This is a genomic window from Vagococcus sp. WN80Y, assembly GCF_059621045.1.
Genome location: NZ_JCAQHY010000148.1, coordinates 1 through 57,671 on the forward strand (window position 1 = coordinate 1; position 57,671 = coordinate 57,671).

At 35.5% G+C, this 57,671-nt stretch carries 54 protein-coding genes and 1 pseudogene (1 of these 55 running past the window's edge); 9 read left to right on the top strand and 46 right to left on the bottom strand.

Annotation, left to right across the window (positions count from 1 at the left end; all coding sequences use genetic code 11):
* Positions 1 to 260: 260 nt before the first annotated feature.
* Genes mtnA through AC5KOD_RS10400 form a run of 11 tightly spaced genes read right to left on the bottom strand, consistent with a single transcriptional unit; the run spans position 261 to position 9,492 of the window.
* Positions 261 to 1,319, bottom strand: a complete 1,059-nt coding sequence (gene mtnA / locus AC5KOD_RS10350; RefSeq protein ID WP_496914482.1) for an S-methyl-5-thioribose-1-phosphate isomerase — start codon at positions 1,317 to 1,319, stop codon at positions 261 to 263.
* Between the two features lie 19 nt (positions 1,320 to 1,338).
* The gene (mtnK, locus tag AC5KOD_RS10355) at positions 1,339 to 2,538 is read right to left on the bottom strand and encodes an S-methyl-5-thioribose kinase (RefSeq protein WP_496914483.1); all 1,200 of its coding nucleotides are present in this window, start codon (positions 2,536 to 2,538) and stop codon (positions 1,339 to 1,341) included.
* A gap of 13 nt (positions 2,539 to 2,551) precedes the next feature.
* The gene (locus tag AC5KOD_RS10360; protein WP_496914484.1) at positions 2,552 to 3,544 is read right to left on the bottom strand and encodes an ABC transporter permease; all 993 of its coding nucleotides are present in this window, start codon (positions 3,542 to 3,544) and stop codon (positions 2,552 to 2,554) included.
* Between the two features lies 1 nt (position 3,545).
* On the bottom strand, positions 3,546 to 5,045 hold the full coding sequence (locus AC5KOD_RS10365) for a sugar ABC transporter ATP-binding protein (RefSeq protein ID WP_496914485.1): 1,500 nt from the start codon (positions 5,043 to 5,045) through the stop codon (positions 3,546 to 3,548).
* Positions 5,046 to 5,069: 24 nt separating this feature from the next.
* Entirely contained in the window at positions 5,070 to 6,170 is a 1,101-nt protein-coding gene (locus AC5KOD_RS10370; RefSeq protein ID WP_496914486.1) for a sugar ABC transporter substrate-binding protein, read from the bottom strand.
* Positions 6,171 to 6,202: 32 nt separating this feature from the next.
* Positions 6,203 to 6,472: a EutN/CcmL family microcompartment protein gene (locus AC5KOD_RS10375; RefSeq protein WP_496914487.1), complete on the bottom strand. Its 270-nt coding sequence runs from the start codon at positions 6,470 to 6,472 to the stop codon at positions 6,203 to 6,205.
* A complete protein-coding gene (locus AC5KOD_RS10380) occupies positions 6,469 to 6,987 on the bottom strand; it encodes a hypothetical protein (RefSeq protein ID WP_496914488.1) in 519 nt (172 codons plus the stop codon). Before AC5KOD_RS10380 ends, AC5KOD_RS10375 begins: the two co-directional genes overlap by 4 nt.
* Entirely contained in the window at positions 6,980 to 7,624 is a 645-nt protein-coding gene (gene eutD, locus AC5KOD_RS10385) for an ethanolamine utilization phosphate acetyltransferase EutD (RefSeq protein WP_496914489.1), read from the bottom strand. Before eutD ends, AC5KOD_RS10380 begins: the two co-directional genes overlap by 8 nt.
* Before the next feature lie 36 nt (positions 7,625 to 7,660).
* The gene (locus tag AC5KOD_RS10390) at positions 7,661 to 7,939 is read right to left on the bottom strand and encodes a BMC domain-containing protein (RefSeq protein ID WP_209524428.1); all 279 of its coding nucleotides are present in this window, start codon (positions 7,937 to 7,939) and stop codon (positions 7,661 to 7,663) included.
* Positions 7,936 to 8,334: a BMC domain-containing protein gene (locus AC5KOD_RS10395; protein ID WP_496914490.1), complete on the bottom strand. Its 399-nt coding sequence runs from the start codon at positions 8,332 to 8,334 to the stop codon at positions 7,936 to 7,938. The genes AC5KOD_RS10390 and AC5KOD_RS10395 overlap by 4 nt, the downstream gene beginning before the upstream one ends.
* A gap of 21 nt (positions 8,335 to 8,355) precedes the next feature.
* A complete protein-coding gene (locus tag AC5KOD_RS10400; protein ID WP_496914491.1) occupies positions 8,356 to 9,492 on the bottom strand; it encodes a 1-propanol dehydrogenase PduQ in 1,137 nt (378 codons plus the stop codon).
* A gap of 1,553 nt (positions 9,493 to 11,045) precedes the next feature.
* Here AC5KOD_RS10400 and AC5KOD_RS10405 point away from each other — a divergent pair.
* Both AC5KOD_RS10405 and AC5KOD_RS10410 read left to right on the top strand, forming a co-directional pair.
* The gene (locus AC5KOD_RS10405; RefSeq protein WP_496914492.1) at positions 11,046 to 11,405 is read left to right on the top strand and encodes a hypothetical protein; all 360 of its coding nucleotides are present in this window, start codon (positions 11,046 to 11,048) and stop codon (positions 11,403 to 11,405) included.
* Positions 11,406 to 11,529: 124 nt separating this feature from the next.
* Positions 11,530 to 11,850: a hypothetical protein gene (locus AC5KOD_RS10410; protein ID WP_496914493.1), complete on the top strand. Its 321-nt coding sequence runs from the start codon at positions 11,530 to 11,532 to the stop codon at positions 11,848 to 11,850.
* A gap of 574 nt (positions 11,851 to 12,424) precedes the next feature.
* Here AC5KOD_RS10410 and AC5KOD_RS10415 read toward each other — a convergent pair.
* From AC5KOD_RS10415 to AC5KOD_RS10450, 8 genes are all read right to left on the bottom strand, one after another.
* A complete protein-coding gene (locus AC5KOD_RS10415) occupies positions 12,425 to 13,846 on the bottom strand; it encodes a glycoside hydrolase family 1 protein (RefSeq protein ID WP_496914494.1) in 1,422 nt (473 codons plus the stop codon).
* A 28-nt stretch (positions 13,847 to 13,874) separates the two neighbouring features.
* Positions 13,875 to 15,773: a beta-glucoside-specific PTS transporter subunit IIABC gene (locus AC5KOD_RS10420; protein ID WP_496914495.1), complete on the bottom strand. Its 1,899-nt coding sequence runs from the start codon at positions 15,771 to 15,773 to the stop codon at positions 13,875 to 13,877.
* Positions 15,774 to 15,970: 197 nt separating this feature from the next.
* Entirely contained in the window at positions 15,971 to 16,822 is an 852-nt protein-coding gene (gene licT / locus AC5KOD_RS10425; protein ID WP_496914496.1) for a BglG family transcription antiterminator LicT, read from the bottom strand.
* A gap of 325 nt (positions 16,823 to 17,147) precedes the next feature.
* Positions 17,148 to 18,056: a M15 family metallopeptidase gene (locus AC5KOD_RS10430; protein ID WP_496914534.1), complete on the bottom strand. Its 909-nt coding sequence runs from the start codon at positions 18,054 to 18,056 to the stop codon at positions 17,148 to 17,150.
* 232 nt (positions 18,057 to 18,288) lie between these two features.
* Positions 18,289 to 20,646 (bottom strand): beta-glucosidase, encoded by a 2,358-nt coding sequence (locus AC5KOD_RS10435; protein WP_496914497.1) that lies wholly within the window; start codon positions 20,644 to 20,646, stop codon positions 18,289 to 18,291.
* A 71-nt stretch (positions 20,647 to 20,717) separates the two neighbouring features.
* Complete coding sequence (locus tag AC5KOD_RS10440; RefSeq protein ID WP_496914498.1) at positions 20,718 to 23,477, bottom strand: glycoside hydrolase family 3 N-terminal domain-containing protein; 2,760 nt, start codon at positions 23,475 to 23,477, stop codon at positions 20,718 to 20,720.
* A 135-nt stretch (positions 23,478 to 23,612) separates the two neighbouring features.
* Complete coding sequence (locus AC5KOD_RS10445) at positions 23,613 to 25,850, bottom strand: AraC family transcriptional regulator (RefSeq protein WP_496914499.1); 2,238 nt, start codon at positions 25,848 to 25,850, stop codon at positions 23,613 to 23,615.
* A gap of 387 nt (positions 25,851 to 26,237) precedes the next feature.
* Positions 26,238 to 27,050, bottom strand: a complete 813-nt coding sequence (locus AC5KOD_RS10450; protein ID WP_496914500.1) for a histidine phosphatase family protein — start codon at positions 27,048 to 27,050, stop codon at positions 26,238 to 26,240.
* Positions 27,051 to 27,264: 214 nt separating this feature from the next.
* Here AC5KOD_RS10450 and AC5KOD_RS10455 point away from each other — a divergent pair, with 214 nt between their 5' ends.
* Positions 27,265 to 27,465: a winged helix-turn-helix domain-containing protein gene (locus AC5KOD_RS10455; RefSeq protein WP_496914501.1), complete on the top strand. Its 201-nt coding sequence runs from the start codon at positions 27,265 to 27,267 to the stop codon at positions 27,463 to 27,465.
* A gap of 445 nt (positions 27,466 to 27,910) precedes the next feature.
* Positions 27,911 to 29,395, top strand: coding sequence for a helix-turn-helix domain-containing protein (locus tag AC5KOD_RS10460; protein ID WP_496914502.1), 1,485 nt, complete (start codon positions 27,911 to 27,913; stop codon positions 29,393 to 29,395).
* Positions 29,396 to 29,451: 56 nt separating this feature from the next.
* Here the strand turns inward: AC5KOD_RS10460 and AC5KOD_RS10465 are convergent, their stop codons facing one another.
* The 10 genes from AC5KOD_RS10465 to AC5KOD_RS10510 all read right to left on the bottom strand — a co-directional run bounded on the left by AC5KOD_RS10465 (position 29,452) and on the right by AC5KOD_RS10510 (position 37,958).
* A complete protein-coding gene (locus AC5KOD_RS10465; RefSeq protein WP_496914503.1) occupies positions 29,452 to 30,027 on the bottom strand; it encodes a recombinase family protein in 576 nt (191 codons plus the stop codon).
* A gap of 221 nt (positions 30,028 to 30,248) precedes the next feature.
* Positions 30,249 to 30,668 (bottom strand): type II toxin-antitoxin system death-on-curing family toxin, encoded by a 420-nt coding sequence (locus AC5KOD_RS10470; RefSeq protein WP_496914504.1) that lies wholly within the window; start codon positions 30,666 to 30,668, stop codon positions 30,249 to 30,251.
* A gap of 14 nt (positions 30,669 to 30,682) precedes the next feature.
* On the bottom strand, positions 30,683 to 30,934 hold the full coding sequence (locus tag AC5KOD_RS10475) for an AbrB/MazE/SpoVT family DNA-binding domain-containing protein (protein ID WP_496914505.1): 252 nt from the start codon (positions 30,932 to 30,934) through the stop codon (positions 30,683 to 30,685).
* Between the two features lie 429 nt (positions 30,935 to 31,363).
* Positions 31,364 to 32,839, bottom strand: a complete 1,476-nt coding sequence (locus AC5KOD_RS10480; protein ID WP_496914506.1) for a serine hydrolase domain-containing protein — start codon at positions 32,837 to 32,839, stop codon at positions 31,364 to 31,366.
* Between the two features lie 74 nt (positions 32,840 to 32,913).
* Positions 32,914 to 33,618 (bottom strand): ABC transporter permease, encoded by a 705-nt coding sequence (locus tag AC5KOD_RS10485; protein WP_496914507.1) that lies wholly within the window; start codon positions 33,616 to 33,618, stop codon positions 32,914 to 32,916.
* A gap of 1 nt (position 33,619) precedes the next feature.
* Positions 33,620 to 34,534 carry an ABC transporter ATP-binding protein gene (locus tag AC5KOD_RS10490; protein WP_496914508.1) on the bottom strand — a complete coding sequence of 305 codons (915 nt, stop codon included), beginning with the start codon at positions 34,532 to 34,534 and terminating at the stop codon, positions 33,620 to 33,622.
* Between the two features lie 142 nt (positions 34,535 to 34,676).
* Positions 34,677 to 35,420: a response regulator transcription factor gene (locus AC5KOD_RS10495; protein ID WP_496914509.1), complete on the bottom strand. Its 744-nt coding sequence runs from the start codon at positions 35,418 to 35,420 to the stop codon at positions 34,677 to 34,679.
* A 2-nt stretch (positions 35,421 to 35,422) separates the two neighbouring features.
* Entirely contained in the window at positions 35,423 to 36,631 is a 1,209-nt protein-coding gene (locus tag AC5KOD_RS10500) for a GHKL domain-containing protein (protein ID WP_496914510.1), read from the bottom strand.
* A 493-nt stretch (positions 36,632 to 37,124) separates the two neighbouring features.
* Positions 37,125 to 37,751 carry a hypothetical protein gene (locus AC5KOD_RS10505; protein ID WP_496914511.1) on the bottom strand — a complete coding sequence of 209 codons (627 nt, stop codon included), beginning with the start codon at positions 37,749 to 37,751 and terminating at the stop codon, positions 37,125 to 37,127.
* Positions 37,752 to 37,796: 45 nt separating this feature from the next.
* Positions 37,797 to 37,958, bottom strand: coding sequence for a hypothetical protein (locus tag AC5KOD_RS10510; RefSeq protein WP_496914512.1), 162 nt, complete (start codon positions 37,956 to 37,958; stop codon positions 37,797 to 37,799).
* A 499-nt stretch (positions 37,959 to 38,457) separates the two neighbouring features.
* Between AC5KOD_RS10510 and AC5KOD_RS10515 the strand changes: the two are divergent.
* Positions 38,458 to 38,651 (top strand): annotated as a pseudogene (locus tag AC5KOD_RS10515) (transposase); the annotation flags it as partial.
* Between the two features lie 595 nt (positions 38,652 to 39,246).
* Here AC5KOD_RS10515 and AC5KOD_RS10520 read toward each other — a convergent pair.
* From AC5KOD_RS10520 to ulaG, 7 genes are all read right to left on the bottom strand, one after another.
* Positions 39,247 to 39,960: an L-ribulose-5-phosphate 4-epimerase gene (locus AC5KOD_RS10520; RefSeq protein WP_496914513.1), complete on the bottom strand. Its 714-nt coding sequence runs from the start codon at positions 39,958 to 39,960 to the stop codon at positions 39,247 to 39,249.
* Positions 39,950 to 40,810: an L-ribulose-5-phosphate 3-epimerase gene (locus AC5KOD_RS10525; protein ID WP_496914514.1), complete on the bottom strand. Its 861-nt coding sequence runs from the start codon at positions 40,808 to 40,810 to the stop codon at positions 39,950 to 39,952. Before AC5KOD_RS10525 ends, AC5KOD_RS10520 begins: the two co-directional genes overlap by 11 nt.
* The gene (locus AC5KOD_RS10530; protein ID WP_496914535.1) at positions 40,811 to 41,452 is read right to left on the bottom strand and encodes a 3-keto-L-gulonate-6-phosphate decarboxylase UlaD; all 642 of its coding nucleotides are present in this window, start codon (positions 41,450 to 41,452) and stop codon (positions 40,811 to 40,813) included.
* A gap of 52 nt (positions 41,453 to 41,504) precedes the next feature.
* Positions 41,505 to 41,804, bottom strand: a complete 300-nt coding sequence (locus AC5KOD_RS10535; RefSeq protein ID WP_496914515.1) for a PTS sugar transporter subunit IIB — start codon at positions 41,802 to 41,804, stop codon at positions 41,505 to 41,507.
* Positions 41,805 to 41,880: 76 nt separating this feature from the next.
* Entirely contained in the window at positions 41,881 to 43,362 is a 1,482-nt protein-coding gene (ulaA, locus tag AC5KOD_RS10540) for a PTS ascorbate transporter subunit IIC (RefSeq protein ID WP_496914516.1), read from the bottom strand.
* Between the two features lie 11 nt (positions 43,363 to 43,373).
* Positions 43,374 to 43,835 carry a PTS sugar transporter subunit IIA gene (locus tag AC5KOD_RS10545; RefSeq protein WP_496914517.1) on the bottom strand — a complete coding sequence of 154 codons (462 nt, stop codon included), beginning with the start codon at positions 43,833 to 43,835 and terminating at the stop codon, positions 43,374 to 43,376.
* A gap of 30 nt (positions 43,836 to 43,865) precedes the next feature.
* On the bottom strand, positions 43,866 to 44,933 hold the full coding sequence (gene ulaG / locus AC5KOD_RS10550; protein ID WP_496914518.1) for an L-ascorbate 6-phosphate lactonase: 1,068 nt from the start codon (positions 44,931 to 44,933) through the stop codon (positions 43,866 to 43,868).
* Between the two features lie 190 nt (positions 44,934 to 45,123).
* Here ulaG and AC5KOD_RS10555 point away from each other — a divergent pair, with 190 nt between their 5' ends.
* Positions 45,124 to 45,888, top strand: a complete 765-nt coding sequence (locus AC5KOD_RS10555; protein WP_496914519.1) for a DeoR/GlpR family DNA-binding transcription regulator — start codon at positions 45,124 to 45,126, stop codon at positions 45,886 to 45,888.
* A 484-nt stretch (positions 45,889 to 46,372) separates the two neighbouring features.
* Here the strand turns inward: AC5KOD_RS10555 and AC5KOD_RS10560 are convergent, their stop codons facing one another.
* The 6 genes from AC5KOD_RS10560 to AC5KOD_RS10585 form a co-directional block, all read right to left on the bottom strand.
* A complete protein-coding gene (locus AC5KOD_RS10560) occupies positions 46,373 to 46,987 on the bottom strand; it encodes an SIS domain-containing protein (RefSeq protein WP_496914520.1) in 615 nt (204 codons plus the stop codon).
* 37 nt (positions 46,988 to 47,024) lie between these two features.
* Positions 47,025 to 48,062, bottom strand: coding sequence for a tagatose 1,6-diphosphate aldolase (locus AC5KOD_RS10565; protein WP_496914521.1), 1,038 nt, complete (start codon positions 48,060 to 48,062; stop codon positions 47,025 to 47,027).
* A gap of 32 nt (positions 48,063 to 48,094) precedes the next feature.
* Entirely contained in the window at positions 48,095 to 49,459 is a 1,365-nt protein-coding gene (ulaA, locus tag AC5KOD_RS10570; RefSeq protein ID WP_496914522.1) for a PTS ascorbate transporter subunit IIC, read from the bottom strand.
* Positions 49,460 to 49,462: 3 nt separating this feature from the next.
* Positions 49,463 to 49,753 carry a PTS sugar transporter subunit IIB gene (locus AC5KOD_RS10575; protein WP_496914523.1) on the bottom strand — a complete coding sequence of 97 codons (291 nt, stop codon included), beginning with the start codon at positions 49,751 to 49,753 and terminating at the stop codon, positions 49,463 to 49,465.
* Positions 49,754 to 49,793: 40 nt separating this feature from the next.
* Complete coding sequence (locus AC5KOD_RS10580) at positions 49,794 to 51,797, bottom strand: BglG family transcription antiterminator (RefSeq protein WP_496914524.1); 2,004 nt, start codon at positions 51,795 to 51,797, stop codon at positions 49,794 to 49,796.
* A gap of 605 nt (positions 51,798 to 52,402) precedes the next feature.
* Complete coding sequence (locus AC5KOD_RS10585; RefSeq protein ID WP_496914525.1) at positions 52,403 to 52,657, bottom strand: hypothetical protein; 255 nt, start codon at positions 52,655 to 52,657, stop codon at positions 52,403 to 52,405.
* 227 nt (positions 52,658 to 52,884) lie between these two features.
* On the opposite strand from AC5KOD_RS10585, the gene AC5KOD_RS10590 reads away from it, so the two are divergent.
* The 3 genes from AC5KOD_RS10590 (at position 52,885) to AC5KOD_RS10600 (ending at position 55,472) form a co-directional block, all read left to right on the top strand.
* Positions 52,885 to 53,793 (top strand): hypothetical protein, encoded by a 909-nt coding sequence (locus AC5KOD_RS10590; RefSeq protein ID WP_496914526.1) that lies wholly within the window; start codon positions 52,885 to 52,887, stop codon positions 53,791 to 53,793.
* Between the two features lie 287 nt (positions 53,794 to 54,080).
* Positions 54,081 to 54,863: a sensor histidine kinase gene (locus AC5KOD_RS10595; protein WP_496914527.1), complete on the top strand. Its 783-nt coding sequence runs from the start codon at positions 54,081 to 54,083 to the stop codon at positions 54,861 to 54,863.
* Between the two features lie 15 nt (positions 54,864 to 54,878).
* Positions 54,879 to 55,472: a response regulator gene (locus AC5KOD_RS10600; RefSeq protein WP_496914528.1), complete on the top strand. Its 594-nt coding sequence runs from the start codon at positions 54,879 to 54,881 to the stop codon at positions 55,470 to 55,472.
* A 67-nt stretch (positions 55,473 to 55,539) separates the two neighbouring features.
* On the opposite strand, the gene AC5KOD_RS10605 is transcribed toward AC5KOD_RS10600, so the two are convergent.
* The 4 genes from AC5KOD_RS10605 to AC5KOD_RS10620 all read right to left on the bottom strand — a co-directional run.
* Entirely contained in the window at positions 55,540 to 55,806 is a 267-nt protein-coding gene (locus AC5KOD_RS10605) for a hypothetical protein (RefSeq protein WP_496914529.1), read from the bottom strand.
* A gap of 21 nt (positions 55,807 to 55,827) precedes the next feature.
* Positions 55,828 to 56,493 carry a hypothetical protein gene (locus AC5KOD_RS10610; protein ID WP_496914530.1) on the bottom strand — a complete coding sequence of 222 codons (666 nt, stop codon included), beginning with the start codon at positions 56,491 to 56,493 and terminating at the stop codon, positions 55,828 to 55,830.
* Complete coding sequence (locus tag AC5KOD_RS10615; protein WP_496914531.1) at positions 56,486 to 57,220, bottom strand: ABC transporter ATP-binding protein; 735 nt, start codon at positions 57,218 to 57,220, stop codon at positions 56,486 to 56,488. The genes AC5KOD_RS10610 and AC5KOD_RS10615 overlap by 8 nt, the downstream gene beginning before the upstream one ends.
* A gap of 328 nt (positions 57,221 to 57,548) precedes the next feature.
* Positions 57,549 to 57,671: the 3' portion of a recombinase family protein gene (locus AC5KOD_RS10620; RefSeq protein WP_496914532.1), read on the bottom strand. It continues 174 nt past the right edge of the window; 123 of the gene's 297 nt are visible here — the last part of the coding sequence; its start codon lies off the right edge, out of view; its stop codon occupies positions 57,549 to 57,551.

A 57,671-nucleotide genomic window follows, 5' to 3' on the forward strand; every position in this document is an offset into this window, starting at 1 on the left:
GCTAAAGCATTAAGAGTTGCCATTATTCTTAGTGCTTTAGCACTTAGAAATAATGGATATCCAAGTGAAGGCTCGGCAATTTCTCTAAACTCGAGCAATCGAAATTGCCGATTGTTCGAGTTCTTCGAGATTAACCTTATTCTTAGCAACTCGCTGCTTAAAGTTAAGGAGTCACCGCTCTTTTTTTCAAAAAAATACTTGTCAAAATCCATAATAAAAAGAATTCTAACAAGTATTAATTTCTTTTATGTTTAGTATAGTTAGACTAAAGCAAAGATGTTACTAATCGACTCTTCGTAATTTGGTTTTAAAATACCTTTTTCAGTGATAATACCTGTGATTAAGCGGTGATCGGTCACATCAAATGCTGGATTATACGTCTTAACACCAGCTGGCGCCATTGGTGTTTCATACCACATATCAGTGATTTCAGCTCCTGGACGCTCTTCAATCTGAATGTCATCACCTGTTTTACACTCAATATCTATCGTAGACATTGGCGCGCACACATAAAATGGGATGCCATAATGCTTCGCCAAAATAGCCACACCAGATGTGCCAATTTTATTAGCTGTATCACCATTCAGCGCAACACGGTCACAGCCAACAAAAATCGCATCAATCTTTCCTTCCTTCATCACTATTGACGCCATGTTATCACAAATCAAGGTTGTATCAATTCCAGATTCCACTAACTCCCACGCAGTCAAACGCGCACCTTGTAATAACGGTCTTGTTTCATCTGCATAAACAGAAATAGTCAAGCCTTTGTCCTGTGCAACATAGACAGGTGCCAGGGCCGTGCCGAAGCCAGATGTTGCGATTGCGCCAGCGTTACAATGTGTTAATATCGTCATGCCATCTGCTAATAGCTCTGCCCCATACTCCCCAATTCTTTGGCAAACTGTTTCATCATCCGCTAAAATTTGATTAGCTTCTTGCAGTAGCGCCGCTTTAAGCTCAGGAACACTCTGATCTTTTTCAGTTTCTAATCGCTTAGCCATTCGATCTAGAGCCCAAAATAAATTGACCGCAGTTGGACGTGAGGAAGCTAAGTAGTCTTTTGATTGCTTGAAATCTGCCACAAATTCCTCATAGGTAGTCGCCGCTGAAGCTTTTGCCCCTAAATAAACCCCATAACCAGCAGCAATTCCAATCGCTGGCGCCCCTCTTACTTGTAGTTTGTAAATAGCCTCCCAAATACTTTCTTGAGTTGTCAGATGTAAATACTCTACCTTTCCTGGCAATAACGTTTGATCTAATACTATCAATTCACTTTTTTCATCATCTAATCTTACTGGTTGTATCAATGCTTTCATTCTTATCCCTCACTTCTTTTTAGTTAAACAATGCTCGATAATCTTGACCTGATGTGAAGTTCTGACTCTCTTTAATTAGCTTCTTGCCAATCTCTAGCGCCTCTTTTTCCGCCAATAACCGTTGGTCTTCTGGCAAGCTTGTAATGTCTACCACATGAGCCAACCCAACAATTCGGCGAATGATTTCCGTTCCTGCAAACGAAGCTGTATCACGTAATAAGTTGGCTAAATAGACTTCTTTAAAGCCTTTAACCTTTGCCATTTCATCTGTTACTAAGTCGTCCCACTCTTGCTCATATAGTTCAATGAAACTATCAAGGGTTTCACCTAAGGTAACATCAATCCACTCTGAAAATTCTTTTGGTGCCTCTTCCGTGTATTTAGCATTCAATGATGACAAGATAAAGTGCGCTAAAACATTGCCGACATCGTAGCCTGCTGGTCCATAAAAGGCAAACTCTGGATCGATAACTTTAGTTGAATCAGTTTTAGCGAAAATCGAACCACTGTGCAAATCACCATGTATTAACGACTCTGTATTGGTCATAAAATTAAATTTCAATTTAGCCACAGCTAATTTCAACTCAGCGTCATTCCAAATACTTTGCTGAACATAGTCTCTAGTGGGTGCCAGCATATCATTTCGCTCGCAATCATAATACGGCTCCGTAAAGACTAAATCTTCAGATATCTCACATAGCTCAGGATTGGTAAAGTTTTTAACCGCTTCTTTTTTCTTTTTATGCGGCATCACAACATCTGATGTTGGTAATAAGGTCTCAACCATAAATTTGGCAAGCTGTTTGGCGAGAGCTGGATAGATTTGATACTCTAATAAACCTGTTCTTAAAATCACATGATCTGATAAGTCTTCCATTGCCGTACAATTCATATTAGAGTCATAATTATAGACTTCTGGAACACCACCACCCGTTAGCTCATACTGCATTTTCAAAATTTCAGATTCAATCCGATTACGGTCTGGCGATAATTTTATATCAGCAGAAATGCGAGCAATTGGGCCGGCCTGTTTAATAATAACCGACTTACCAGAGACTTGATCATAGACTTTAAAGATGTAGTTAAGATTGCCATCGCCAATTTCAACGCAGGCTAATGATGCGCTATCATCAAAAAAGTCTAATACGTCAATCGCATAGTCAATCGCATCTTGTTCGTTGAATCTAAAATATTCTTGTGTAAAATCTTTTTTTGTCATCCTGTCTTCCCTCCTATTTTTTCCGATAATATGTGAGCGTTAAGGCAAAGGCTAAAACAATTCCCTTCACAATATCCATGGCATAATATGGCACAGACATCATTACTAGACCATTCTGCAAGATCCCTATAAGAATTGCCCCAAAAAGTGTGCCAATGGCATTAGCTTTTCCTGATCCCCCAATCGAAAGACCGATATAAGAGGCCGCCACTGCATCCATTAAATAAGGGGCACCCGGATTAACTTCAGCTGTCATTACCCGCGATGCTAAAATAATCCCACCGATAGAGGCAAAAATCGCAGATAAGACATAGGCCATAATCCGATAACGATCAACATTAATCCCTGATAACCTAGCAGCTTCCATATTCCCACCGATAATATACATGTAACGTCCATGTTTAGTATAGGTTAAGAAAATATGAACAATAATAACAATTGCAAACATTATTATGATAATCCAAGGGACTTTACCGAATTTTGAAAACAAGCCACTAATTGTCCCTGGTGCTGTTTGACCATTGGGCATAATCATTTTCTCTGAAATCATCGCGCCCTTGCTATACGTTAACGAAATTCCCTGATAGACAAACATCGTGGCCAATGTCATTAACATATCTGGTATCTTGACCTTAACAATCATGAACGCATTAATTAATCCCAAAACTACCGCGACTGTCAAGGCCGCCAGAATAGCAACAAACGTGTTTTGCTGATGCCAGACAAACATTGAAATAACAATCCCAACAGATACCGAAGCAACCGAGCCAACTGACAAGTCAAAGCCACCAACTGTCAAGGAAATCGTCATCCCGATAGCAATAACCGTCACAATTGAGATTGACCGTAAAATGGTCACAACGTTATCTTTCGTAAAAAAGCTATCTGAAGCGATACTAAAATATATAACTAATAATACGATAGTAAAAAAGGTGCCATACTTATAAATAAAGTCCATTACATTAAACTTTTTCTTTGCTGATTTTGTCACTGTTGCTTGTTCCATCCTAAATCCCTCCTGTTGAATAATACAGAAGTTGCTCTTCGTCCACCGTATTTGTGACAACTTCTTTTACAATTTGACCGTCATACATCACATAAGTACGATCTGTTAGCCCAAGTATTTCTGGAAATTCACATGTTGCATAGATAATTCCTTTACCTTCAGCAGCTAATTCCACAATCAACTCAAAAATATCTTTTTTGGCTCCGACATCTACTCCTTTTGTTGGCTCGTCAAATATATATATTTCTGAATCAACCGTTAGCCACTTACCAATTGCTACTTTTTGTTGATTTCCGCCTGATAAGTTTTTCACTTGAGCATGAATCGATGGCGCTTTTACTGACAATTGATCAACAACAGATTGAGCATTTTTCCTTTCACCAGAAAAATTTAAGAAGGTCTTTAACTGACAAAATTTCGTTAAATTAACAACGCTTGTATTAGTGGTAATCGATTCTTCCACTAATATGCCTTCTTTTCGCCGTTCTTCTGGAACAAAGGCTAATTTATTTTTTACTGCCCGATTTGGTGAGGTATTTTTTATCGGCTTTCCAGCTAACCTCAACTGTCCCGACTTCATTTGATATTCACCAAACAACGTCTTACACAACTCTGTTTTACCCGCTCCAACCAACCCCGATATGCCAATTATCTCACCGCGCTTAACTTCAAAGCTTATATCTTTGAGATAGTCAGCATCTGATAACTCGATGACCTCAAACAAAGTTTCACCGATTTCCACTGTTCGTTCTGGAAATTGATCCCCCATTTTTCGGCCAAGCATCAGTTCAACAATCTCTGCTTGGCTTGTCTCTTTAATCAACTTTTGAGCGACAAACTTCCCATCTCTCATGATGGTAATGTCATCACAAATTTCAAACAGTTCAGGCAAGCGATGAGAGATAAAGATAATAGCAACGTCCTTGCGTTTCAGTTCATTCACAATTCTAAATAATTCCTTTGTTTCAGAATTACTTAATGGCGCAGTTGGTTCATCTAAAATCAAATACTTACATTTAAAAGAAATTGCTCGAGCAATTAATACCATTTGCTTTTCTGCCAAACTTAACTCAGACACTAAAACTTTAGAGTTTATAGCTAATTTCAAGTCATCTAAAATAACTTGCGCTCGCTTATAAATATCCGTCCAATTAATAATGCGATTTTTCTCTTTGATTAATACCAGTTCATTTAACAGGATATTTTCCGCCACTGATAAGTAGGGAACGAGCGCCGTATCCACCTCTTGATAAACAATTTGAACGCCTAATTCTTGAGCATCTCGGGGGTTAGCAATCGGACACTTTTTCCCATCAATATAAATCTCACCAGTATAATGCGTATATGAGCCTGCTAATACTTTCATCAATGTTGATTTGCCCGCTCCATTTGCTCCAATTAGGGCGTGAACTCGTGAAGATTCTGTTGTAAACTCTACATCGTCAAGCGCCTTAACACCTGGAAACTCTATTGATATATCTTTCATTTCTAGTTTTGACATAGCTAACACCCTCACCCATTTTTATTATTTCTTGTTTACATCCTTTAGATCTTTCATCCAATCTTCAACAAAATCCGTTGATTTCCCCCAACCATCAACAACATCCGCTAAGTTTTCCATCGTCACATCAGATCCATGAGCTTTCAATTGGTCTTGGGTGATCAATGTTGGCTTAATGGTAAACTCTGCTGGTGTTTCTTCTTCCGCTATCTTCATCGCTAAAATTCGCAAGTTTACTTCACCAATCAATTTAGGATCACAAGCCGCCGTTGCTACCCAGCTACTATTTTCTGCTTGCATAGCTTGCAAATCAGCATTAGATACATCAATACTAACTAGAGTGACATCGTTTCTATTAGCTTCTTCTAATGCGCGATGTGCTCCCATCCCAAAAGCATCCCATGTGGCAAAAATCCCATCAATCTTCCCTTTTCCGTATTTGGTGAGCATCGCTCCAACTGCATTCTGTGTTTGAACAGTTGTATCCGCAGCTACTACACCATACCGGTCTAATTCTTTATAGCCGGGATTATCAGCTAAGAATTCCGTATAAATCTTGTTACGCTTAACCATTGGTACTAAACCATCCACCCAAAGATAAGCAAATTTTGCCTCATCGCCTAGTCTTTTATGCAATTCCTGTAACGCTAGATTTGCCAATTCTTCATCATTTTGAGACGTCATCGTTACCCCTTCAATATCAGCAATATCTGCCACTGAATCAAATGTCACAACTGGAATGCCTTTATCAACCAACTCTTTAACACCTTGTGCCGTCGCAGCATCATCACCATGAGAAATAATAACCCCATCATACTTTTTGTCTCCAGCCTGCTTAATGGCATCATGGAACTTTGCAGTGTCACCATTAGCTGAATACGTATCAACAGTAAAACCTAATGCTTCTCCTTCTGATTTTGCCCCTGCCAGATATTGCGCAGTATGGTCGTCACCACCAATTTTTCTAATTACCATAATTTTGATGTCTTTTTTCAATTTTTCTGGCGTACTATCTGGAAAATCGCTTGCTTCTTTTCCTTTTTTACCACCAGAGCCACATCCTACTAACATCACTGCAACTAATACACTTACCAATCCTAGTAACCATTTTTTATTAAGCTTCATCGTAATCCTCCCTATTTTTTGTTCCCTTACTGCTAACTTTCAACTGAATCGACAATGCCAATAATAGCTGCATCTACAGGTATCTTACTCTCCATTGTCTCTCTACTCACGGCCAATCTCGCCGAGCTCCCCATCGTTATAATCACCTGATCTCCTTGACCAGCCCCTACAATATCAGCAGCAATAATGGATGTCATAACCGATTTTTCTTGTTCCACAGCAACAACCATTAACTTTAAGCCATTCAACTTCTCATCTTTTCTCGTTGCCCAGACACTACCCGTTACGGTTCCAATAATCATTTGCCACCTCTTCCAAGTTCTAAGCTAATATTTTTACTGCGCAAATAATCTTGTGCCAATGGTGTAAAAATATCTTGTTTTTTAGCTAGAAATGACTCTCCTTGCGACAATTTCAGCGCTTTCATTTTCTCTAACGTATAAACTGTTTTTTGATCCTTCATCAATTGCTTAGGTTGTTGATCCCCAACGACAACCAAACCAGCTGACAGTAGCCTTTTCAACTGCTCGGCCAGCTGCTGTCCTAACAAAATAGGCGGTTTAATTGTTAATTGGAGATATTCAACCCGACTTGCCTTAACAGTTACCTCTTGCCTCTTGATTAGGCGGGAAAGAATTCGCTCTTCGGCATCGTCCTTAGGCGCACATTGTGCCAATCTTCCCATCATACCTATTGATAAATAATCAAGGGTTTCCTCACTCTTTTTTTGATCGATTAATAACGTTTGCTGGTTCAATTGACGATAAGCTTCTTTTACAATTTTTATCAGTAACTCTTGATTCAGTTGCTCAGTCACTGGCATCACTCTTTTTTATAATAATTCCTTTTAGTCCCACAAAATGACCACACGCGTTTGCCTCATCGTAATCAATGTGCATAAAAGTCGCGTAATCTGGGCTAACTCTTACTAAAACATCGTCAAATACAACTGGTCGCTCAGACATCACTTTGACCTGAACAATTTCTTTATTCATCAATCCCCAACGAGTCGCATCTTTTTCAGTCATATGAATATGCCGTCTAGCGATTATTACGCCCTTATCTAAGGACAAAACATTTCCATTACCTAAAAGGATGATTCCCGGAGTCCCGCTAATGTCTCCACTCTCTCTTAATGGAGCAGAAACACCAATCAAGCGAGCATCCGTCAAGGAAATTTCAACTTGTGACTCTGACCGTTCCGGGCCTAATATCACCACGCTTTCCAAGTTTCCTTTGGGCCCAACAATCGTTAATCGCTCTTGACAAACGTATTGGTCTGGCTGCGAAAGTTCTTTGACTTTTGTCAGTTGATAGCCTGGCCCAAAAAGCTCATCAATGGCCTGTCGACTTAAATGAATGTGCCTACCACTCGCCTCTATCTCTACTGATGGTTTATTTGTTAATTCTTTTTTGACCGCTGTCACTATTTTTTTTACCAGCTCATTATCCATTAGTTAAGCACACTTCCCTCCACTAACTCGATTGACTTATTTCTCTTTTGGCAAGATAGCATCCACTTCTGAATGAGGTCTAGGAATTACGTGAACTGACATTAGTTCACCAACACGCTCGGCCGCTGCTGCTCCTGCATCTGTCGCCGCTTTAACTGCACCAACATCACCACGAACCATGACTGTAACCAAGCCTCCGCCAACTTGTTCTTTCCCAACTAATGTTACATTTGCTGCCTTAACCATTGCATCTGCTGCTTCTACTGCTCCTACTAGTCCTTTTGTTTCGATCATCCCTAATGCATTTGTATTCATTTTAATTCCTCCACTTTAGTCGTTTTATTTGTTGTCTGACCTTTTTTACTAACTTCTTTTTTCACTACTGTTTCTTGTTCCACTATTTCCGATACGGGCTGCTTTTTCTCCACATTTTTTGAGTTCCCAAGCTCCATTTGTAACACTGACTGATCAATTCGTGGGATAACATGACTACTAAGTAAGCAGCCTAGTTGATTAACTTCTGCCTCTGCGGCTGAAACCGCCGCCTTCACGGCCCCAACATCACCACTAATTTCTAGTGTAGATAGTCCTCCTTTAATTTTTTCAACATTAATAATGTTGACATCTGCCGCTTTAATCGCTGTATCTGCGGCTGCAACAATGCCTAAAAAACCAGTTACTTCGATTAAACCTAATGCCCCATTCCGCATACTATCCCTCTTTTCTTTTGACTAATAAGATAACCACAGCAATTGACTTAACTCATCAGAATTTGGAATCACTGGATTAGTTAATGTGCACGGATCAGTCATGGCCGCTTCAATAATCGCCTTTTCATACTCAACTAATATTGCTTTTGATAGACCATATTCTCTAAATCCCTTTGGTAGATTAAGCTGTTGTCTTAACTGATCAATTTTTCGCAATAGATTTTTTACAGAAAGTCGATCATTTGATCCTGACAAATCAAGGCGAGCAGCTAATTCAGCATATTTTTTTAATATATTAGCATGGGCTTCTCCTTTTTTGACTAGCAAGCCACTGTTGTACTGGATGACTTGTGGCATCAAAATCGTGTTTAATCTACCATGAGGGATATGCAACTTAGCTCCTGCCGCGTGAGCAAGACTGTGATTTATTCCTAATGATGTCGTGTTAAAAGCCATTCCCGCCATACACGACGCGTAATGAACTTTTTGTCTAGCTTGGACATCATCACCATTTTTGTAGGCTAGAGGCAAATAACGACATAATAGGACAATGGCCTTCTCGCATAAAGCATCTGAAAAATCACTGGCCTTAGTCGAGACGTAGGCTTCAAGAATATGTGTCAGAACATCCATCCCTGTGTCAGCCGTCACTACTTGTGGCATCGTCATGACGAAATCAACATCTAAAATTGCCTCGTCTGGTTGTATGGAATCTGAGACAATCGGATACTTTATGGTTGACACCTCATCTGTAATAATAGAAAAATTTGTTACCTCTGATCCAGAACCAGACGTACTTGGCACTGCAATCAGTCTTAATTCTTGCTGATTATTCAATTTTTCCGCCACAAACTTAATGCCCTTTGCGACATCAATCACAGAACCACCGCCTACGCCTAAAATAATGGTTGCCTGACTATCCTGTAGCATCCCTACACCTGTCGATATCGTTTTAATCGGTGGATCTGGCAGAACTTGATCAAACACTGTGTATTGGTTATTTTTACTAACAATTGCCAATAGTCGAGCAAATCCCGACGACTCCTTTAAATAGTTATCAGTAACGATCAAAAATCGTTCTGACCTGTATTGCTCTAAACTAGTTAATGCTCCCTGACCTGAAATAATTTTAGTTGAGAAGATCGTTTCGTTCCTCACCTAGTAAAACCTCCTATAAAAAACAGACTACTGTTTTCTTCGACCTTTAACGTGTATCCCCTTTCATTTAATATTAACGAAAGTATATCATCGATCAGAATAAAATTCAACAACATTCTGATTTGTTTTTCTTTTATTTTCTTTGTTTTTCTTCGTTTAAACCTTATAAATAACAGAATTCAAAAAAGATAAAAAAAGATTAAATAACTAGAAAGTCTAACCGTAAGTGCTTCATATTGTTATTTATTTTGGAGTAAGCAAACAGACAAAACAAATAAATAATTTATCATCATTTTCTTTTAAACTAAGCCAAATTGGTGTTCATCCGTTGCATAACTCTGATATACTTCTAAAAATTGGTTTATTTCCCCGCTAAGCTTTTAATTATGTGTTAAGTCGATCCCTTTTTAACCATAATAAAAAAGTAGCAAATTCATAAGAATTTGCCACCCAGTTAAATAAAAATCTATTTAATTTTATAATTCCCATTTATTTTGTCTCATAAACTTCGACATCGGTATCCAGAAGAAAAGAAAATCACAATTAAACGATTATGGTATCATATAACTATAAAGATTCTTGCACAAACAAAGTTTCACCGCTAAGAAGACGGTGGCACAGTTTTAACCATCTATCATCTATCCCTTGTGAAAGTGATCGGATGGTTATTTTTTGTTTTTGTCGTCTTTAATCACTAATATTAATGTAACAAAAGCTAGCATTACTGTTAATGTTTCAAAAACAATTACGTTACACCTTTCTAAGGTCCCGCCGGAACCTTTAACAGCTCTGGCAATCTCAGTAAGGGAGTATCCAGAAGCTGTCAATAAGTTCTTTCAATCTAGCCGTTAAGATGAATTTGACCGATAAATTTTAGGAAGAATCGTCAAAGATACAGCTCAATTTTGGGACAAGCTAGGGATAAAGGTGGCACACGGAGACGTTCAAGACAGATTTTTTTTGAGGTGATAAAGAAGGTGGTAGAGAGAAAAATTGTAATAAGAAAAGCATTGAAAAACTTGTAACATGTTATTTAAAAAAACAAGAATTTTTTGCCTATGTCAACGATTAAATGACATGGCAGCGGCAAGCCATAGGATGAAGGATCAGATCTTACTGCTTGATATTGCAGTCATTTAGGTTGATTTAGTACACCTAAATCCGTTAGAAGCTCATGTCGCCTGAAATCCTTTTCTGCCAGCGGATTTTTGGAACACTTGTTATTAAAAGATGAAGATAGGGAAAAGTGTAAAGATACTTATTACCATCTTTACACCTTTTTCACTATTTGTAAAAGAGCCTAACTCATGCCTTTTTGCTATAGTCGTGTCTCATTTTTATTACAAATGGTTGTTAGATCAGAGGTTAGGGAGAGTTTGCCAATGAATGAATACAAATTCTACTCAAAAATGCATGAGTTAGATGGTAAAAATTTCTTTTCAATTAGAACCAATATATAACATCATTTTATGTTAAAAACATCCCTATTAAATTTAAACATTGTCGATTACTAATATTTTCGGGTATAATAAATTATACGAGGAGCTGGCAAAATGAAAAAAGGAATACTAATTTATGGACCAACACCTATTCTTGGTGGCCGAATTGGCGCGAATAAACAAGATATTATATCCTCAATTTTCGGGGTTGGAAATAACAAAAAAATAGTTGCTGAGGTTACAAAAGAAATAGACGCTCAAAATCTAAGCTGGGAATTCAACTTTGATCCTACAGAATCAGATGCCACTGAAATAAAAAATTTGGATTTTGATTTAGTTGTTGTCCTGCCTACACTTGAGAGAAGGTTTGATAAGGGGTCTATCTCAAAAGATCGCATAATCCAATTATCCAGCCAAGAATACCAAAAAAATGATATCACTCGAATAATTAGCTTCATGATAAAACATTCATAGACAACTGTCCGTATGGTAATTGCGGACTTTTTAATTTGTACAAATAGAAAATTTCCACTTGACTCTGACCTTAAAGGAGAGTTTAATCTTAAATTACTATCTGTATAGTTAAAGGAGAATGATTATGGTGAAAAAAACTGCAAATGAAAAATTAACTGGATCAAAGGATTTACCTAAAGTAGTCGACCTAACAACGAAGACAGAAGCAATGAAACGCTTAGGTGGAAAAACAATGCTTGTAGCTTCTCCCACACAGTACGAATCAATCATGGCAAAAGTACCTTCAAAAAAACTAATTACAGTAGATAGAATTCGTGCTTATTTAGCCAAACAAGCACATGCTGAGTTAACGTGTCCAATGACAGCTGGCATGTTTACAAATCTTTGTGCACAAGCCAGTGAAGAAAGAGACAAAAATAAACTACCTTGGTGGAGAACTCAATGACAAATACCCCGGTGGCCTTGATGAACAGAGACTTCTTTTGGAAATGGAAGGTCATGAGGTAATAGCTAAAGGAAAACGTTATTTCGTTGCTAATTTTGAGGATAGTTTATGTAATTTAGAAAAAATCACTTTTTAATATGTAAAGCAATAAAAGCTGAATCTTTTAAAGCATTGATCAGCTTTTTTAGCATAGCTAATGACTTAATAAGAAATACAAGTAATAACTTCTAATATTTCTGAAAGCAACTTTTCGATTTATCAAATTTAGCTGACCACTTAAACTAGCTCCCTATATTCTAAGTGTTTCCTTTTTATTTAACAATAATTGCTATTAATCATCAGAGTTTGGCCGGCCATCTTTGTTAAGAGTCTGCCTAGTAACATTTTAATCTACTGACAAACTAGCAAAATACTTTAATTCTTGAATCAAGTGTGAAAAACGGTATATATTCTATTAAAAAAAGACAGAAATACTTCAAATAAAGCATTTCCGTCTTCTCTAATATCTAATAATTATGAAATAGTGCCTCCTAGCTTCTGTTTTCTCATACTTGAAAACAAACTACTTATCCCCCTATAACTCTTCACCATTGCTTTCAATAACCGTCTTATACCAGTAAAAAGATTTTTTCGGGTAACGTTTTAGTGAGCCGTTACCTTCATCGTCACGATCTACGTAAATAAACCCATAACGTTTACTCATTTCCCCAGTCCCTGCACTAATTAAATCGATACAGCCCCAGGGGGTGTAGCCAATTAGATCAACACCGTCATCGATCGCTTTTCCCATTTCAACAATATGCTGCTTGAAGTAATCAATACGATAATCATCTTCGATCGTGCCTTCTGCCGTGAATTCATCAAAAGCTCCCAAGCCGTTTTCAACGACCATCAACGGTAATTCATAACGAGAATAGATTTGGTTCAATGTAAAGCGTAAGCCGACTGGATCGATTTGCCAGCCCCAGTCACTTGTTTCCAAATACTCATTAGACACGCCACCAAAGAGATTCCCCCCTGATTTATCCTCACGCTTGTCTAAATCATCAGCAATACAAGTGGTCATGTAGTAACTAAATGTATAGTAATCCACCGTCCCTTCTTGTAATAAGGCGTCATCTTCTGGGGTAATCTCAACATGAATATTGTTTTCTTCAAAGTAACGCTTCATATAATAAGGGTATTTCCCTTTTGCTTGAACGTCGCCACAGAAAAAGTTCAGCTTGTCATTCATTTGCTGTGTTTTTAACACATCATCAGGCTTGCATGTTTTTGGATACATCGTGATATAAGCTAACATACAACCGATTTTGAATTCTGGATTAATGTTGTGTCCAGCAATAACCGCACGTGCTGATGCTAAAAATACATTATGTAGCGCTTGATATTGCTCTGATTCAGTGTATTCGCGGTTGAATAATCCGTTAATTCGTAAGCCATGTGGCAATGTGCCAAAGTTAATTTCGTTAAACGTTAGCCAATATTTGACTTTATCTTTATATCGTTCGAATAAAGTCACAGCGTAATTTTCATAAAAACCAATCACTCGTTTATCTAAAAACCCGTCGTATTCTTTCCCTAAATGGAATGGCAGCTCAAAATGAGAAATAGTGACTAATGGTTCAATACCGTATTTGGCACATTCATCAAAAACATTATCATAAAAAGCTAAACCAGCTTCATTAGGTGTCGTTTCATCACCTTTGGGAAAAATTCTTGTCCAGTTAATCGATAGACGATATGTTTTATACCCCATCTCAGCAAACATGGCGATATCTTCTTTGTAGTGATGATAAAAATCAATGGCCGTATGACTTGGATAATAATAACGATCCGTATCAATTTCTAAATCAAAGGTGCGACGAGTGCCGGACCTACGACTACCAGCACGATTGTGGTCGCTGATAGAATCACCTTTGCCGTCTACATCCCATGCCCCTTCACATTGGTTGGCGGCTGTTGCGCCGCCCCATAAAAATCCTTTTGGAAAACTCATGATTATCTACTCCTTTTCTTTTATAGGCTTAATCTGCAATCACAGTCGTAATTAATAACTCATTCCGTTTAACCGTTGATTCAGACGTTGGAATAACATCTGCAAAGTCAGGAGTGTTTGTAATGATAATCGGAACTTGTGTACTGTAGCCCTCACTTGTAATGGTATCAATATCAAAATGAACTAACTTTTGACCTTTTTTCACTGTGTCGCCTTGTTTAACGAAAGCTTCAAAGCCTTTTCCATCAAGCTGAACCGTATCAATCCCAATATGAATTAAAACTTCTGCACCGTTCTCTGAAATTAAGCCAATCGCATGGTTGGTTGGGAAGAGAGTCATCACCGTTCCATCAAAAGGCGCAATCACTTCACCACTAATAGGTTCAATCACAACCCCTTTACCCATAATCCCATCTGCAAATGCGCCATCTTTAGCTTCACTCAATGGCAATACTTTACCTTCAACTGGCGAGAAAATTTCTCCCTTTGATAATTTTTTACTTTGACCCGTTGCAGCTAGCTTAGCCTCTTCTTTAGACAGTTGAATGGTTGGTTCATCGTCTTTAAATCCAAGAGCATACGCCACAGCAAAACCAGCAACAAGCGCACACGCATCTAAAATCATTGCATAAATCGCAAACTTAACATCGCCATCTGGTGAAATAGAGCTCGGATAGCGGAATATTCCTAAGCCACCCATTTGATAGCCTTGCATCCCTAGTCCCATAGCGATTGCCCCAGTCACACCACCAACCATACATGATGCCCAGAAAGGTTTTTTTCTAGGTAAAGTGATCCCATAAATAGCAGGTTCAGTGACACCGAAGATACCTGAAATAAAAGCAGGGATCGATAATTCTTTTAATTTAGCATTTTTAGTTTTCAACATGACCGCTAATACCGCACCAGTTTGAGCAAAACTCACACTACCTGATGGTGTTAATAATGAGGTTGGATCACCTTGAGATAACGCGATAATGGCAAAAGGAATAATCGCCCAATGTAGACCGAACATAACGAGAACTTGCCAAGAAAAACCAAGAATAGCACCAAATAAAATTGGACTGAAACTTTGAATAGAAAGTAGCCCGTTGCCTAAACCGTCAGAAACAATGTTCATGACTGACCCGATAACTAAGAATGTTAAGGGAATCGTTACAAGCGCTGTTATAAATGGCACAATAAACAACTTAATAACATCAGGAATAACTTTTCTTAATTGCTTTTCTAAAAAGGCAGCAAAGGCTACTGCAGCAATAATCGGCATGACCGTAGAACCATAACCAGCAGGTGGAATAGAGAATGGAATACCAAAGAAGTTAAGCCCTCCAGCTTCAGCAAACTGCGCAGTAGCTGCTCCCTCTAAAAATCCAGGGTAAACTAAGCTTGAGGCGATCAGCATCCCAAGGAAGGGTGAGCCACCAAATTTTTTCATCGCTGTGTAACCAATAAAGATTGGCAAGAATTTGAATAATCCGTCACCCATCGCATTAAAAATAGCTGATGTTGACGACTCTGCAAAGCTAGCCCCTAAAGCGAAAATCAAAATGGCATTAACCCCTTTTAACATACCCGCCGCAGATAGTGGTGCTAAAATCGGTTGGAAAATAGAGGAAATCATATCAACAAATTGATCAAATAGATTGCCTTTTGTCCCCGACTCAGTAGGCGTTTCTAGTACGCCTAAAACAGCATCCACATCTTTTCTGACATCAGGAACATGATTGCCAATAACAACTTGGTATTGTCCTCCAGCTTGCATAACTGTTACCACACCATCCATGTTTTTTAGAACATCCGTATTTGCTTTACTTTCATCTTTCAGTTTGAAGCGCAGGCGAGTGATGCAGTTCGTCAATGAAATGACGTTTTCCTTGCCTCCCACTTCTCTGACAATATTCTTAGCTAATTCTTCATATTTACCCATGTTAATACCTCCAAATAGTTTTTTTAGAATACAGGAAAGTATCTAGCTTTCTCTATACTCTAATCGGTGTCAAGCTAAGCGATTCGCGAAGCTTTTCTTATTTAAAGGTTTCGCCAACTTAATGTCACGATCCGGTCCTTTCCACAGGAAGTTTTCCTTGCCCCTTTCTACTGAATTTATATATTAAGAGAATTCTCTTAATTCTTGGTTTTATCAATAATCCTTGCAAGATGAATCGTAATATAGACTTGCTCATCTTTTGAAATCGTGTAGTTTCTACGAGTTTTTAAAAACTCAGATACTTTTCTAGTCACTTCAAAGGCTTCAGGATATTGGTTTGTTACAAGTTCAAACAACTCATTTTCAACTTTATTTTCTGTTACTGGATGAATTTGATTAGTTAAAGCCCGTTGAGAAAAAAATTTTAAATGTGTAATAAATCGTTGATAATAAATATCATTTTCTGAAAAATTAATCCGCAATGTATACTTAATCACCGTTAGAATTTCTTCGATTAACTGAGTTAAACTAACTGCATCATCATAACCACTGTCTAAGCTTGCATTGGTAATATGTAAGGCAATAAATCCCGCTTCATCTTCTGACAGCGTCGTATTGAATTTTTCATTGACAATATCAATCGCTTTTTGTCCAATCCGCAGTTCATCAGGGAAGAAACGTTTAATGTCCCACAGTAGAAAATTTTTGACCTGTACATCTTTTTTGTCACGCTGAATAGCAGAATTCAAATGATCCGCTATGGCAATAAAAGCCGAGTCTTTTAGCTCTTTGTTCAGCTTTTTTTTAGCATAACTAATGACTTCATAAGAAATGCGAATAACATCTTCTGGAATCTCTGACAGCAATTTTTCGAGCTGCTCCCGTTCGACTTTACCTTCTAATTTGAATACTTTTTCTATTTTTTCAGTATGAATGGTAGAATCAGTTTTCATTTGAAACCCTAAACCACTCCCCATTAAGATAACCTCTTCAGCCTCTTCATTAAGAGCAACAATTACGTTATTATTTAATACTTTGATGATTTTCAAACCAATCGCCCCTTTTTTTAGACAAAAATAGACCTAAACAAGCCTTAATAGGTTTGCTTAGGTCTAGCTTAACTTAATAATAACCATCCTTTTACACCGCTAATGATACACTGAATAGGAAACAATGTCAACGCTTCCTTTATTTTAATGTTAACTCAACGTTTCTTAGTTTGATTCTCAAACACTTAAATTAGATGCTTGCATTTAAAGACTGTCCTTTTTGTTTAGTGATAAATACATCAAGTGTTACCTCTTGCTAACAAAAAAGCCAGAAATGCATCAAAAAGAGCATTTCTGACCGCTATTTGTTGATTAACCAGATTAATTAATTAATTATTTTTTCAAAATGTTGATAGTCTTTTGGTGTCTCCCAATCTCCGCCCCACTCATATCCTCTTGATTGAAAGGCTTGGTACACCACACTACTCTGATCAATCATCATTTCTGCTTCTTGACTACTGAACTCACCTTTATTGCGATTAGCAAATACTTCTGCATCTTGCGGGAGTACCTGATCATTTTTTACATAAGGATTGACAAACGGATTGATATCTATTGCCAATCCATATGAATGATAAGAAGTTTCCGTACTCCCTTCTATTGGTCGATAACAAAAGGCTGACGTATTGTTGTCACTCATTGATAATTCATCGTTTGCCCCATAAGCTTCTACTAGCTGCATTCTTTCGATCGGATATTTTTTTTGATAGAGCTCATAAAATATTTCAACCATATCCTGAGCAATATATTTATTGACGATTAACTCGCCTGCTTGTTTTTTCCCCTGTAAATCCACATACAAGACCGTCACATACCTCAAATCATCTAGTGTGACAGGTGCCTCACTTTGATAACTTTTCCCTGTGATTTTTTGCTTTATTTCCTTTGACATTTTTTCATAAATAAATCCCGGCTGATACGTTACTTTATCTTCATCAATATGCGCCAATACCTTACTGACAATTTTGAGCGTCTCTCCTGCTATCAAATGGTCAGGATTAGTATCTGGATTCCATTTTTCTAGTTGCTCAATTGATACATTTGTCTTTTTAGATATTTTAGAGAATGTGTCTCCTGAGACTAGCTCATAGTCACTAAAGACATCAGCCTTTTTTTCCACTTCATGGCTTTCTTTCACGTGGTTCGAATTCACAATAATTGGTTTCTCTTCTTCTTTTGAACATCCATATAGAAAAAATACGGCTAAAAGCAGATAGAAACAGGGCTTATTCATTTTCACCTCGTACTCTCTCCTCACAATTAGTTATTTAAAATTAGTATAACATTAATCTAGCCCGTACAGCATTTCTAATTATTAACAAAAATTAAAAAGAACAAGTAACCACAACTGAATTCACTATCACTTTCCTCAAATTATTGAAGCTTGGAGAAAAACTAAAACCCTAGAAACCTTGTGTGTTAAGATTTCTAGGGTTAAAAGAGAGGGCCTGGACACCACTATACAATTATTTCTTCGTTTTTTTCTCTTTGTTTAAAACATTCAAGTAGCCTTGAACCATTTTTGAATTAATTTTCCCACCAGTGAATCTTTCAATTTGCCTAAAAGGCATGTTGATAACAAAATACATGTTATTTGACCAAATGGGGTTATCAATTAGCATAAAACCATTTTTCACACCTGCAACTAAACCATAGGTTGCTTTTCCTAACCAATGTTTAGCTCTTGCTTGAGCAATCGTGTCATTCATCCCTAGAGAATCTTCTTTGCGCCAAAAAGGAGAAGGTGGTTTATACCCTAGCAATCGACTAAATTCAGCATCCGCTATATCAGCAAGCTCACCCGTGAAGTAATGAGGAAAATTCTCCTCTGTGTACTCATGTATGTTTGCAACTCCTGAGACAAACAGTTCTCCTTCTAAACGAATATCACGAATAGAAGCTCCAACTTGAATCAAGTAATCCCCTTCTTCAATGACCCAATCTTTACGTTGAACACTGTAAAAACTAAAATCACGAGCTGATAATTCTATTGTAACTTGTTTGGTTTCCCCAGGCTCTAAAAATACTTTAGCAAAGCCTTTTAATTCTTTTTTAGCTCGAAAAATACTAGACTCTTTCTTCTCAATATAGAGCTGAGCCACGTCACTCCCAGAAACGTTTCCAGTATTAGTGACTGATAAAGAGACGTGATTATCCCCAATCATTAAATCATCGTAGCTAAAACTAGTGTACGATAAGCCATGGCCAAAAGGAAATAGGACTTCTTTTTCAAATGTATCAAAATAACGATAGCCAATAAATAAGGCTTCCCTATGTTCAGCAGTTGCTTCTTTTCCTGGATAGAACGGTGCTGAAGGTGTATCTTCATACTTAACAGGATAGGTTTCAGTTAGCTTCCCACTTGGGTTTTCTATCCCTAAAACAATATCTCGGACCGCTTCCGCACTTCCTTGTCCAGCTAAATAGGTGTGAAGAATACTTTTAACCTGCTTAATAAAAGGCATTTCAACAACGCCACCACCCGCAAGAATTATCACAACATTTGAATTTACTTTAGTGATTTCCTCTATTAAATGAAGTTGATTTTGAGGAAGTTTCAAGCTTTGTCTGTCTATTCCTTCGGCTTCACTGCTCTCATCTAGACCAACAAATAGTAGAACTGTTTCAACTTGCTGACTCAACTCCAAAGCTTCCCTAACAAGTTTTTCTTTTGTTTTACCACGTCTCACGAAACCTTGGGCATACCCTTTGATATTAAGAGGTGATTCACTCAAAACATCCACTGCATTAGGTAATTTAGTTGGATTAATCAACGAACTGCCTGCCCCTTGATACCTAGGTGTTTTGGCAAAGTCACCAATCAACCCAATAGTCTTATTATCTTGGATTGGCAGCAAATTATCTTCATTTTTTAAAAGAACTAGAGATTCTCTTGCAATTTCAACCGCTACTTCATGGTGTTTTTCTAAATCGACCTCGATTTCTTTAGTGGTAATTTTTGACGTGTCAACTACTAACGTTAGCAGCTGAGACACGGCCTCATCCAAAATTGTTTCATCCAACGTCCCATCTTTAACCGCTTGAACAATCTCTAAATCTGTAATCCCATTTGTCGCTGGCATCTCTAATTGATTATGAGCCTTAAGACCTGCAACGCGGTCATTATTGCCTCCCCAATCAGTCACAACAACACCGTCATATCCCCACTCATCAAAAAGTATGTCCGTCATTAAATGAGTGTTTTCATTGGCAAACTCACCGTTTACGCGATTGTAAGAAGACATCAGTGTTTTTGTTTTACCTTCTTTAACTACTTTTTCAAATGCAGGTAAATAAATCTCTCGCAAGCTTCTTTCATCTACCACTTCGTCAATAGTCATTCTCATATGTTCTTGGCTATTAACAGCGTAATGCTTTGGTGCAGCTGAAATTCCTTGTGACTGCATTCCCTTAACCATGGCAACCCCTAACTCACCAGTTAAATAAGGATCTTCTGAAAAATACTCAAAATTACGACCACATAATGGATTCCGTTTAATATTAATCCCTGGCCCAAGTAAGACACTGACATTTTCATTAACTGACTCTCTTCCGAGATAGTCGCCCATTTTATAAATCAACTCTCTGTCCCAACTGTTGGCAATTGTCGCAGCAGTCGGATAACATGTTGCTGGAATACTTTTATTTAAGCCTAAATGATCCGCTTTTCCCGCTTGTTTTCTTACCCCATGAGGACCATCTGTCATCATAATTGATGGAATATTTAAACGTTCAATGGCCTTAGTATTCCAAAAATTTTCGCCCGACATCAAAGACGCTTTTTCTTCTAAAGTCATTTGACTAATTATCTCTATGTGTTTCAACTTTCCACCTCTTTTACTTGTTACTTTACGAATTAAACCAAGGCTGATTCCCCCTCAGCCTTGGCTACTTTTTAATCGAACAAATAGGTTTGTAGCATGGAGAACATGACATTCTTCGCACTTGTTTGTAACCCTACAGTAATACCTGACGGATCTACTTTATAGGCTTTTTCTAACCGTTTTTTGTTAGCCGATTTAGACATAATATCGAGCATCAAATCATTCCCCGCTACAACAGCTTTATCTGCATGCATGAAACCGAAGACAGCATCACTTGATACCATTCCTTCAAAGCCCCACTCATCTCTGAGCAAATCATTTAATAAAGTAGAGTTCGCTCCTGCCCATTGTCCGTTGATATAGCTGAAACTAGACATGGTAGCAATATTTTGGCCTTCTTTCACACTAATTTCAAAGGGTTTCAAATGAACTTCACGCATCGCTTGCTCATTTGCCCAGACATAAAGACCTGATCTAGCATGTGTTTCTTGATCATTCATCGCAAAGTGTTTCATGAAGACCATTACTCCTTGGTCTTGCGTTCCTCTTGTAACAGCTGAAGCCATTTTTCCTGATAAAAGCGGGTCTTCTGAAAAATACTCAAAATTACGTCCACCTTTAGCAGTTCTATGGATATTCATAGCTGGTGCGTACCATCCATGAACGCCCATCGCTTTCGCTTCTTTACCAACAGCCGCCCCCATTTCATAGGCTAATTCATCGTTCCAAGTTGATGATAAAACAATTTCCGTTGGGTATGACGCGGCCTCAACCGGTTTAAAGAAAAAGTTAATGCCTGCAGGTCCATCTAACAGAACCGTTGCCGGTACACCTAAACGTTCGACAGGATTCGTTTTATAAGCCCCCTGTGTGTAGAAATCCATTAATTCTTCAATAGTAAATTGTGACATAAATTCATCCCACTTAGGATCATTATAATCCACATCTTTTAACTCTTTTAGTTTTAAGTCTTTATCCACTCCAACTGTTGGCATCTCTAATTTGGAATCCATTGTTTGCTTGTTTGCTTCTTCTACAACAAACTCTGGCGCTACATAATCTGTGTTCTTATCAGTTGGATATGTTTTATCCCACTCATTCCGAGAAAGATAAGTCAAACCAGCATCTGTCTGCTCAAACAAATTGCTAATCTCTGTTCCTGTAGCACTATCTTCCTTCATTACTAATGTCTCTTTTTGCTCGTATTTCTCTGTCGTAACTATGTCATGAACGTTTTTACCTAATTTGATTTCATAACTGCCTTGTTCTAAGACAAAGGCCTCTTCCTTAGTCATATCATAAGAAGCCATATCATTCGTACTATAAGTTAACGTAACGACTTCTTTTTCACCTGGTTTAAGTGAGTTTGTTTTTTGATACGCCCCTAATTCAATGGCCGCTTTTTCAATTCCACCTGAGTAATAAGGGGCAGAATAATACAATTGAACCACATCTTTCCCTTCAACCTTACCAGTGTTTGTTACTTCAACAGCCATCGTAATCTTTTCGTTATTGAACTCTTTTTTAACAACTTTCCACTCAAAATCAGTATAGCTTAAGCCATAACCATAAGGGTATTGAACCGCCTTTTGATAGGCTTCTTCTTGCCCTTGATAGAAGGTTTCGTAGAAGCGGTAGCCAATATAAATCCCTTCTTCATAATTCACAAAATGTTTATCCAAATTTTCATAAGCATAGGTCCCAAAATTTTCAGTAGCAGGCGCTGAATCAACATCATAAGCATAAGTGTCCACTAAACGTCCTGAAGGATTAGTGTTTCCAGCTAAAATGTTGGCTAATGAGCGTGCCCCATATGGCCCCGGTGTTCCAGTCCAAACAATTGATTTAATTTGTGGAAACTCTTCTAAGTAGCCAAGTTCCAGAGTATTCCCTGCATTCACAACAACTGCGACATTTTCAAATTCACTTGTCACTTTTTTAATGAGCTCTTTCATATTTTCAGTGAGTTCCAACTCTTCTTTAGACATGTCACTACTCTCAACGCCAGAGCTGGCAATGACAATTAACGCATTATCTGAATAGTCTTTGGCTTGTTTCAAGACATCTCCTGTTAAGTAATCAATTTCAGGCTCATCATAGTCATTTTTAGATAACATAGATTGAACAATTTGCATCAATCCAGATGAACCACTATTTTTTTCTTCAACCTCAGGTAACCCTTCATAAAATCCCTTTAATTCTTTGTTATAAGTAATACCAGCCTCTTCTAATCCATCAAACAAGGTAACGGCACGAGATGTATCAGAGCCACCTGAACCGCCACCACCGTAACGAAAATTAAAGGCTGATGCACCAAAGACATTGATTGTCTTATCAGCTAGAGGTAGGGATTCCCCTTCATTTTTCAGTAAGACAATCCCTTCATCGGCAATCTCCTCTGAAAGAACTTCTCCAGCTACACGTGCTTTCTTCCCTTCTTCTGTACCAGAGGTAATTTCGATTCCCTTACCAGACATAGTTGAAGCCATATCTGCCACGGTTGGGCCAAATTTCACGACAACTGTGCCAATTAAAATAGCTACAATTGACCAACCAACAGCTCTTTGAGGTCGGCGTTTTATTTTTTTATATATTTTTTGTTCCTTTTTAGCTATTTTTTTATCCTGTTTTTCTAAAGAGGCCATTTGTTTCTTTTTTTCTTCTCTCAATGACCGTTGTTCCGCTTTCAACTTTTCCTTCGCAGACGTTTGTTCTCCTGTTGGTAATTTCGAGATCGCCGCTTTTTTTGCTTTTAGCACTTCCCTATCTTTTTTTACCTCTTCCACTAACCGTTTCTTTCTTTCTGACCTTTTTGAATACCACTCTTTCAACCTAATTCCCCCTAACTTTTTCTATCTCTATCTTAATAAAACGGTTGCATTTTTTCGTGACATATATTGTTTTAAACATAAAAAATATTGCTGTTTGTCAGTCATATTCTAAATGACAACAGCAATATTTCACACTTAATATAATCGATTTAATTCTATATAAGTAATACTAAAAATAGGTAGCGTCATTTTCAAATTGTAATCTCCCTTTATTTCTTGCTCTTTCAAACTAATCACAGGTTGAGAAATATCATCTAAATAATCAATTAATTCAGAAGACAATTTTTCACTATCCGAGGTCCCCCATGTTTTATTGACCCTATTTCTAATTTCAGGTGTTATTTTTTGCTCTATTATTTGATACGTTCCTGACATTTCTTTAAATTTAATCGTTAAACCCATTGTTGCTTCTTGCTGAGTTGCTTTCCCTCGTTTAAACAAGGTCTCAATCACTTCTTTTTCAGGATAAATAGCTAATATTCTGTAATTATCCCCTTGTTTGGTCATCACACAAAACTCAGTATTAAATACCATTGTCTCAAATAAACGCTCTCTAAATTGATACGCATACCACATATCCCGCCTAATATTATTTTTGGATAACACTGATAATTTTTGAGACATACTTTCTGGAAAATAGGTAAATAAAGGCGTGCCATCAAGTGACATCGGCTCAAATGACATTGTTGTTTTCGTTAGATTATACATAAATAGCCATAACATTTGATTGGCGTAAACAAGGTCTGTAAACTGCTGATAATAGACATCCGCTTCTAATTGATCCATACGCTTCACAATATTACCTTGCATCTCAATATTCTTATTTTCACTAATAATATCAATGTATTTTGGTTCTGTTAACAGCCCTAGTACTTCCTCATAATCATACTCCTTTACACGAGCCATATCATCGATGATACCTGCTGAATTCCCATTTTTTTCCGATAGTACTTCTAAGTTTGGTTGAACGGGAAGGTGTACTAGGGTTTTGCCAATTTCTTTAAATCGTGGAATAATTTCTTTTACAGAATGGCACAGCTTTCCAGATCGCTTTAATTCGTAGAAACAGCGGAATTCAAAATACCAACCAGTCATTTGTTTAAACTCTCTTTCTAAATCAAATGCTAGCCGATTAAATATCTGATAAAAAATAGCTTCGTCTTCCGTTATATCACAAAGCTTTTCATAATCCGCAAAACTAATTTGAATATAAGGGACTAGCCCTCTTTTAACAATCTCTTTGAAAACATGTATTAATCGGTCACTTTCATAGAAAACAGCATGATCAATTTGTCTCACATTCATAATAGTCAGCACATCTGTCACAGAAACAAATTTAGCCACCCCCATCTTTTCAATCAAATCAAGCTTCACCTCAGAAGTGACATCCTTTAAACGGACAAATATGTGTGTGGATGGTAGCTGGCTTTTTTTACTGTTTGGAAAAATCTCCGCACTAATCTCTTTGATTTCTTCCTTATCAAATCGTATTAAGCCATCAATTCCTGCAAAACTATTTAAGATTTGAAGTGCTCCTAATTCATTCACCTTTTGTCCATCTATAGACGAGGTATTTTCTTTTATTAATTCTTGGCGATACGCTACTGGCGTTAAACCGTATTTCAGCTTGAAGCCCTCACTAAAACTTCTAACATTGGAAAATCCCGTTTCATTAGCAATTTCTATCATAGAAAGAGTGGTCTGCTCAACAAGTAGATGGCTATGAATCAGCCTAATTTCCTTGATATAATTGCCAATCGTTAAGCCAACCTGCTGTTTAAAAGAGTGGGCCAAGTAATACTTACTAATAAAAAACTGCTCCGCCAGACTATCTAAAGAGAGTTCCTCTCTGTAATGAAGGTTAATATAATCAATGATTTCTTTGTTTTTAAGAGTCAAAATAGGCGCTTGACTCGTTTCTTCTCCACTAAAGCTTGCCGGCAAGTACCGTTTAAAAAGCCCTTTTAATCGGTAGATATACCCTTCTACTATTTCTTCAAAACCAGTTTGCTTCGACTCTATTTCAAGAAACATAGCAGCTAAGGTATGAGAAATTTTGTCATAGGCATCCTTCATATAAAGTGGTGATAGAGGCTTTGTCACACTATAGGACTGCCCTAAATCTATTTTTACCACTAACACAAGATTTGCTCCATCTGCTATAAACCCAACTAAATCATAAGGATTAACTAAATAGATGTCCCCTTTTTTTAGGGCAACCCCTCTTCCATTATGGATCAGCTCGACATAACCTGATAGCACAAAATATATAGTCATTTCTGTACTTACTTGAAGTTCCCTATCTGCAACTGACGTAACTTCCATTGCTATTTTATTTTGTAAAAACAAATTAAAACTCAGCTCCTGCTTCATCTCTCTCTCCTTATATACTATGAATAAACTCAAAAACCCCAACCCGTTGATTGTGTCATTATTCTTTTAGTTCAACTTTTCAACAAATCCTCACTTATTTTAAATCCTTTGCAACCCCAATTAAGTTTGGTCATCATGCCTCTCAATTATACACAAAAAGCACTCTATTGACGTAACAGTTTGCCTTTTTTGTTATTAAAATCGTTTATCGACTAAAGCATAATCTCACTCTTATTACCTCAAAAAGACAACCTTGTCATCAATGACTAAGTTGTCTTTTTGGTAAACTAGTTCACCTGAATTCTAGCTAGTTACATTATTTGATGTAAAGTCGTTATAACACATACAATCGTTTTAATTGAACTGTAAAAATTAAATCAAAAAACCTTATTTTGTCCCTGCTTCAACATAGCTTAAATCATTGATATTACCCAATGTATAAGTGCCATCTTTGTAAGTAATCGTCGAGACACTAGCATTTTTCAATCCACCTTCTGGAATTTCAAAATCATCAAATAATGTAGCTAGCAGTGCTGATATACTGAGACCATGGCTAGTAATTAATACATTTCCATTACCTGGATTGGCTAATTCTGCTTCAACTACGGCATCAAGGGCTTCTTTTAATCGTGTCGTAATCGTCTGATAGTCTTCTGCTGGCCAGTTACTTACCTCTTCTGTGACGTTTTTAGCATCTAACTTAGCTACGCTATTAGCAAACGATTCGGGCGTCATGTTTTTCATAAATTCTTCCAAGGTAACGCCTTGATCATCAGCAATATCCTGCCACATAGTATGATTCAAATCGCCTTCATAGGTACCAAAGTTGAATTCTCTTAATCTAGGATCGGTTTGTACCTTTAATTTTGAGGATTTATCATTTTCTTTTAGTATTAATTCGGCCGTTTGAACAGCTCGACCACTATCACTGCTATAGGCATTTTGAAATTCAATATCTTTCAATCCTACCCCAGCAGCCGTAACGACTTCTTCACCTTTTGGAGTTAAAACAGCATCTGACCACCCTTGAACACGATCAGTCGTATTTAGCATGGTTTTTCCGTGTCGAACAATGTACAGCGTTAGTTCTGTACTTTGTTCTTTTTTCATGCTATCTGGCTCCTTATTTGTTGCAACGTTACTACCACACCCTGTCAATAAAATTAACCCCATCATGATACTACCTAACATTTTTTTCATTCGTAACTCTCCTCTTCTTTAAATTATTAAATAAAAAAAAACCAATCAGGCATAAATAGAGAGTCATTCTCTTTATTTATGTCTGATTAGGTCATGCCCTATTAAGGTAACAATCCTTTTCTTAACATACTAATCATAACTTAAAACACACGATTTGTAAACGCTCTCTTTACTAATTGAGGCTGTTTGAAAAAATATAGTTTATTATATACTTATGGGACTTGTCAAAACCTTTGTGGATCAAGCTTTGGTATTATACCAAGAAACGGAGTTATCTGTTAGTGAGATTGCAAAGCAGTGTCACATTTCTTCCCCTACTATTTATCATCACTTAAGAAAAAGAGGACTTCCTCTGATTAACTTAACTTTTTTTATAGGAAAACCTTGTAATGCAATCTGTTTGAAAGAAAAATGAGACAAAAAGCTTTTGGTTAGAATAGCTCAATTGTCAATAGGAATTATCCGTAGTAAAAATGTGCATGACATGATCACATTTGATAGTTGAACAATCTTCTTTCAGTCCGAGTTCATTTGATATAGGATGAGTATCGGTCATTTGTCTTCATTCAAAATAATTTTTTGGTCGGAACTTATCTCGAGTTTAGCGCAAATGATTTATTAATGCACGAGTTTATAACTTTTGAGAAGCATACTGCAATTTATATAATATTGAGACCAGCCATAAAATCCGTCGTTTTACGAAATAGAGCTCGTCCAAAAGTTTATAGTTCAACAAAACAGATAGATGTTATTTTATCTATTATATATTCAAAAAAAAATATCAAAAAAACAACTACCTATACTAGACTAGTATAGAGTTTATCTTTATACTAGTAGTAAAATATGGAGCTGATTAATAGATGCTATTTTTAAATAAAACTACTTCAAACAAATTCAAGATATTCAAACAAATTCTCTTTAATGGTTACTCTACCACTCTTGATGAGCTACAAAACAATCTAAGTGTATCAAAAAAGACTTTGGCCCGCTATATATTAGAACTTCAAAATGATTTGGATAGTGCTTTTTCAGAAGATGATATTATGATAGTTAATGGCTCTGGTACAGTCTCACTTACCATTAATACACCTCACCCATTTCCATATTATGTTGATTCTTTACATTTATCTTATGTAAAAGAATCCATCGAATTCATTCTTATTAAGGCTTTACTGGAAAGAAAATTTCAATCAGCTTCTGAACTTGCTAATGTTCTTTACCTAAGCAGGTCCACTATTTATAGACATTTGAATAATGTTCAACAGATACTGTCCAAATTCAATATTGAACTTTCTTTTACGTCCCCAAATCGGGATACTAACCTAATATATGAAGAAAAGGACCTTAGGTCTTTCACCTATTATTTCTATTGGTACTCATTTAAAGGGCTCCTATGGCCATTTACTAAGTCAAACCAAAAAGCATCTGAAAAAATGAATTTACCCATCCTAACGCCTAATCTAAACTCTCGATATAGTCAAGTCGACTATCTATTTAGCATTACTTTATGGAGAATTTTGAAAACAAATAGGTATGTATCAATAGATCAACAGATACAGCAGATACTGTCTGTCTTTCAACAAATAAATGACCTTAGCCAAGGTTTAAATGACTTTGGAGAGAATGTTCCCCCAAAAAAACTTTTAGAAGAAAAACTTTTTTTAAATTTCTTTTTAAGATTCAACTCATCCAATCTTGATTCTGAAGAAAATATTTGTCAAATTAGTTCAGGTCTATCCGCTATAGACTCACCCATTATCAATAGAAGTCAAGCAATGATCGATTCCCTTCTTAAGGAATTAGACTTGTCTATCGAGCCCTATTACTGCCAGTTCTATTTTGTTCAACTCGTCCTGTTCTATGTTTATGTATTTTATCTCAATATAGATCTACCTTCTGACTTTACAACTTATTCGATGAATAACATCTTTAAAGAAAAAGAGTTACAACATAAGGGCATTACTATTTTTCAAATTGAAGAGTTTCTTGAAAAATTCAGAAAAGATTTCCCAATCCCAAACCGATTCCAAAATTTCGAAATATTTCTTGCAGGATTAATTGTAATTAACAGAAAGAAAGAGCCTCTTAATATCTGTATTCACTTCTCAAAAAATGCTAGCGGAGAGGCCATGATTGGGCAAAAAATTGAGGCTATCTTCAACCCTAATCAAATTCGCCTTATAAATGACCCTGACCAATCTCATTTAATTATTTCAGACAGCTATGAATTCAATCAGTTAAATTCAGATTTCTTCTATTTAGAACATGCTTCTGACCTAAATAGTTGGAAAGATTTGGTCAGTATTATTCAAGAAAAAATTTTCTCAAACACATTTTCACTATAATTTCTTAACTACCATTGCTCAATTTGATAGACAACTTTTCTACATCAACCTATATGCTAACTTGCTTTTCTCCTTAATTTGATATTTTTTATGCGGATATAACGATAGATTGAACTTGCTGATAAATGATACTTCTCACATATTTCAGAAACTTTCATATTTGAACAACAATACAAGTTAATTGCTTTTTCTAATCTATCATCTAACGGGGGACGACCAAGAATTACCCCTTTCTTTTTAGCTGATTCTAGCCCTGCCAATATACGTTCTTTTATTAAATCTGCCTCCATTTCAGCAAAAGCTCCCACAATTGTAAATATCATCTTTCCCATAGGTGTCGAGGAATCAATTTGATTCTGAATACTAACAAAATTGATTCCTTCCTTTTCAAAAAAATCCAACAATTTGAGCAAGTGTTGGGTTCCCCTCGCTAGTCTATCTAACCTATATACTACGAAAGTATCTCCTCTTTTTAGTTTTTGAACAACTTCTTTCAATACCGTACGTTCTGTTTTTTTCCCACTCTCATATTCTGTATGTATTTCATTTACACCGTATACGTTAAGTGCGTCAATTTGCGAATCTAATTTTTGATGAGTTGTGCTTACCCTTGCATAACCGATAATTGCCATTATAACTCCTCCTTCTCACTATCTACCATGGTACCATGTTGCAAGGCAAAAAAATCCCATTTTTTGTCGCTCTGCTTGGACAAATATAGAGACTTTATAACATAGGTTCACTAACTGAGTGTTGTTCATTTGAATGATTGAAGGCATTCTAAATAGATAAGTATATAAAAAAATAAACAAGTACTCATATTATTTTTGAAGTACTTGTTTATTATGACTATTTAGCGTTGAGTTATGTAGAGTGAGTTTCTTAGGTATTCGAAAACTCTATTTTTTAAATTATCAAAAGATTCGCCTTTCGAATTTGAATTGACAACATCTAATGTGAATTTAACACCCTCTTCTCTAGGGAATGAGGTATCATAGCCGTTTATATCAAAAAATACAACAAGAGATAGCCATGCAGTTCTTTTGTTACCATTATGAAAACAATGTTTTGTAGCGATATTTATAAAAAGAATAGCTGCTTTTTCATAAATTGATTTGTATAGCTCTTCATCAAATACAACTTGATTTGGTTGAGCCACAGACATTTGTAGCGCTGAAGCATCTTTGATTGCAATCGTTTCTTTGGGGCTAAACGTTCCAATGACATATGCGTTAAATTTTATTATATTTTCTACTGTTAAACTATTAATCATTTAATAATGTCTCCTTAAAGGTCAACTAAATCACTTAAGAGATCATGATACTGGTTTAAAGCTTTTTCCATTGCTTTATCGACATTGACTTTAGGTAATTCTTTTTCAATTGTAACTGAACCTGATTCGTTTATAACAAAGGCTAACGAATCTCCATCTTCTATTCCAAGTTTTTCTTTAATCATTGCAGGGATAGTCACAACATCGCTATTTCCAGATTTTCTCACTTTGTAAGCAGCTGACCTTTTAATATTAGTATTAATCATAATGCTACCTCCTTTACTATTAAGCCCTGGAATATCTAATGATTATTCACTTTCTAAGATATAAAATTTTCAGGGACTGACTCTTTCTCTGAGTTTACTATATTATTTATCCTCTAATATTTCGTTGAACTGACACTAAAACATTAAATTAACACTATGTATAGTATATTACAAAGTATATCTTTTATCAATAGTAAGTACTTCGATCAATGTATATACATCAACTTTGGACATGCTGTATTGAATAGGGCTTACACTAATCCATTGTCTATTTAGAATATACCTATTCGGACAATCTTGATATAACGTACTCTCCTCTTCTAATAACAAAATAGAAAAATAATCTACTAAAAGATAGTCAAAATAATCAAAATTTTTGAGCAAAAATGATGCTCTTATATTCCGAAATACTATTTTTTTCGCATCTCACTATAATTTTAACGGTTTGTCTTTAATTCGATCAAAACTAGGTGATAAAAAGAACCAAGTAACACTTGAACTTAAGAAAAAAATGGCCAAACATGCTGTAAAAATACTTGGCTCCCAGTCATTTAAATCTGACCACCGCATACCTAATAGCATGGGAAGAAACATACAAAGGGCTAATGACGAGATAGTTGCCAGTATTGAAATCACCTTCAACATGGTTCTTTTTTTTGTTTTTTCTTTATAAAGTTGCTTCCGTTTTCTTCGTATTCCTAGAAGTAGAAAAATTATCGAAAGTCCACTGCTAGCTAGTGTTATTAGAGTGAAGATTAAATCAATTTTTCTAATAGGTCCCATAGAATATGTCTGGTTTAAATCTCCAGCTAAAATCTCTTTGATATTATAAACTAAATCAATGTTTGTTGTATTTCCATTCGAGAGTAAGCTAATACCCAACTGCTCATCAGGGAATAGAACAACTTGGGTGGTGAAACTAGGGTTATTGCCTGAATGTTCAATAATAGACAACTTCTTATCTACTGCCCATCCACCAGCATAATACATAGAGTCTACCGATGGAACAGAGTCGTCTGGCTGATGAGATTTTTGAATTGCTTTTATTAACTTATCAGGAATATCACCTGGTGGCGCTAGTTGTAATTGCATCCATCTAGCCATATCTTTCGCTGAAGAAATTAAATATCCAGCTGGCTTATTCCCTCTATAATCTGGTGCTTTGTAGCGTTTAGTTCTTAAAAAGGATGATCGATACCCTTGTGCTAAATGATTTTCTATCAGAGCGTCTTCTTCAAATGCGTATGTTTGATTTAACCCTAACGGTGTAAAAACTTCATTAATCATAAATTCTTCATAACTTTTTTTAGAAACAGTTTCAATAATTAGTCCTAAAATATCGTAATTGACAGTTCCATAGTCATATTTTTCTCCAGGTAAAAAATCCAAGTCTACATCAACAAGTTTTTTCACGGTTTTTTCTAACATGTCATCTGTCTTGCCTTGCGGAATATACTTTGTATGCTTGGCGTTTGTTAAACCACTCGTGTGATAAAGAAGGTATCCAATTGTCATTTTGGACATATCAATAGGGGTTCCTTCATAGGATAATGTTAACCAAGGAAGATAAGTCCGGACAGAATCCTCTAATGTTAACAGGTTGTTCTGTTCTAACAGTAGCACTCCTGTTGCCGTATAAGCTTTACTTACTGAAGCCAATTCGTATAGCGTTTCTTCAGTAGATTTAAGTTTTTCTTCTTGGTTAGCATAACCTGATGAGTAATAATATGTTTGACCTTCTTGCACAATTGAAACAGACATTCCAGGCGTACCTGAAATACGACAAGCTTCGTCCAATAGGTTTTGTATAGCTTTTGTTTGTTGTTCTGACTCTGCATACACAGGATTTGCCATAGTTGCAAATACTATAATGACTACAATGATTAAAGTTATTGTTTTTTTCAATTTTCATCAATCTCCTATTATTTTAGGTTTAGTTTAAAAATACTTATGATTATTTTCTTCATTTTTGTTCTTTCCTACCCAATATCTTTCGCTTCGATTTTATCATATGATAAATAACCAACAGCTAATCCAATTAGGCTTAAGATTGCTGGAACAATAAACATTTGATTTAAATTCAAACTGCTATTGCCATCTGAAACTGTGGCATTCACTAGAAAACCAATCAAAACTGACACTGTGATGGTTGTAGCACTAGATTGCTTTTGTACGCCAAAATAAAGTGGGATCAGACTTAGACATGCTGTCATTAAGGCATTGATCAGCGTGCTAGGAATCGTTTTAACAATCATTATCAGTGTCATATTTTCCGGAAATAAATGCAGCATTGGATTAACAAAAAATGTCAAAATGCTTATGCTAAAAGTCGCTACCACAATACTCAAAAAGCAATAGCTTAGTACAGTTATCAGTTTGCTTTTCATCACTTTTTTTCGATTAATCGGATAGGTAAATAAAACTTGAATCGTTTTATCTTTATATTCATCTACAACTAAACGTGACAATAATACTCCTGAAAAAATTACAAAAACAATACGAATAAATATACTGCCCAGAGACATAAATGATGTAAAATCCGTAAACATCAACTCCTCCTGACTGTTAGATCCCACTGCCATTAAAGTTATAACGATAAAAATTGTAATAATACTAATCCCTACAAATTTTAAATAACCTGCTAATTGATTTTTCTTCCATTCTAATTTTAATAAATGTGTCATGTTATTTGCCTCCATTGATTATTGATAAGAAATATTCTTCCAGTGTATTTTGATGTTTTTCAATGCGATTGATAGAAATACCTTCAATAATAAGTAATTTGTTTAATAGTGACTGATTGATCTGATTTCCATGGAGGTGAAGAGTTTGACTATCTATTCTTTGAATTTTTTCAATTGATTGTTCTTTAGACAATACTTCGATTGCTTTTTCAACATCATCCACTTCTAAAGCTAAATATGGGTTGCTTACTTCTCTGATTTTTGACAGTTTTACTTCCTTTACTATCTGTCCTTGATTAATGACACCGATAGTATCAGCAATCCATTCAATTTCTGAAATAATATGACTGGATAACAAAATCGTCTTGCCGTAATTATTTTTTAACAAAAGCAACAGCTCCCGCATTTCTTTAATCCCAACTGGGTCTAATCCATTGATTGGCTCATCTAAAAGTAACACGTCTGGATTTGTTAACATCGCTCGAGCAATACCTAAGCGCTGACGCATTCCTAATGAATACTCCGTAACAAGTTTATTTCCTACCTTTTCTAAACCGACAATTGCGAGTACCTCTTCGATTCTTTCTGAACGAGTGCCCCCCATATATTCACCATGTAGCTCTAAATTTTCTCTTGCTGTTAATTTCTTATAAAAAACTGGAGTTTCAATGATACTTCCGATTTCTTTTAAATACTCATATGAATTTTCCTGTATCAGTTCATTTTTCACCCGAATTTCTCCGGAGGTAGGCTTAACTAAATTTAATATCATCTTCATGATTGTTGTTTTCCCTGCACCATTAGGCCCTAAAAATCCATAGATTTCTCCTTTTTCAATTGTCATAGTAACAGCTGATACGACTGATTCTTTCTGATATCTTTTACTTACATCATTAATTTGAATTATTTTACTCATTTCTATCCCTCACTCTTTTTTTCTTTGCTTCTGATATCATCTTATCTGCTGATACTCCATTGGAATAGCTCATTTCCTTAAATGACCCTTCACCTTGCCTGAACGGTAAAAAAAACCCACTAAAGTAATCAACTTTAGTGGGTTAATTTAGATTAAGTTCTGTTAAAAGCTGAATCGTTTCTTTGACTAGTCTCCTAGATATTGTACATTGATCTTCATTTGAAAATACCGCAATTTTCTCTGTTTTATTTATATGGGTAACATTTGCTAAATTGATAACAAATGCACGATGACATCGATACAACCGCTCATCCATCGCTTCAATTTCTTTTAATTCAGCATAAAATTCCATAACCTTCATTGTCGTAACAAGCCGAATTTTATGAGACGAACCTGTTGTTTCAAAATACAAAATTTCAGAAAAAGGGATTTGGAACTTAGCGTATTTATTTTCAAAAACAAAAGCATCCGAACTGACACTTGATTCGATGCGAGTCTCCGCTAATAGCAGGCATTCTTTTATTCTCTGCTCAATCATACTGTCCTCTTGATCCTTCTCGATAAAGTCCAAAGCAGCAACCTTATATGAAAAAGTCAGCGGCGCCATTTCAGAATGTGTTGTAATAAAAACAATCGTGCCAAATAAATCTTTCTGACGAATTTTTTGTGCGACCTCCAACCCTTTTTTCTCAGATTCTTTGATTTCCAAGTCTAGAAAATACAGGTTATGCTGACTGGTTAAGGTAATTTTTTCCAATAACACCTCTGGTTTAGCTGTCACAAATAAACGCTTGTAGACTATTCGTTCAGATACACTTATATCTTTAACCATTCGCTCTAACCGCTGCTGTTGGATAATGTCATCTTCCAAAATAAAAATATTCATCTTTACACCTCATGTTCCACTATTCTTAAGATTTGCGAAAAACCGTTTGGCAGATTACTTGTTTCTAATGAGACGTGAGGTATTTCTAACAGCATTTGTCTCACGCTATACAAGCCAATTCCTCTGTTCAAGCCTTTAGACGAGTAACCTTTTTCTGCTATTTTTTTTATAGCTACTGGCTCTTGACAACTATTTTCAAGAATAATTACTTGTACACCTTCTTCTTCAAAAATAGCCAATCTTATCCAAGGTTTTTCTGTCAAAACTGCTTCTTCTATTGCATTATCCAATAAAATAGAGACTGTTCTAATCAAAGATACAAGCTCAAAATGAAATGATTTTACAGGATGAACTACTTCTAATTGAACGTCAATTTTTTGTTGCTGTGCCAGTAATAATTTTGATCCTAACAGGCTCTTCACTTCCGGGACTAAAATGTTGCCTAAACGCCCAAAGCTGTAATGATTTGCCTGAAAAGTTTGTTTCGTTGGCTTAATAACTGATTCATAGACATGCTGAACTTCCTCCAGATTATTTCCATAAATTCCTTCTTCTAAACTAGTTAAAAGATTAATATAATCATGTCTAAAATGATTGATTTCTTCATATAAGCCTTCAATTTGTTTTGTATAATCGTACAACTGATCTAGTTGAGCATTTTTTAGTTCTTGAATTTGCTGCTTACGCTGCTTTTGAAAATAGATGTTTAAAACTGCTAAAGAAGTAATCACTAGAAAAAACAGACTCCAAATAATTAAGTCATCTTGTGGATTACTCTCACCACGCTGATTATTAGCTGTTAAAATCCGATAAAGTAATCCAATTACCATCACTAGAAAAAGAATTAACACTGTCATTACTCTGCTACTAACTTGCTTTAATGAATGAATCGACCATTGTGGAATCCATCTTGCTGTCAGATATAAAAGAAGCTGATTGATTAGTGGGGGAGCGATAGCTACAGACATGTAGAGAGTAGTTTGCATTTGTTCCTTTGAAGCAAAGGAACAATACGAAAACAAAAGCTCCATCGGGGATGCGATAATATACCCAAAAAAAGTATTCATCAATAAAGTATATAGTGCATAAAACACGAGAATTGGCAACATTTTTCGTTCTTTGCTCCAGCCGATGACAATGAATAGTAGAAAGAAAAAAACACCTGACCAAAGACCAAATTGCTTACTTAAGATTATCCCACCTATCACCATTAAAATAGGATAGCTCAGCCATTCCAAGATAAAAAAAGAATAGCCAGAAACTGTTTTAAATATGAGAAAAAAACTAATAATTTGAATAGAAATAATTACGAAATAAATACCAACCTATCCCTTCTATGTCTTATTGGACGCGCCATTACTTTGAGTATATCATTAATTCAAGTTTGACGTCACCCCGCCATCAATTTTGAATGTTTCTAGATTTGAGTCAATATTGTCAGCTTAAGCTACACCAACTCGGACAAAAAATACTGAAAACCTACCTTAGAATGCTACTTATTTTGCAGTGACTAATCCAGCTAGTAGTCAATATTATTATTTTGCTGCTACAAACAAATTGTAATTAAGTCTTTAAATGTTTTATGTCACAAAATAAAAATCAACTTCGCACATATGTTTATGAAATATGTGGAGTTGATTTATTTGAAAAGGAAAGCTCCTAAAATGGAGATATGTGAAGTTGTTCCCTATAATCTAAAAGAGCCTATTGCGCTTTTTTAATCATGTAGTGATATTTTTCTGAATACAATTTTTCGATGCCTGTTTCCTCTGTCACTTTCTCTGTGTAAGTGTGTTCAATTTCACTAATCAATTTTGTTTTCTTTTGGAATGTAATGGAAATATCATGTTTATACTCGATATGATCACTATCTTTAGTGTTTATATTTTTATTAATCTCATAGTTCTGTGTAGTATCAATTTTTTGAGCAGTATAATTAATTGTTTTATTAATATTGGTTTCTTCGACAGAAACACCTAGATTAAAGTTACTATCTAAGTAATTTTTTAAATTACTGCTAAGAGTTAAATAATCAGCACTAAGGTAAGTTAAAATAGTATTGATTATAGGATTATCCTTGCTATCTATAATTTCATCATCATAAGCTACAAAATATTGTTGTCCATTTTCTAAAATTTTATACTCTGGCAGTCCTTCTCGAGTAATCTCAAAAGTTTCTGGAGTACCTTGGTCTCCTGTAGACAAGACCTCTAAACCATTAGGGAGCGAGGTTAACTCCATTCGCTCATTGCTATTTCCTTTAGAAATAGTCGTACCTGAAAGTGATGTTGTGGCGTTGTAATCATAATTTAGCTTATCGTTTTCTTTCACAGTGTAATTAACACTATAATCAACAGTCACACCATATTTTTCAGGCTAACCAGTGTACATTGAAATTTCTTTTAAATCATCTTTGAGGTCCTCAATCCCATATTCCTGCGACACCCTTTCATTGCTTCCAGTTGTATTTTCTTTTTTTTCACACGCACTTAAAATCAGCAACAGAAATAAAATAGTAACAACTCCCATTTTTTTCATAACTTACCTCCTAATTATTAATAAAAAAAGTAACGCCTATAAAATGAGATGTTACTTTTTTGTAATATAACAAATTTACCACATTCCGTGGCTGATTCCCAATGTGTATAGTTTTATACTTTCTATTAAATGCCCTACCCAACAATGCAGCAACCTTAACCATAGAAAACAAGTAATTCTGCATTGTAGTGCTACGTACATGAGCTACTCTCATTGCATCTCTCATTTCAAATTTCAGGTTGCTCTAAGGGAAAAGTCTACACTAGATGAAGCTGCCAAGGCGCTTGGTACTAAGACTATAGCTAATAGTATAATTATTGCTCCATATTCTAATACTTTTTCCAAAAATATCCCCCTAAAATTAATCTTTTATTTTAAATTTAAAGACAGATTAATCATACCATTGAGATTTCAATTTAATCACCTATTTTCATATATGAATTAGGTGTGTTTTGGACAGAATGAACGCCGCACATTTACAAAAGAATTTAAACAACAAATGGTTAGATTTATATCAAGTAAAAAAAACAAGAGTGGAACTTGATATAATTATTTCAGCCCTTGACAAGTAGGTAAAACAAGCAGCGACAACAGGTTCTTTCAGAAAAAGAGAATCTGATGCCTGAACAAAAGGAGTTAAATACCCTTCGGAAACGAAATAGTCAATTGGAAATGGAGAATGATATTTTAAAGCAAGCCGCACCAATCTTCAGACAAAAAAAACAAGGATTATTTATTCTGAATCTACTATACATTACACGATAGAACAACTCACTTGTTTGATATAATTCTATCGCATCTAGTATGAATTGAATAGAATGATTCTCTTTTTGACATTTTCTAAACACCCCTTCTTCACCAAACGCACAGTAAGACATCACCCTTTGTTCTACTTGTGTTTTATTCTTAATCAAATACTTTTTCGCAAGGTAAGCCCCCTCCCCCGCCTTTTCCCTTTAAGTAATTTTAAACGACTTTCATTTTAACCTCAAAGCTATATTTAGCCATAAAAATACCGCCCTCCAAACGTTAGATTTTTAGTCTAACGTTTGGAGGGCGGTACAGATTCCTCGTCAGTGTTTTTCAGTATCCAATTACGCAAACAGATAAACCCTTCTTCAAAAAATTCGTCAACCTCCCCTACATCCGGTAGGTGACTCGCATCTTAGCCTCCGTTAAATCAATTTGGTTGTTACATCTATAAAACCATCTCGACCCGTCCCACAGGTAAGCTTCTATCACAGTCCAAGGCAATACACTGGTTTTTCTTAAAACCTAAAGGAACGCCTTATGTTTGACCATAGTATGCCGTTTCGCCATGCTTACGGAAATAATGTTTATCTAATAAAAATTGGGGGATTGGGGAAATCTCTGGAGTCAACTTCTCTGTCTCGCTCGCCATTTTACAAACTTCGTCAAGTACCAAACTGTTCTGCACTGCTTTTTCCGGTGATTCACCCCAACTAAAAGGGCCGTGACCATAGACTAAGACTGCTGGAACAGCCTCAGGATCTATTTCATTCTCTATAAAGCATTCCACGATAACATTTCCTGTATGCACTTCATATGCTTCCTCAATTTCTTCTTTTGTTAGCTGACGGGTACAAGGAACCTGTCCATAAAAGGTATCTGCGTGAGTCGTGCCATAAGCAGGCAACTCTCGACCAGCCTGTGCCCACATTACCGCGTGAGTAGAATGTGTATGGACAATTGACCCAATGCTTAGCATCTTTTTGTATAAAACAATATGTGTCGCTAAATCTGAGGAAGGATGCAAACTCTCTTTTTCCAAAACCTTTCCATCCAAATCAGTCACAACCATTTGCTCTTTAGTCATCTCTTCATAATCAACTCCACTTGGCTTTATTACAATGATGCCTAACTCACGATTGATTTCGCTAACATTTCCCCAAGTCAATTTGACTAACCCCAGCTTAGGTAACACCAAATTTGCTTCAAAGACACGTGCTTTCATTTCAGCGATTATTTGCTCATTTGACATGGTAGCCCGCCTCCAATAGTTTAGGATATAAATATTCTTTCGCTTGCTGAATCTTTTGTTTAAACTGAGGAATTTCTTCACTCCACATTTCAATCAAGAATGTTCCATCATACTCTAAACGTTTCAACGTTTTTAGCATGCCTAAAAAATCAACACAGCCCTCTCCAAAAGGAACCTCTCGAAATTGACCAGCAAATTCCTTAGTCACAGGATAGGTATCTTTCAAATGAACCGAAGTGATACAATCAATTCCTAACTCAAGTTCATTTGCTGAATTATTCTCAGGCCACGCTGAAAGATTCCCCAGATCAGGGTAGACTTGTAGATAAGGGGAATGAATCTGTTGTTTTATTTGAAAAAATTTTTGAATTGAATTCATAAAAGGATCATCCATAATTTCTATTGAGAGAATAATGCCGTAAGTTGAGGCCAACTTCACCCCTTTTTTTACTCCCTCAATAAACCCTTCTCGAGTCGCAACAGATTTTTCTTCATAGTAGACGTCATAGCCTGCAATTTGAATAATCTTAACCCCTAATTGGTGAGCTAAAATAATCGCCTTTCTCATGATTTCATCTGCCCTTTCGCGTGTTTCAGCGTTTACTGAACCAAAAGGAAAACGTCGATGTGCACTTAAACAAATCGATTGAATACGCGTATCGGCCTCAAACATGAGCTCTCGAACCTGGCGAATTTCTTCCTTCGTCCAATCCAATCGACTAATTCTCTCATCCGTCTCATCAATCGATAATTCAATAAAATCAAACCCTAATTCCTTCACTAAGCTAAAGCGTTCTTTCCATGAGATATTTTTTGGCAAGGCTTTTTCATAAATACCTATTTGGGCCATTTAATCACCCCATATCCGCTGAATTTCATCTTTAAACTCTTGAGCCGCATTTTCTGGCCGTTCAGCTCCTGAAATTCCTCTTCCCGTAATAAATGTATACACATCAATTCCTTCAAATAATGAGAGCATGCCTACATCCAATCCCCCTGTGACTGACACATTAAAGCCCATATCAATCAACTTTTTGACTCTGGTTAAATCTTTTTCACTCCAAGTTTCACCAGATAACAAAGCATCTCTACTTTGGTGATAAATCGCCTGCTTAATCCCGATATCTAGCCATTGTTGTGCTTGTTCAAAAGTCCAATCGCCATAAAGTTCAACTTGTAGTTCCTTCACTTCCTTTTGGGCTGCTTGCATGGTTGGAATCGTAGCACAACAGATAACCGTCATAAAATCAGCTCCAGCATCTGCGACATTTTTAGCCACCGTTCCTCCAGCATCTGCACACTTAGTATCCGCCACCACAAGCTTGTCTGGAAACAAACTGCGAAGACAACTAATCGCTTTTTGCCCTTCCTGCAAGCAAAGAATGGTCCCAACCTCTATAATATCGACAATATGCCCCACCTTTACCACATCTGATAAAGCATGTTCTAAGTCATTATGATCCAATGCAATTTGTAATTGAGGGATTCCCATCATTTTTCCTTCCTTCTACGTCTATTTTTTATAAAACACAAATTCAGTGACTTTATTTCATCTTTTTGTAAAGTTCTGACTCAGCAAACTTTTCTTCAATTTCTTTAGCTGACATTACATTACGAATGCCAATGACCGTAACGCCTTTTTTCTCTGCTTGAGCAAACATCGATAAAAAGTTCACTGGCGTAAAGACGACTTCATACTGGCTAGCTGAGCTTTTCCCTTCAGAAATTGCACAGTGATGAATTTTTGTGATTTTAACACCCAATTCTTTCATTGCTTTCTCTACACTTCTCATCATCATTAAGCTTGTTCCAGAACCATTTGCACAAGATACTAAAATTCTCATTTGTATTTCCTCCGATACTCTCTATTTTTAGTTAATCAATAAGGTTTTCTACTTGATTTTACCTTCGCTTTTTTACTTATAAAAACTTTTCAGCGTACTCTTCATAATCATCAACAATCAGAAAGTAACCTTCCGGATTTTTACGATATTGTAATTGAGGGATAATTAGTAAGCCAATCACGACAATTGCCACACCTGCATAGCCCAAAATTTTCATAATGACGGTAAATAGTGGCCAAGCCGTTGCCCAGTCGAACATCCCTAAATACCCACCATATTGAGACAGTCCAATCCATGTCGCAAATAGCGCTGAACCGCCAACTTGAATAATTCCTGATAAGAACGGGAAGATACACGCAGCTTTGAAACCACCTCGGTTATTCGCAAATACTGCAATGACAGCATTGTCAAAGAAAAGTGGGATGAAGCCTGCAATCACAATTGTTGGAGATTTAAAAATGATTAGCAAAGCAATCATCAAGAACTGACCTAATGCCCCAAATAAAAAACCAACCGTCACAGCATTAGGTGAACCAAAACCAAATGTTGCGGCCACATCGATTCCTGGCACAGCACCTGGAAGAATTGTGTTGGAAATTCCTTGGAAGGATTGTGTCAACTCATCAACGAATGTTCGCACACCTAATTGCAAGATAGCTAGGTACACCGCAAAGTTAAGAGAAGTCGTCATAATGTAAAAAAGAAAACTTTGACCTTCTTGCATAAAATCTGCTTGAATTAAATAATCTTGTCCTAATACCAATAGAATGATCCCAAAGAAAAATAACATTAAGATCGATGTTGCAACCATATTTTCATTAAAGATAGATAAGAAACCTGGTAATTCCATATCCTCTAATTTTTTATCTGCTTTTTCTGACTTATGATTTTTCTTATCACGTTTCTTCATAAATTCGGCTAACTTAGCAAAAATGAAGATTCCAAACATCTGTTGATGGGCCACTGCAAATCCAGCACCCTCCGTTAATTCCTGCGTGATACCGACTGTCAGATTACTTGCGACTGCCCAATAACAACCTAAAATTAATCCCATGAAGATAAGCACTTCAATTCTTCCTAAATTTGGGAAACAGAATAACAAAATCCAGAAAGCAGTAGCAGCTTGTTGAATTTGAACATTCCCCGTTGTAAACACAGCACGAAGTTTCGTATATTTTTGAAAACGAACCAATAAAATATTCATAATGAAGGCGATTAGTAATAAGATCATTACATCCCCAAACGTCCGGCCAAATGTTACCTTCAGCCCAGCATCTACAGCATTTTGACCAAAGTATGGGTCGGTTACCATTGCGTTTAGATTGAAGCGTTCTTTCAACCCCACCAAAATGGGGCGGAAATTATTAACTAGGCCTCCTGAACCAACTGATAAAATAAAGTAGCCTACGGTGGCTTTTAAGAATCCTGCTAAACACTCATACAGTGGACGCCGTAATAATACATAGCCCAGTAACACAATAAATCCAATTAAATAAGCAGGCTGCGTTAAAATATTTGTTGCAAAATATGTCCAAATACTAAGCAAAAATTCACCCATTTTGTCTCCTCCTAAGTATTATATTCTTTTCCAACTATCTCAAATTCTTCTATTGAATGTGTCTGAAGTAGGTCATCAATTACGCCATCCGTCATTAATAATTCCGATAATTTCTGAATATTTTGCATATGCTCTTCTGGATTTTTTGCTGCTAAAGTGAAGAACAAGCTAGCTGACTTCCTATCTTCCGGGTCACTTTCAAAAATGATTGGCTGCTTCATTTTTGTAAACGAAATCGCTGTTCCATGTACCCCCTGACTGTGCTCGGAAGAGTGGGGCATAGCCACCCCCGGAACAATGACAATATACGGTCCATGTTCATTCACACAATGAATGATCTCATCAACATACGATTGGTCGATAATTTCTTTCTGCAATAATTGTGTACAGCTTTCTTGTATTGCTTCTTTCCAGTCTATGATCTCTTTTTCAGAATAATAGACTAGATCATTTTCTAAAAAATACTGTAACATCCTATCTCTACCTCCCTGTAAATTATAATTTTATAGAAATGATGGAAATGGCATATCGTTTTCTCCTGTGAATGCATCGTCAAATCCACGGTTAAAATTAAATTCCAGATCATCTTTATTTGTTGGATAAGTAAATTTTCCGCCTACTTGCCAAATGTATGGTTTAAATTGATACTGCAAACGATCCTTCTTAAATTTCCAGATTTCTGTAATTTCTTTCGGATCTGCCATAAAGTTAGCCCAGATATCATAATGAACAGGAATCACTACTTTGGCGTTCAATGACTCTGCCATTCTTAACATATCAACAGACGTTACTTTATCTGTGATTCCACGTGGATTTTCGCCGTAAGCACCTAAACAGACATCAATTTTGTATTCATTTCCATGTTTGGCAAACATATTCGAATAATGGGAATCTCCCGCATGATAAATCGAACCACCTGATGTTTCAAACAAGTAATTAACTGCGATTAAGTCCATATCTTGAGGCACTTTCCCTCTAAGTTCCATTTCAGGATCCTCACAAGTAACTAATGCGGTTCTATCGAACGCTTCCAAAGCTACAATATTAATGTCTTTGATATTTACTTCTTCACCAGGAGCAACAATAATCGTTTTTTCTTCAGGAATTCCCCAACTCACCCATGTTTTCACCACTTCTTTAGGCCCAATAAATTTCGCTTCTGGACAATTTTGGTGAACCGCTGCAGCAGTATTAATATCTAAGTGATCAGAATGAATATGCGTGACAACTAACGCATCAACATTTCTGACTTCAAATGGATCAATCACAAATGGCTGTGTCCGCAAATTGGGCTGCATTTTCTTAACCCCACTCATGCGCATCATTTGATGACCTTTTTTCATTAATCCATCACCATGACTTCTCTTGCCTGTTCCACACCATAAGTCACATAAAATATTGGTATTTTCGTATGACTTAAGCCAAATACCTGTACAGCCTAACCACCACATAGAGACGGTACCTTCTTCTACTACTGTTTGTTCAATCTCTTCATTCAAATACGTCCCCCATTCTGGGAATGTGGATAGTATCCAACTTTCTTTTGAGACTTCATTGACTGTATTCGCCATAATCAATTACTCCTTTGTGATTTTTTATCATTACAACCAAATAATAACGTCAATAAAGCTGGTTGAAAACCCTTTTATATGATTGTTTGAATTTTATATGACTTTTACACACGTTTACATATTTTATCATGTATAATAAATCATATAAAAGCTAATCAAGCATAAAACTTTATCATAAGGAGTCCTTCCCATGAAAAATTCACTTGCTAACATCGAGGCCCGCCATCAAAAAATATTGGAACACCTCGAAAAACATCAACAACTGACAACCCAAGAGCTCTCCGATAAATTGGAGGTCTCTATTAGCACCATCCGCCGCGACTTGAATATCTTAGAAGAAAAAAATGATATTATTCGCAAATATGGATACTGTATTTTTAACTACAATAATCAACGAGACTTTGATCAGTCCGGTCCCGATTTAATCAAACAAGCAATTGCTCGCATCGCTAGCACATATGTCAGTGATTATGATACCGTTTTTATAAATTCAAGTTCAACAGCATTAAGTGCGGTAAATCATTTTAAAGCTGAACACCTGACTATTGTCACAAATAATCTAAAAATTGCCAACACACCACATAACGCTAATTATAATTATATAGTCACTGGAGGCGAACTACGATTTCCAAAAGAAGTGCTCGTTGGTGACATTGCAGCAAATACGATTTCATCAATGAATTCTGATATTTGTATTATCGGTTGTAGTGGTGTGAGTATCGAGAACGGGATTACGACAAAAATTCTGAACGAAGCAAAAATAAATGAATTAATGATTAAACACACCGTTAAGCATAAAATTTTAGTTGTTGATCATCGAAAAATGGGGAGAACCTCTAAGTTTAAAATTGCCGATATCTCCGTTTTTGATTATTTAATCACTGATAAATATTGTTCACCTGAATTACTGAAAGAAATCAAAAAGCTTGGATTAAAAGTGATTCAAGTTAATTGATTTAAGCCAACCCCCCTATTATTTAAATACGTGAAAATAAGCCAAAATTCATTGAAATTTGAAAACTAAATTCCGTGAATTTTGGCTTATATGTTGTTTAATAATTAATAGCTATTATTTTGGTAAAATTAGAAAGAACATATTGCGATTCTTTACGAGATTAACAAGAAATAAAGCTAGGACATTGAAAAATCATCCTAGCTTTATTATTAAGTATCTAGTAAAAGGTATCATTTAAGATTTCAGTAACATTCCCCTACCATTTTTTATGATGCAGGGTGAGTTCAAATATATCTGAAAAAAGGTGGAGTAGATTTCTCCACTCCGAAAAAGGTCTAAATTATTTGGAGCTTCAGAACATTACGATCGATTACTTGTCCTGAGATAGTATTAATCCACGCAACAATCTCTTAGTCATTTCCAAATGCCTTCAATCTTGTTTAACTGTAGGCTGTAAACAGTAAAATAAATAACCTCAAAAACTTTACTCTTGAATTTGTGCGTAGACTTCTTCACCTAGTGCTCCTCCAGGATGATTGATATAGTAGGTTTTCAAATCCAATCGATTCTCGTCTTGTAGAAGAATAGACAAACACTGTAGAATAATGATTTCCACTAGAACAGATGCTCGTGGCGGCTTATCTAAATCATCTCCTTCGTGAGCTACACCTGCATATAGAAAAACATCTACATTATCCTTTAGCCAAGAGTTAGTTCCTCCACTTACACCGATTACTTTAATATCAATTTTTTTCAACGCTAAAATTGTATTTTGTAACTCCATTGTTTGTCCACTATTAGAAATCGCGATAACAACATCGCCTTTGCCAATCTGTCCTATTGAACCATGAACCGCCTCTGTCGTGTCTAAATAGTAAGTAGGAGTATTTATAGATGAATTCAATGCTGCAATATAGCCTGCAACATAACTCGTCTTACCAACTCCGGTTATATGCACTCGTCCAAATGCCTTTTTACTTTCCATTATCAACTGACTTGCTTTAATCAATTCCTTCTCGTCAATCTGATCAATGTAGCTTAGTATTTCCGTCTTCATATTTGCAATGTAATTTTCTAACTTTTCAGTCACCAATGACATCCTCCTCTCTCATGCCTTATTAACGGGATATGTCAGTTTATAATGGTAGGTCAACCGTTTGAATGGTGTCCAAACCACCATAAACAGTATACCAAGGTGTTGCACCAGCAGCTAAAAGCTGATTTAGCTCTTGAACATTTTGTCTCCCCGTGGTTCTCAGCCACTCGGTTAATCCTTCTGCACCTTTGTTTCCATAAACAGAAATGCCATCTTTCCATGTGGCTCTGCCACATAGCACGCCGCTATAGGTTGCACCAGAATTATTCAACAACTCTATCTCCTGATGAAAAACGTCTGTCGGAACTCCTGCTGATAGATAAATAATAGGGCAGGATGCTAATTCACCTACTTGAACTACTTCTTTGTTTACTTCTGACAATGTAAATAGCACCTCATTATTAAGTCTTTCCGCAAATCCCTCGACATATTTATAATTAAAAGGTAATTCAATCTTTAAAACATCAATTTGATATTTAGCTTTTGAAAACTCTTTAACAGTTGCTTTTACTTTTTGGGCCTTTAGTTTGGCAAACTCTTCACTGTCTTGATCTGTCACTCTATTATCATATACTAACGGCTCAACAAAAATTGGAATTTGAGCGGCCTGAGCTTCATTACCTAATCGCTCTAAAAAAGCATGCTTTTTATCAAGAACATCCAAGTCATCATCTGGATTATAATAAACCAATACCTTTAGTGCATCTGCACCAAAATGAAGCATTCTATAGCAGGACTCATCAAGAATAATTTCTGGAATTTTACCTGGTGTTACAAAAACCTCTGAACCGGCTTTTTCATAAGAGACAATTAACCCACAATTATTACTTTTTTCTGAAATAGCTGGAATTCCTAATTTTTTATCCAATAAAATAGCACTAATATATGGTGTCAACTCTTTGGCGACAAGTTGTTTAAATTCCTTAGAGTGATCGCTTGTATATTCCCCTTCTGGCATTGCTGCTTGCACCAATTCCTCCAAAGAACCTCTCTGATCTATGGCAAGAGCAGAAAATGTGCCACTTGAATTTGATAGTTGTTGAAGACGCTTAAACTTACCAGTTGATATTATTTTCATAAATTTTCCCACCTAATTTTTATTATTTTTTATCATTGTGCTTGTTGTTCCAATTTCTGATCATGATCTTTCATGAAATACGTAATGGCAAACATAGCAATCAACACTATAACCACCCCTGCAATTAGAGCCATGCGACCACCTAATTTTCCTAACCCACCAAATAAAATACCTGTTACGGCATAATCTGTATCAGAGAATGTTGATTCAGCAAATCCTAATTGTCCTAGTAAAGGCATTAACATGATAGAAAAGAATGGCATTAAGATCCCATTCAATAATGAGCCGAAAATTGCCCCTTTTATTCCCCCTGTTGAGTTACCAAAAACACCTGCTGTCGCACTACTAAAAAAACGAGGACCTGGCACAATTACAGTTGTTCCCAACATTAGTTGGATAAAGAAGGCAATGATATTACCAATGAAACCAAACAAAAATCCAATCATTACGGCATTTTTAGCAAATGGAAAAACAACTGGACAATCCAAGGCTGGTTTTGCATTTGGTACCAATTTTTCAGAAATTCCTTTAAAGGCTGGCACAATCTCAGCTAAAACTAAGCGTACACCTGCTAAAACAATAAAGATTCCAGCAGCAAAAGTTCCTGACTGTTGAATACTATAGACAATCGGATTTGTTCCGTTACTCAATTCTTGCGTAACGTAATCAAATCCTGCAAAAAAGGTTAAAATGATATAAATAATACTCATCACAATTGTCATACTGACGGTAGAATCTCTCAAAAATGCTAAGCTCTTGGGAAAATTGATATCTTCAGTGGATTTACTATTCTTTCCAACAATTTTCCCAAAAAGCGCGCTGAGTGCATAACCAACACTGCCTGTGTGTCCTAAAGCAATATCATTGGTCTTGGTAATATTTCTCATAAAGGGCTGTAGCAAAGCAGGATAAATACAGTTAGCCATCCCAATGATTAACCCACCAAGCAAAATCATGGAAACGCTATTAAACCCAAATACAGAAAGAATGACAGCCATCATAGCGGATTGATAAAAAGTTGCGTGACCTGTTAAATAAATATATTTAAACCGTGTTAAACGTGCAATTAGCATATTAAAAATCATACCAAATAACATAATAAAGGCTGTGGCACTTCCATAGTCCTTTAATGCCAGTGAAATAATTGCTTCATTTTTTGCTACTACTCCTGGTAATTGGAATGCTGCATTAAACATATCTCGAAAAGGCCCTAGTGCGCCAGAGACGATTCCAGAACCGGCAACAATGACAAGGAAACCAGCAAAGGTTTTTATCCCTCCTGAGATTACTTCGGTGAAATGTTTCTTTTGTAGAATAAGTCCCAATACAGCAATCAACCCGACTATCACGGCAGGTTCACTCAAAATATCGATAATTAATTTAACTAATGTATTCATTTTCTAATCCTCCGTTAGTAAATTCTTTTCAATGCAAACTTTTCTCATTTTCACCTTCATATCTTCTTTATCAAAAATATTTTTTAGAATCACAACATTTTTTAAATGTTTAGCTGAATCTTCCAAATCGGCTGCCACACAAAACACATCTGCTGAATCCTGAGTCGCATCACTCATACTCGAATGAGTCACTTCTACACCCTCTACCCCTAATTCTTTCAACACCTCTCTCAAATTCATTTCCAACATAAAACTTGATCCTAGCCCAGTACCACATATCGCCATAAACTTCATTTTCTTTCTCCCTTCATTAATAAAAGTTTTACTGTGCTAACTAACTCTTACGTTTATCCCCTTTAATATACTTAACAATATCCTCAGAAGAATTCATACGTTTCAATTCTTCCACAAAATTTTTATCATTTAAAAATTGCATCAGATCTCTTAACGCTCTGAGATGTGAGTTATGATCGATTGCTGCTAAACAAATAACAATTTTTACAGGATCATTCTCTGGGTGCCCAAATATCACAGGATCTCTTAGCGTTATTAAACTGAACCCTATTTCATTGACCCCGTCTTTTGAGCTAGCATGAGGCATTGCAATATTAGGCGCGATTACAATATATGTGCCTAATTCCTTCACGGTGTTTACCATGGCTTCAATATATTCTTGTTCAACAATTCCTTTATTTTTTAATAACTGGCCACCATAACGCACGGCTTCCTCCCAGTTATCCACTTCTACATTTGCCTGCACAGTATCTTCTACTAATAGATCGCTTAACATCGGTATCCTCTCTCTCGTATAATCTTTTTCATTTTTGATGACATTAGAATTAGCAACCGTATTCTTTACTTCAAACGCCCTTAACTTCTTTATCTCCTCTTTGCTTAATAAAGGGGAAACTTCCACAATAGGTGGATAATCAATTCGATTAATTGGAATTGTCGAGATAATTAAATCGATCCCCTTCTCATTTATAAGGTCTTCACTAAGTTCTCTGATTGTATAACTACCTTGGACATTAAACGAAAGATATTTTTTTATGCGTGTTTCAAGTAAATTTGATGTACCAATCCCATAGTTACAAATAATGATGACATTAGGATAGCTACTCGCTACGGACAATTTCTCTATTGCAGAAGCAACATGAAGGGTAATGAATCCTATTTCATCTGAAGAAAACACAATTTCTTTTTCGTCAACCAAACTATTTAATATTTCATCTACAATTGTAAATAATCTACCATACGTATTTTTAATGTATTGAATGATTTCATTCTTTAGAAACACTTCATTTTTCAAACGATTTATGGCCGGACCTAAATGCAGTACTAGCGCACTAAATAAATCGGGATCTTGACGTAAACTAACTTTTAATCTATTGCTCATCTTACTAATAAATTGATCTGTCAATAAATGGATTGTCAACCAATCATCATTTAGAAAGTTCTCAGATTTAATTAAGCTACCGCCCAAAAACAACGTAATCAAAAACCATTTTTCTTTACTCGTGATAGTTATTTTAAATCGATCCTCTAACTCTTTTATTTGCTCTGCTAACAAGATGTATTCTGGACTTTCATTTTTTTCCGATTGTTCATTATCAGAAATCATATATTTCTGTTGTATGCGACTAATCGACATAATAATACTACTTACTAAATGAAAATAAGCCTCTCCTGAATAAGTCTTTTTCAAAAGCTCCTCCATCTTACCCACAAAACGTTCGATAAACTGAAAATCTTCCAATGAAAAATCCGTCCAGTACTTTTTCTGAATACTTTCTTCAATGTAGTCATTTATTGCTTGTTGATTACTTAATAAATTATGAGCTTCTTTTCGAATTTTACTTTCATCCCCCTCTAAAAAATAACCGTCACTAGGGGTGTAACAGAGTTCAATTTCGATGGATCGCAATCCTTTTTTTAACTCCCTGATATCAGAAATAATAGTACTTCTACTAACATCTAAACGTTTAATGAAATATTGAATATCAATTGTTCTTCTACGAAAAAGAATATCAATAAAAATCATCTCTCTTCTTTCTCGCGGCGAAGGATAAGATGTTGCCATTCTTAAAGAGGTCAGTAATTGTATCTGCTGTTTTTTAGACTCTTCATTTTTTTCAATTGAAACCTCTACTCTTATGTGTCGATTTAATACAGGTAAGTTATTAATTTTTAATAGATCATCAATCACCTCCAAATCATTTCGTATGCTTCGTTCACTAACATTAAAACGTTTTGCTAATCGTTCAATATCAATTGATTCCCCTACATCATGATGAATCAGTTCAGTTAGGATACTGGTTGAGCGTTGTGTCAAAAACATTTTTATCACCTCGAGTGTATTCTCATTCTAATCTGTTTTATAAAAGGATAGAAGAGCAGATTCTTTCAAAAGAACGGAAGCGCTTTAACTTCTATAAAATTCTACGAAGCCTTCTGAACTAATTTCATAATTCCAAGCCCAAGAAATACAAAAGATAAATATATAAAAAGCCACCCTCTCCATTTGTACTAGTATTGGTTCAACTTCCACTCCCAAACAAAAAAAGCCAAGAATGCTTTTATAGGCATTCCTAGCTTCTCTTTTGTTATTAATCGACCGAACTTTACAATACCAAATTCTGCTTGAGATAGATTAAAATATCAGTCATATCAAAAGTTTTAGGTAAATTAGAAAATTAAAGATATCAATAATTTTGAAGCCAAACAGCCTAAGTTTCAGTGTATAGAAATATGGCTTTCGTGGGCGAACATTTAGCAAGTATTGAAATACTATTTTTAATATTTAGGAATTTTCACCATATTCTCTACCTGACACTGCCCTATTAAGAATAAATTGGAAAATCATTTCCGTTTCATTTGGAAATATCTGTTCATCAACTGTTTTTGTTTTTATATCGTATTATTTAAATTTCCTTAAATAATATTTCAAAAAAACTTTAGCAAATTAGTTGCTACTACAATGCCACCAACGGCAATTAATCCCCAAGCTAGATAGGAGAATCTTTTAGACTTTTTCTTCCTTATTGTCCACAAAATAATCACTCCTACGATTAAACAAGCTACTCCAGCGCCTGAACTAATTAGAGCATTTCTCACAGCCTCTTCCCTAGTTTGACTTCGGATTGCTTCGTTAATTATCTCATCTGTTTTACCTGATCCTAAAATAAATTGATTAATCATTATCTTACCTCCTTATATTAGTATTGATTTCTTCTAAAACAACTGAAAAAAATATGGTCGTTCTCTCCCTCTACTCCTAGCTTACCTTAAATTAAGGGGGGATTGTATCAGTCATTTAGGCAAACTATTACTAATACTGCTAAGACTTCCTAAATGACGTATTTTATTTCTACTAGTATTCAGATACAATATAATTAACTGAGGTAAGATATTACTAGGAGGTTCACATGGAAAAACGTATTTTAATGGTCGTCAATTACTTCACGTTCTTTTTTTATCTATTATTACTTGCTATAGCTAATTTTTTTTATCATAGTCCTTCATTTTATAGAAACAACATTATCAGTATTTTTCTAGTTTCTATTAGCTTATACACATTATTGCGGACAAAAGAACAAAAAATCATTAATCAGTTTGTTACCTTGGTTATTTGTTTGAGTTATCTAATCCTGTTAGGAAGCTTACATTACTCTATTGCTGGAATTACTTGGACAATAATCTTTCTGATTTATCCAATTTTAATTTTTGAATTTTTTGGTAGCTTCACTTTTCCAAATAAAAATAACCTATTTCTCAACTTTAGATGGGCATTAATTTTGATCTCAATTTTTACCGCTATATCATTAACCTTTAAAAATATAAACCCCTTCATTGGATTTAGTAGTTACTTAAGTTCTTTCCTTTTTTGTGGTATTTTCTATTTGAAACATGCAAAAATTCAAACTGCCAAGCAAAAAAAATATAATAGAATACTCATCCTTTCTTTTTTAGCTTCTATTGCGCCTATAGCAATAAGTTTTCTTTATCACTTTATTTTTCTGAAAAATTTCAATACTTCTTTAATCACAAATTACTTACTTTCATTCATTATTTTCCCATTCATCATCTCATTTCTATTAATCAAACAATATCGCTTACTATTGAAGCCTAATTTTAAACTATACACAATAATATTTATCGTCAGTTCAATATATCTCTTATCGTTTGGTTCTGTTTTATATTATGCTTTCAATCTCTCGATCATTCAAATTTTCTTAATATGTATGCTAGTTATTGTGGGACTTGTTCTAATTTATAGTATCATTGATTCGTTTTATAAAAAAATATTAAACACAGCAACAGTAGCACTCATTTAGCAAATAATAAAAATGAGTTACTCTTTCAGTTTGATGATTCAAACTTTTTAATAACGATTAGTGAAATGCTCTCTTCCTATCTACTAAATACATACCATATAGACAATTACTTCTTTTTATGGGTCACAGAAGAGAATTCTCTTACACAATTAGCTGGAAAAGCTGTTGACTTACACAAACTAGAAAAAGATGTCTTTCTAAATAGAACAAACTTAGTAAGTGTAAATCAGATTGATTATCATGTAGTTCAACCATACAAAGAAAATACATTGCTTGGTGTACTGTGCGTGGAGACTTCACAATTTTTAACAGTATCAGAGCAGGATAAGAATGATGACTTCACTAGCTTTATTTATCACATAGCTGAACTTCTTGTAGCTTATTTTTCATTACAATCCCTTTCTAGAAAAAATATCGAACTCCCTAAAATCAAATATCCAGTATATATCGCACAAAACATTGATCAACATATTGAAGAAATTAATAAAAATTACTCAACTTATTTACATGACGATCTGCTACAATCTTTATTAGCATTGAATAATTTTATTTCACTAATCAAATCAAATGATCACTTTAAAACACTGGCTTCAGAAACACTAAATGAATTAATCAATCATTTAAGAAGTAAAATTTTTGAAATTTACCCTACTAATATCAATACATTACCTTTAAACGAGAATTTGGAGATACTCAAAAACAACATAAATGCTGAATACCCTGATTTCAACATAAATTTTCTCTATCAAACTCAGCTTTTTTTCCCAGATACTCTAAAATTGACTTTATATCGAATGATTTCTGAGTTAATAACAAATGCTAGCAAGCATTCTGAGGGTGATTGTATAGATATATACTTACAACAAACTCAAAAGGAAATAATCTTGGAAGCAAATGATAATGGGATCGGAATAGCTAAAACTAAACTCAACAAGTTAGATGTCAATCAAAAACATTTTGGCATTCTCTCCATTAAAGAAAAAGTTGAACAGTTAGAAGGGAAAATTAGCTTTAACAATACCGAGTTGGGGCTTTCAGTCAAAATCATTTTGCCATTATCAACTAACTAAGGAGGAAATAGTACAATGAAAAAAATCTTACTAATAGACGACCATTCTTTATTTGCCTATAGTCTTAAATTATTATTAGAAGAGTCCATGGAGGTTACGCTTGATATCTGTGAAAGTGCTGAAAACTTAGTTGACTTAACAATTGAAAAATTTGATCCCTTATTATTAGACATCCATTTAGGGAATGAGAATGGGATTGATATTGGAAAACAACTTATTTCCAACTACCAAAAAATAAAAATAATTTTCTTATCTGGTTATGATTTAAAAGAATTTAGAAAGCAAGCTGCCTCAATTGGGGCTTACGGTTTCTTCAATAAAAATATTGAGCCTTCAGTATTGATTTCAGCAATTCAAGATGTAATCAATGGCAAAACTCTTTTAGAAGCAGTTGAAAAAAATGCGCATTCACTCACCCCAAAAGAAGTAGAATTACTTCAATACTTAGCAAAAGGCTACAGACAAAAAGACATCGCAAAATTCCTAGGTATCAGTATTCGAACTGTTCGACATCATCTATCTGCAATCATCAAAAAACTAGAGGTAGAGTCTACTACAACAGCTGTTGTTGAAGCAATGAGACTCGGGATCATTCCAATTATCCCTTAACTTTATTTAAAATCAGACTACTTTTTAGCACTAAATAGGTAGTCTGATTCACTTGAAAATTAACATTTCAGTTGACCATCTTCAAAAATAGCTGTATACCATTTATAACAATACCTGAAAAACCTATTCCAACAAGCGTCCAAGCAGCGATTTGACCATATTTATTCTCTTTGTTTAACCTCTTCAAAAGAATCACTCCAACGATTATCATTACAATGGCAATTACCGTTGCTATACTACTATTAACAATTTTTTCACTTTGAGTTTGCTGTTGCATTTCGGTCTCAATTGTCTGATTGATTGTACGTTCTAACTCTTTATCAAACTCTTCCATTACCCGTTCCTCCATTCAAATTTATACGTGAATATCACGATTAAATAGATTTCTTAATGACAACACAGCCACAGTGATACCGATTGCACCGAATACTAGTGTAACTGCTAGTTGGCTAAATAAGCGATCATTGGTTAACCCAGAAGAGGCACCTGCACATATAATCGCGACTGAAGTAACAATTGTCCCAATGACTGAGTAATTGATCAATCCTACAGCCAGCGGGATTAATCCTAATAAAATAATCATGATAGATGATATAACAAAAGTAGCTGTATTTTCTAATACAAATTCATATTGAATACTTGGTAATAATTGATGAGCAATAAAAAATAGGATATTCTGAAGTAGTTGAGAGAAGAATAACCCGCTAGTAACAATCAACAAGATTAAAAATAATTTTGATAAAATGGCTTTTCTTCTATCAATTGGGTAGGTATACATTAAAAGAATTGTTTTATTACTAAATTCACCAATAATCATAATAGCTATCAAGGCTGCTTCCCAAACTACAAAAACTGTTTTCGAAAAAATGTCGATGGCCGTTTGTGTTTCTACTACGCCAGTCGTTGTTTCAAAAGAAATCATCATGATAATTGGAAACATCATTACATTCGCCAAAAGTATGAATTTCCACTGTTTTTTTAGCTGATACTTTTCCATTTCTATTCCCATATATCTAAGCATATTGATTCCCTCTTTCTTGTAAAATAGTCATAAAATAAGATTCAATTGTTTCACTATTTTCATGAATCTCCTTTATATTCTTTTCTACCAGCATCATTCCATCATCAATAATCCCTACCCGATTTGCAATTTTATCGATCTCACTAATAATATGACTAGAAATTAAAATACTACTCCGGTATTCCTCATTCACTCGTCTTAAAAGCTTTCTTACCTCTAATATTCCAACCGGATCTAAACCATTGATAGGTTCATCTAAAATCAATAATTTTGGTTTAGAAATAATGGCCCTCGCAATTGCTAATCGTTGTTTCATTCCTAAAGAAAAATCTCTAACGATCTTTCCTTCTATTTTATTTCCAGTCAAATCAACCATTTCGAGCACTTCATTTATATTCAGAAAATGCTGTTCTCCCATATATCTGCAATGCAATTCTAAATTCTTCTGCGCTGACAAATTTTCATAAAAAACTGGCGTTTCTATAATACTTCCAATCTGACTAAAAACTGGATTACAGCGATCATTTATTTCTGAATCTAAAACTTTTATTGAACCACTTGTTGGTCTTAAAATTCTAAAAATTAATTTCATTAACGTTGTTTTTCCAGCTCCATTCGCTCCCAAAAATGCGTAAATCTCTCCTTCTTTAACTGTCATATCTACGTTCTTTATTATTTCCTTATCGCCAATTTTTTTGGTAAGCTTGTTGATTTCTAATACATTCATCTTCTAATCTCCTTTACTTTTATTATCTATACCCATCATATAGCGAAAGAAAATTTTTAAATATTGGTCATTTAGGCAAAAAAAAGCATCATCTATATCTCTAATTTTGGCCTACACAATTAGTGATAAGCGAGATATTGTATGAGTTTTAGACACTCTTAATCAGTTAACTAAGCTTCTGTAAAACTGCTTATTAAATTCACCAAGGATTTTGTCTACACGTCCTACGCGTACTATCTAGTAACAGAAAAAAAGAGCATTATCAGAGACATGTCCCGAAAAGAAACATCTGCTGATAACGCTCGAATAGATTATAGTGCTAACACATCTAATAATAATTAAAACATAATTGATTACTCCAACTCATCACCACAACTTGTTTCTTTTGAAGATGTGCCAACCGCCTTTTAATTGTCTTAAAGTCTTCCCCAAGTACATGTACACTAGCGAT

Excerpts from the sequence above, each read along its gene's own strand:
- mtnA (WP_496914482.1), bottom strand. The coding sequence starts at position 1,319 with ATGAAAGCATTGATACAACCAGTAAGATTAGATGATGAAAAAAGTGAA.
- mtnK (WP_496914483.1), bottom strand. The coding sequence starts at position 2,538 with ATGACAAAAAAAGATTTTACACAAGAATATTTTAGATTCAACGAACAA.
- AC5KOD_RS10360 (WP_496914484.1), bottom strand. The coding sequence starts at position 3,544 with ATGGAACAAGCAACAGTGACAAAATCAGCAAAGAAAAAGTTTAATGTA.
- AC5KOD_RS10365 (WP_496914485.1), bottom strand. The coding sequence starts at position 5,045 with ATGTCAAAACTAGAAATGAAAGATATATCAATAGAGTTTCCAGGTGTT.
- AC5KOD_RS10370 (WP_496914486.1), bottom strand. The coding sequence starts at position 6,170 with ATGAAGCTTAATAAAAAATGGTTACTAGGATTGGTAAGTGTATTAGTT.
- AC5KOD_RS10375 (WP_496914487.1), bottom strand. The coding sequence starts at position 6,472 with ATGATTATTGGAACCGTAACGGGTAGTGTCTGGGCAACGAGAAAAGAT.
- eutD (WP_496914489.1), bottom strand. The coding sequence starts at position 7,624 with ATGGATAATGAGCTGGTAAAAAAAATAGTGACAGCGGTCAAAAAAGAA.
- AC5KOD_RS10390 (WP_209524428.1), bottom strand. The coding sequence starts at position 7,939 with ATGAATACAAATGCATTAGGGATGATCGAAACAAAAGGACTAGTAGGA.
- AC5KOD_RS10395 (WP_496914490.1), bottom strand. The coding sequence starts at position 8,334 with ATGCGGAATGGGGCATTAGGTTTAATCGAAGTAACTGGTTTTTTAGGC.
- AC5KOD_RS10405 (WP_496914492.1), top strand. The coding sequence starts at position 11,046 with ATGAAAAAAGGAATACTAATTTATGGACCAACACCTATTCTTGGTGGC.
- AC5KOD_RS10410 (WP_496914493.1), top strand. The coding sequence starts at position 11,530 with ATGGTGAAAAAAACTGCAAATGAAAAATTAACTGGATCAAAGGATTTA.
- AC5KOD_RS10415 (WP_496914494.1), bottom strand. The coding sequence starts at position 13,846 with ATGAGTTTTCCAAAAGGATTTTTATGGGGCGGCGCAACAGCCGCCAAC.
- AC5KOD_RS10420 (WP_496914495.1), bottom strand. The coding sequence starts at position 15,773 with ATGGGTAAATATGAAGAATTAGCTAAGAATATTGTCAGAGAAGTGGGA.
- AC5KOD_RS10430 (WP_496914534.1), bottom strand. The coding sequence starts at position 18,056 with ATGAATAAGCCCTGTTTCTATCTGCTTTTAGCCGTATTTTTTCTATAT.
- AC5KOD_RS10445 (WP_496914499.1), bottom strand. The coding sequence starts at position 25,850 with ATGAAGCAGGAGCTGAGTTTTAATTTGTTTTTACAAAATAAAATAGCA.
- AC5KOD_RS10450 (WP_496914500.1), bottom strand. The coding sequence starts at position 27,050 with ATGAAAAAAATGTTAGGTAGTATCATGATGGGGTTAATTTTATTGACA.
- AC5KOD_RS10455 (WP_496914501.1), top strand. The coding sequence starts at position 27,265 with ATGGGACTTGTCAAAACCTTTGTGGATCAAGCTTTGGTATTATACCAA.
- AC5KOD_RS10460 (WP_496914502.1), top strand. The coding sequence starts at position 27,911 with ATGCTATTTTTAAATAAAACTACTTCAAACAAATTCAAGATATTCAAA.
- AC5KOD_RS10465 (WP_496914503.1), bottom strand. The coding sequence starts at position 30,027 with ATGGCAATTATCGGTTATGCAAGGGTAAGCACAACTCATCAAAAATTA.
- AC5KOD_RS10470 (WP_496914504.1), bottom strand. The coding sequence starts at position 30,668 with ATGATTAATAGTTTAACAGTAGAAAATATAATAAAATTTAACGCATAT.
- AC5KOD_RS10475 (WP_496914505.1), bottom strand. The coding sequence starts at position 30,934 with ATGATTAATACTAATATTAAAAGGTCAGCTGCTTACAAAGTGAGAAAA.
- AC5KOD_RS10485 (WP_496914507.1), bottom strand. The coding sequence starts at position 33,618 with ATGACACATTTATTAAAATTAGAATGGAAGAAAAATCAATTAGCAGGT.
- AC5KOD_RS10490 (WP_496914508.1), bottom strand. The coding sequence starts at position 34,534 with ATGAGTAAAATAATTCAAATTAATGATGTAAGTAAAAGATATCAGAAA.
- AC5KOD_RS10495 (WP_496914509.1), bottom strand. The coding sequence starts at position 35,420 with ATGAATATTTTTATTTTGGAAGATGACATTATCCAACAGCAGCGGTTA.
- AC5KOD_RS10500 (WP_496914510.1), bottom strand. The coding sequence starts at position 36,631 with ATGGTGATAGGTGGGATAATCTTAAGTAAGCAATTTGGTCTTTGGTCA.
- AC5KOD_RS10510 (WP_496914512.1), bottom strand. The coding sequence starts at position 37,958 with ATGAAAAAAATGGGAGTTGTTACTATTTTATTTCTGTTGCTGATTTTA.
- AC5KOD_RS10520 (WP_496914513.1), bottom strand. The coding sequence starts at position 39,960 with ATGTCAAATGAGCAAATAATCGCTGAAATGAAAGCACGTGTCTTTGAA.
- AC5KOD_RS10525 (WP_496914514.1), bottom strand. The coding sequence starts at position 40,810 with ATGGCCCAAATAGGTATTTATGAAAAAGCCTTGCCAAAAAATATCTCA.
- AC5KOD_RS10530 (WP_496914535.1), bottom strand. The coding sequence starts at position 41,452 with ATGGGAATCCCTCAATTACAAATTGCATTGGATCATAATGACTTAGAA.
- AC5KOD_RS10535 (WP_496914515.1), bottom strand. The coding sequence starts at position 41,804 with ATGAGAATTTTAGTATCTTGTGCAAATGGTTCTGGAACAAGCTTAATG.
- ulaA (WP_496914516.1), bottom strand. The coding sequence starts at position 43,362 with ATGGGTGAATTTTTGCTTAGTATTTGGACATATTTTGCAACAAATATT.
- AC5KOD_RS10545 (WP_496914517.1), bottom strand. The coding sequence starts at position 43,835 with ATGTTACAGTATTTTTTAGAAAATGATCTAGTCTATTATTCTGAAAAA.
- ulaG (WP_496914518.1), bottom strand. The coding sequence starts at position 44,933 with ATGGCGAATACAGTCAATGAAGTCTCAAAAGAAAGTTGGATACTATCC.
- AC5KOD_RS10555 (WP_496914519.1), top strand. The coding sequence starts at position 45,124 with ATGAAAAATTCACTTGCTAACATCGAGGCCCGCCATCAAAAAATATTG.
- AC5KOD_RS10560 (WP_496914520.1), bottom strand. The coding sequence starts at position 46,987 with ATGTCATTGGTGACTGAAAAGTTAGAAAATTACATTGCAAATATGAAG.
- AC5KOD_RS10565 (WP_496914521.1), bottom strand. The coding sequence starts at position 48,062 with ATGAAAATAATATCAACTGGTAAGTTTAAGCGTCTTCAACAACTATCA.
- ulaA (WP_496914522.1), bottom strand. The coding sequence starts at position 49,459 with ATGAATACATTAGTTAAATTAATTATCGATATTTTGAGTGAACCTGCC.
- AC5KOD_RS10575 (WP_496914523.1), bottom strand. The coding sequence starts at position 49,753 with ATGAAGTTTATGGCGATATGTGGTACTGGGCTAGGATCAAGTTTTATG.
- AC5KOD_RS10580 (WP_496914524.1), bottom strand. The coding sequence starts at position 51,797 with ATGTTTTTGACACAACGCTCAACCAGTATCCTAACTGAACTGATTCAT.
- AC5KOD_RS10585 (WP_496914525.1), bottom strand. The coding sequence starts at position 52,657 with ATGATTAATCAATTTATTTTAGGATCAGGTAAAACAGATGAGATAATT.
- AC5KOD_RS10590 (WP_496914526.1), top strand. The coding sequence starts at position 52,885 with ATGGAAAAACGTATTTTAATGGTCGTCAATTACTTCACGTTCTTTTTT.
- AC5KOD_RS10600 (WP_496914528.1), top strand. The coding sequence starts at position 54,879 with ATGAAAAAAATCTTACTAATAGACGACCATTCTTTATTTGCCTATAGT.
- AC5KOD_RS10605 (WP_496914529.1), bottom strand. The coding sequence starts at position 55,806 with ATGGAAGAGTTTGATAAAGAGTTAGAACGTACAATCAATCAGACAATT.
- AC5KOD_RS10610 (WP_496914530.1), bottom strand. The coding sequence starts at position 56,493 with ATGCTTAGATATATGGGAATAGAAATGGAAAAGTATCAGCTAAAAAAA.
- AC5KOD_RS10615 (WP_496914531.1), bottom strand. The coding sequence starts at position 57,220 with ATGAATGTATTAGAAATCAACAAGCTTACCAAAAAAATTGGCGATAAG.